Origin of the sequence: Pseudomonas sp. FeN3W (assembly GCA_030263805.2) — a bacterium.
GTDB classification, from domain to species: Bacteria; Pseudomonadota; Gammaproteobacteria; order Pseudomonadales; family Pseudomonadaceae; genus Stutzerimonas; species Stutzerimonas stutzeri_G.
This window is the reverse complement of record CP136010.1, coordinates 2,181,723-2,239,393: the sequence shown is the minus strand read 5'-3', so window position 1 is coordinate 2,239,393 and position 57,671 is coordinate 2,181,723. Positions and strand designations below refer to the sequence as shown.

At 62.9% G+C, this 57,671-nt stretch carries 50 protein-coding genes and 5 pseudogenes (2 of these 55 cut by a window edge); 19 read left to right on the top strand and 36 right to left on the bottom strand.

The window, feature by feature from the left end; translation table 11 throughout:
* A protein-coding gene (hemE, locus tag P5704_010720; protein WOF80900.1) for a uroporphyrinogen decarboxylase crosses the window boundary here: on the top strand, positions 1-723 show its 3' portion. 342 nt of this gene lie to the left of the window's left edge; the window shows 723 of its 1,065 coding nt (coding positions 343-1,065); the start codon falls outside the window, past its left edge; its stop codon occupies positions 721-723.
* A 57-nt stretch (positions 724-780) separates the two neighbouring features.
* Here the strand turns inward: hemE and P5704_010715 are convergent, their stop codons facing one another.
* Complete coding sequence (locus tag P5704_010715; protein WOF80899.1) at positions 781-2,046, bottom strand: MFS transporter; 1,266 nt, start codon at positions 2,044-2,046, stop codon at positions 781-783.
* 189 nt (positions 2,047-2,235) lie between these two features.
* Here P5704_010715 and P5704_010710 point away from each other — a divergent pair, with 189 nt between their 5' ends.
* A complete protein-coding gene (locus tag P5704_010710) occupies positions 2,236-3,135 on the top strand; it encodes a LysR substrate-binding domain-containing protein (GenBank protein ID WOF80898.1) in 900 nt (299 codons plus the stop codon).
* Positions 3,136-3,156: 21 nt separating this feature from the next.
* Here the strand turns inward: P5704_010710 and P5704_010705 are convergent, their stop codons facing one another.
* The 25 genes and pseudogenes from P5704_010705 to P5704_010585 all read right to left on the bottom strand — a co-directional run bounded on the left by P5704_010705 (position 3,157) and on the right by P5704_010585 (position 26,758).
* Positions 3,157-3,441, bottom strand: a complete 285-nt coding sequence (locus tag P5704_010705; GenBank protein WOF80897.1) for a hypothetical protein — start codon at positions 3,439-3,441, stop codon at positions 3,157-3,159.
* A gap of 115 nt (positions 3,442-3,556) precedes the next feature.
* Complete coding sequence (locus tag P5704_010700) at positions 3,557-3,997, bottom strand: excinuclease (GenBank protein WOF80896.1); 441 nt, start codon at positions 3,995-3,997, stop codon at positions 3,557-3,559.
* A gap of 31 nt (positions 3,998-4,028) precedes the next feature.
* Positions 4,029-5,261, bottom strand: coding sequence for a beta-ketoacyl-ACP synthase (locus P5704_010695; GenBank protein WOF80895.1), 1,233 nt, complete (start codon positions 5,259-5,261; stop codon positions 4,029-4,031).
* On the bottom strand, positions 5,261-5,989 hold the full coding sequence (gene fabG, locus P5704_010690) for a 3-oxoacyl-ACP reductase FabG (protein WOF80894.1): 729 nt from the start codon (positions 5,987-5,989) through the stop codon (positions 5,261-5,263). The genes P5704_010695 and fabG overlap by 1 nt, the downstream gene beginning before the upstream one ends.
* Complete coding sequence (locus tag P5704_010685; protein ID WOF80893.1) at positions 5,986-6,438, bottom strand: hotdog family protein; 453 nt, start codon at positions 6,436-6,438, stop codon at positions 5,986-5,988. The genes fabG and P5704_010685 overlap by 4 nt, the downstream gene beginning before the upstream one ends.
* Positions 6,435-7,631: a beta-ketoacyl-[acyl-carrier-protein] synthase family protein gene (locus P5704_010680; protein ID WOF80892.1), complete on the bottom strand. Its 1,197-nt coding sequence runs from the start codon at positions 7,629-7,631 to the stop codon at positions 6,435-6,437. Before P5704_010680 ends, P5704_010685 begins: the two co-directional genes overlap by 4 nt.
* Positions 7,628-8,137, bottom strand: a complete 510-nt coding sequence (locus P5704_010675; protein WOF80891.1) for a DUF3261 domain-containing protein — start codon at positions 8,135-8,137, stop codon at positions 7,628-7,630. The genes P5704_010680 and P5704_010675 overlap by 4 nt, the downstream gene beginning before the upstream one ends.
* 10 nt (positions 8,138-8,147) lie before the next feature.
* Positions 8,148-9,398, bottom strand: coding sequence for an NAD(P)/FAD-dependent oxidoreductase (locus tag P5704_010670; GenBank protein WOF80890.1), 1,251 nt, complete (start codon positions 9,396-9,398; stop codon positions 8,148-8,150).
* Positions 9,385-11,718: an MMPL family transporter gene (locus P5704_010665; protein ID WOF80889.1), complete on the bottom strand. Its 2,334-nt coding sequence runs from the start codon at positions 11,716-11,718 to the stop codon at positions 9,385-9,387. The genes P5704_010670 and P5704_010665 overlap by 14 nt, the downstream gene beginning before the upstream one ends.
* A 4-nt stretch (positions 11,719-11,722) precedes the next feature.
* The gene (locus tag P5704_010660; protein ID WOF80888.1) at positions 11,723-12,334 is read right to left on the bottom strand and encodes an outer membrane lipoprotein carrier protein LolA; all 612 of its coding nucleotides are present in this window, start codon (positions 12,332-12,334) and stop codon (positions 11,723-11,725) included.
* On the bottom strand, positions 12,331-12,756 hold the full coding sequence (locus P5704_010655) for an acyl-CoA thioesterase (protein ID WOF80887.1): 426 nt from the start codon (positions 12,754-12,756) through the stop codon (positions 12,331-12,333). The genes P5704_010660 and P5704_010655 overlap by 4 nt, the downstream gene beginning before the upstream one ends.
* Positions 12,749-14,289, bottom strand: a pseudogene (locus P5704_010650) (aromatic amino acid ammonia-lyase). The gene P5704_010655 and the pseudogene P5704_010650 overlap by 8 nt, the downstream one beginning before the upstream one ends.
* Positions 14,282-15,226, bottom strand: a complete 945-nt coding sequence (locus P5704_010645; GenBank protein ID WOF80886.1) for a glycosyl transferase — start codon at positions 15,224-15,226, stop codon at positions 14,282-14,284. The pseudogene P5704_010650 and the gene P5704_010645 overlap by 8 nt, the downstream one beginning before the upstream one ends.
* On the bottom strand, positions 15,223-15,975 hold the full coding sequence (locus P5704_010640) for a glycosyltransferase family 2 protein (protein WOF81207.1): 753 nt from the start codon (positions 15,973-15,975) through the stop codon (positions 15,223-15,225). The genes P5704_010645 and P5704_010640 overlap by 4 nt, the downstream gene beginning before the upstream one ends.
* 56 nt (positions 15,976-16,031) lie before the next feature.
* Positions 16,032-17,708, bottom strand: coding sequence for an AMP-binding protein (locus P5704_010635; GenBank protein WOF80885.1), 1,677 nt, complete (start codon positions 17,706-17,708; stop codon positions 16,032-16,034).
* Positions 17,705-18,280 (bottom strand): hypothetical protein, encoded by a 576-nt coding sequence (locus P5704_010630; protein ID WOF80884.1) that lies wholly within the window; start codon positions 18,278-18,280, stop codon positions 17,705-17,707. The genes P5704_010635 and P5704_010630 overlap by 4 nt, the downstream gene beginning before the upstream one ends.
* A gap of 66 nt (positions 18,281-18,346) precedes the next feature.
* Positions 18,347-18,604, bottom strand: a complete 258-nt coding sequence (locus P5704_010625) for an acyl carrier protein (GenBank protein WOF80883.1) — start codon at positions 18,602-18,604, stop codon at positions 18,347-18,349.
* A gap of 12 nt (positions 18,605-18,616) precedes the next feature.
* Positions 18,617-18,883: a phosphopantetheine-binding protein gene (locus P5704_010620; GenBank protein WOF80882.1), complete on the bottom strand. Its 267-nt coding sequence runs from the start codon at positions 18,881-18,883 to the stop codon at positions 18,617-18,619.
* Positions 18,861-19,670 carry a 1-acyl-sn-glycerol-3-phosphate acyltransferase gene (locus P5704_010615; protein ID WOF80881.1) on the bottom strand — a complete coding sequence of 270 codons (810 nt, stop codon included), beginning with the start codon at positions 19,668-19,670 and terminating at the stop codon, positions 18,861-18,863. The genes P5704_010620 and P5704_010615 overlap by 23 nt, the downstream gene beginning before the upstream one ends.
* A complete protein-coding gene (locus tag P5704_010610; GenBank protein ID WOF80880.1) occupies positions 19,646-20,368 on the bottom strand; it encodes a beta-ketoacyl synthase chain length factor in 723 nt (240 codons plus the stop codon). The genes P5704_010615 and P5704_010610 overlap by 25 nt, the downstream gene beginning before the upstream one ends.
* 195 nt (positions 20,369-20,563) lie before the next feature.
* Entirely contained in the window at positions 20,564-21,001 is a 438-nt protein-coding gene (trxC, locus tag P5704_010605; GenBank protein ID WOF80879.1) for a thioredoxin TrxC, read from the bottom strand.
* A 62-nt stretch (positions 21,002-21,063) separates the two neighbouring features.
* Entirely contained in the window at positions 21,064-22,341 is a 1,278-nt protein-coding gene (locus tag P5704_010600) for a bifunctional O-acetylhomoserine aminocarboxypropyltransferase/cysteine synthase (protein WOF80878.1), read from the bottom strand.
* Positions 22,342-22,434: 93 nt separating this feature from the next.
* Positions 22,435-24,225, bottom strand: a complete 1,791-nt coding sequence (locus P5704_010595; protein WOF80877.1) for an SLC13 family permease — start codon at positions 24,223-24,225, stop codon at positions 22,435-22,437.
* A gap of 464 nt (positions 24,226-24,689) precedes the next feature.
* Positions 24,690-25,844: an acyl-CoA dehydrogenase family protein gene (locus tag P5704_010590; GenBank protein ID WOF80876.1), complete on the bottom strand. Its 1,155-nt coding sequence runs from the start codon at positions 25,842-25,844 to the stop codon at positions 24,690-24,692.
* Positions 25,845-25,909: 65 nt separating this feature from the next.
* A complete protein-coding gene (locus P5704_010585) occupies positions 25,910-26,758 on the bottom strand; it encodes an IclR family transcriptional regulator (protein ID WOF80875.1) in 849 nt (282 codons plus the stop codon).
* Positions 26,759-27,007: 249 nt separating this feature from the next.
* On the opposite strand from P5704_010585, the gene P5704_010580 reads away from it, so the two are divergent.
* From P5704_010580 to P5704_010540, 9 genes are all read left to right on the top strand, one after another.
* Positions 27,008-27,793 carry an enoyl-CoA hydratase gene (locus tag P5704_010580; GenBank protein ID WOF80874.1) on the top strand — a complete coding sequence of 262 codons (786 nt, stop codon included), beginning with the start codon at positions 27,008-27,010 and terminating at the stop codon, positions 27,791-27,793.
* Between the two features lie 2 nt (positions 27,794-27,795).
* Positions 27,796-29,325 carry a 3-hydroxyacyl-CoA dehydrogenase gene (locus P5704_010575; GenBank protein WOF80873.1) on the top strand — a complete coding sequence of 510 codons (1,530 nt, stop codon included), beginning with the start codon at positions 27,796-27,798 and terminating at the stop codon, positions 29,323-29,325.
* A 23-nt stretch (positions 29,326-29,348) separates the two neighbouring features.
* Positions 29,349-30,551, top strand: a complete 1,203-nt coding sequence (locus P5704_010570; GenBank protein ID WOF80872.1) for a 3-oxoadipyl-CoA thiolase — start codon at positions 29,349-29,351, stop codon at positions 30,549-30,551.
* Between the two features lie 71 nt (positions 30,552-30,622).
* A complete protein-coding gene (locus tag P5704_010565) occupies positions 30,623-31,855 on the top strand; it encodes a CaiB/BaiF CoA-transferase family protein (GenBank protein WOF80871.1) in 1,233 nt (410 codons plus the stop codon).
* Between the two features lie 105 nt (positions 31,856-31,960).
* A complete protein-coding gene (locus P5704_010560; GenBank protein WOF80870.1) occupies positions 31,961-32,947 on the top strand; it encodes a tripartite tricarboxylate transporter substrate binding protein in 987 nt (328 codons plus the stop codon).
* 59 nt (positions 32,948-33,006) lie between these two features.
* On the top strand, positions 33,007-33,519 hold the full coding sequence (locus P5704_010555; GenBank protein ID WOF80869.1) for a tripartite tricarboxylate transporter TctB family protein: 513 nt from the start codon (positions 33,007-33,009) through the stop codon (positions 33,517-33,519).
* A gap of 23 nt (positions 33,520-33,542) precedes the next feature.
* Complete coding sequence (locus tag P5704_010550) at positions 33,543-35,018, top strand: tripartite tricarboxylate transporter permease (protein ID WOF80868.1); 1,476 nt, start codon at positions 33,543-33,545, stop codon at positions 35,016-35,018.
* Between the two features lie 39 nt (positions 35,019-35,057).
* Positions 35,058-35,807, top strand: a complete 750-nt coding sequence (locus P5704_010545) for an electron transfer flavoprotein subunit beta/FixA family protein (GenBank protein ID WOF80867.1) — start codon at positions 35,058-35,060, stop codon at positions 35,805-35,807.
* Entirely contained in the window at positions 35,808-36,737 is a 930-nt protein-coding gene (locus P5704_010540) for an FAD-binding protein (GenBank protein ID WOF80866.1), read from the top strand.
* 441 nt (positions 36,738-37,178) lie between these two features.
* Here the strand turns inward: P5704_010540 and P5704_010535 are convergent, their stop codons facing one another.
* The 3 genes and pseudogenes from P5704_010535 to P5704_010525 all read right to left on the bottom strand — a co-directional run bounded on the left by P5704_010535 (position 37,179) and on the right by P5704_010525 (position 40,148).
* Positions 37,179-38,096: an IS5 family transposase gene (locus P5704_010535; protein WOF80865.1), complete on the bottom strand. Its 918-nt coding sequence runs from the start codon at positions 38,094-38,096 to the stop codon at positions 37,179-37,181.
* Between the two features lie 39 nt (positions 38,097-38,135).
* Positions 38,136-38,903: pseudogene (locus P5704_010530) on the bottom strand (nuclease-related domain-containing protein).
* A 106-nt stretch (positions 38,904-39,009) separates the two neighbouring features.
* A pseudogene (locus P5704_010525) lies at positions 39,010-40,148 on the bottom strand (Fic family protein).
* A 528-nt stretch (positions 40,149-40,676) separates the two neighbouring features.
* Between P5704_010525 and P5704_010520 the strand changes: the two are divergent.
* A complete protein-coding gene (locus P5704_010520) occupies positions 40,677-42,143 on the top strand; it encodes a tyrosine-type recombinase/integrase (GenBank protein WOF80864.1) in 1,467 nt (488 codons plus the stop codon).
* A 229-nt stretch (positions 42,144-42,372) separates the two neighbouring features.
* A complete protein-coding gene (locus P5704_010515; GenBank protein WOF80863.1) occupies positions 42,373-42,555 on the top strand; it encodes an AlpA family phage regulatory protein in 183 nt (60 codons plus the stop codon).
* 49 nt (positions 42,556-42,604) lie between these two features.
* Here P5704_010515 and P5704_010510 read toward each other — a convergent pair whose 3' ends face one another.
* On the bottom strand, positions 42,605-45,646 hold the full coding sequence (locus P5704_010510; protein WOF80862.1) for an FAD-binding and (Fe-S)-binding domain-containing protein: 3,042 nt from the start codon (positions 45,644-45,646) through the stop codon (positions 42,605-42,607).
* A gap of 141 nt (positions 45,647-45,787) precedes the next feature.
* Here P5704_010510 and P5704_010505 point away from each other — a divergent pair.
* Positions 45,788-46,663, top strand: a pseudogene (locus P5704_010505) (LysR substrate-binding domain-containing protein).
* A gap of 86 nt (positions 46,664-46,749) precedes the next feature.
* Here P5704_010505 and P5704_010500 read toward each other — a convergent pair.
* Positions 46,750-48,363: an amidohydrolase family protein gene (locus P5704_010500; GenBank protein WOF80861.1), complete on the bottom strand. Its 1,614-nt coding sequence runs from the start codon at positions 48,361-48,363 to the stop codon at positions 46,750-46,752.
* Between the two features lie 365 nt (positions 48,364-48,728).
* Here P5704_010500 and P5704_010495 point away from each other — a divergent pair, with 365 nt between their 5' ends.
* The 5 genes from P5704_010495 (at position 48,729) to P5704_010475 (ending at position 53,652) form a co-directional block, all read left to right on the top strand.
* Positions 48,729-49,733, top strand: a complete 1,005-nt coding sequence (locus P5704_010495; protein ID WOF80860.1) for a TRAP transporter substrate-binding protein — start codon at positions 48,729-48,731, stop codon at positions 49,731-49,733.
* A 51-nt stretch (positions 49,734-49,784) separates the two neighbouring features.
* Positions 49,785-50,279 (top strand): TRAP transporter small permease, encoded by a 495-nt coding sequence (locus tag P5704_010490; GenBank protein WOF80859.1) that lies wholly within the window; start codon positions 49,785-49,787, stop codon positions 50,277-50,279.
* Positions 50,276-51,556 carry a TRAP transporter large permease gene (locus P5704_010485; GenBank protein WOF80858.1) on the top strand — a complete coding sequence of 427 codons (1,281 nt, stop codon included), beginning with the start codon at positions 50,276-50,278 and terminating at the stop codon, positions 51,554-51,556. Before P5704_010490 ends, P5704_010485 begins: the two co-directional genes overlap by 4 nt.
* A 10-nt stretch (positions 51,557-51,566) precedes the next feature.
* Positions 51,567-52,487, top strand: coding sequence for an amidohydrolase family protein (locus P5704_010480; protein WOF80857.1), 921 nt, complete (start codon positions 51,567-51,569; stop codon positions 52,485-52,487).
* Between the two features lie 271 nt (positions 52,488-52,758).
* Positions 52,759-53,652 (top strand): site-specific integrase, encoded by an 894-nt coding sequence (locus tag P5704_010475; GenBank protein WOF80856.1) that lies wholly within the window; start codon positions 52,759-52,761, stop codon positions 53,650-53,652.
* 60 nt (positions 53,653-53,712) lie between these two features.
* Here the strand turns inward: P5704_010475 and P5704_010470 are convergent, their stop codons facing one another.
* From P5704_010470 to istA, 5 genes and pseudogenes are all read right to left on the bottom strand, one after another.
* Positions 53,713-54,729: a WYL domain-containing protein gene (locus P5704_010470; GenBank protein WOF81206.1), complete on the bottom strand. Its 1,017-nt coding sequence runs from the start codon at positions 54,727-54,729 to the stop codon at positions 53,713-53,715.
* A gap of 49 nt (positions 54,730-54,778) precedes the next feature.
* Complete coding sequence (locus P5704_010465; GenBank protein ID WOF80855.1) at positions 54,779-55,150, bottom strand: hypothetical protein; 372 nt, start codon at positions 55,148-55,150, stop codon at positions 54,779-54,781.
* Positions 55,151-55,220: 70 nt separating this feature from the next.
* Positions 55,221-55,622: pseudogene (locus tag P5704_010460) on the bottom strand (AAA family ATPase).
* Between the two features lie 125 nt (positions 55,623-55,747).
* The gene (gene istB, locus P5704_010455; protein ID WOF80854.1) at positions 55,748-56,503 is read right to left on the bottom strand and encodes an IS21-like element helper ATPase IstB; all 756 of its coding nucleotides are present in this window, start codon (positions 56,501-56,503) and stop codon (positions 55,748-55,750) included.
* Positions 56,504-56,520: 17 nt separating this feature from the next.
* On the bottom strand, positions 56,521-57,671 hold the 3' portion of the coding sequence (gene istA / locus P5704_010450; GenBank protein WOF80853.1) for an IS21 family transposase. Its footprint extends 364 nt past the window's final position; the window shows 1,151 of its 1,515 coding nt (coding positions 365-1,515); the start codon falls outside the window, past its right edge — the gene reads right to left on this strand; it ends in the stop codon at positions 56,521-56,523.

The window sequence follows — 57,671 nt, the reverse complement described above, 5'->3', positions numbered from 1 at the left end:
CCCGATCCGGAGAAGGATCTGGGCTATGTGATGGACGCAGTGCGCACCATCCGCCGCGAGCTCAATGGCCGCGTGCCGCTGATCGGTTTCTCCGGCAGTCCGTGGACCCTGGCGACCTACATGGTCGAGGGCGGCTCGTCGAAGGACTTCCGCAAGTCCAAGGCCATGCTCTACGAGAACCCGCAGGCGATGCACGCCCTGCTGGACAAGCTGGCGCAGTCGGTCACCAGCTACCTCAATGGGCAGATCCTCGCCGGTGCCCAGGCGGTGCAGATCTTCGATTCCTGGGGTGGCAGCCTGTCGGCGGCGGCCTATCAGGAGTTCTCCCTGGCCTACATGCGCAAGATCGTCGATGGCCTGATTCGCGAGCATGACGGCCGCCGTGTGCCGGTCATCCTGTTCACCAAGGGCGGCGGCCTCTGGCTGGAATCGATGGCCGACTCGGGCGTCGAGGCGCTGGGGCTGGACTGGACCTGTGATATCGGCGAGGCACGCCGCCGCGTCGGCGACAAGGTCGCGCTGCAGGGCAACATGGACCCGAGCGTGCTCTATGCCAAGCCCGACGCCATCCGCGCCGAGGTCGCGCGTATTCTGGCGAGCTTCGGTCATGGCAATGGCCACGTGTTCAACCTGGGCCACGGCATCACGCCGGAAGTCGATCCAGCCCATGCCGGCGCCTTCATCGAATCGGTGCACGAACTGTCCGCGCAGTACCACGGCTGACTTTCACCGGCTCGAAACGAAACGCCCCGCATCAGCGGGGCGTTTTGCATTGCGGGCTCAGTGTGCCGCCTGCGGCTCCGGTAGTGGGCGCAGGCGCGCCAGGTGCAGGGCCACGGCGAGGGCGATCAGCAACAGCGAAGCGATGAACAGGCCTACGCCGTCCCAGCCGGCAGCGTGCCAGAAGACGCCACCCAGCGTGCCGGCGATGCTCGAGCCCAGGTAGTAGCTGAACAGATAGAGCGACGACGCCTGGCCGCGCGCCTGTTGCGCGCGGCGGCCGATCCAGCTGCTGGCCACCGAATGGGCGCCGAAGAAGCCGAAGGTGAACAGCAGCATGCCCGGCAGCACCAGCGGCAGCCGGTCGAACAGGGTCAGGGCCACGCCGGCCAGCATCAGGGCGATCACCAGCCAGAACACCCGGCGCCGGCCGAAGCGATCGGCCAGCGCCCCCACCTGTGCCGAACTGTAGATGCCCGACAGATAGAGCACCGCCAGCAGGCCGATCATGGTCTGGCTGAGGTGGAACGGCTCGGCAATCAGCCGATAGCCGATGTAGTTGTACAGCGTGACGAAGCTGCCCATCAGCAGGAAGCCCTGCAGGAACAGCCAGGGCAGGCCAGCATCGCGAAAGTGCAGGGTGTAGCCCTGCGCCAGGCCGCGCAGGCGCAATGGGCGCGGCTGGAAATGTCGCGATTCCGGCAGCAGGCGCCAGAGCAGCAGTGCCGCCAGCAGGGCCAGCCCGCCCATCAGTCCGAGTACGCTGTGCCACGACAGGTAGTCCACCAGCACGCCGCTCAGCAAGCGCCCGCTCATGCCGCCGATGGCGTTGCCGCCGATGTATAGCCCCATCGCCAGGCCCAGGTGATGCGGGTGGATCTCTTCGCTCAGGTAGGTCATGGCCACCGCAGCCACGCCGCTGAGCGCCAGGCCGACCAGTGCGCGCATCAGCAGTACGCCTTCCCAGCTGGGCGCGAGCGCGCTGCCGACGGTGAACACGGCGGCAGCGAGCAGGGAGACGACCAGCACCTGCTTGCGGCCGATGGCATCGGAGATCGGCCCGGTGATCAGCAGTCCGACGGCCAGCGTCAGGGTCGAGAGCGAAAGGATCAGGCTGCTCTGTGCTGCGTTGATACCGAACGCCTGCGACAGCATGGGCATCATCGGCTGCACGCAGTAGAGCAGGGCGAAGGTGGCGAAGCCGCCGGCGAACAGGGCCAGGGCAGTGCGCGTGAAGCGCGGCGTACCTTTTTCGGTATGGCTGATGGGTGCGTCAGGCGCGGGTATCTTTGCTGACGCGCCACTGGCGTCGTGCGTACTGCTCACGATGAAGACCTCTGTCCGATTCGCTTTTTCCGGCCAAAAGCGGGCCGTTACGCCTGTGATCGCTTTTTCGATCGGCAGGCGCGGTTTCTGTTGTTCGGGTTTATGGACGAAATGATAGGAAGCTTTGTTTAAGCTATCCAATATATTATTCGACCTTATTGATATGTTTTGCGAATCGTTAGGGCGCACATGGAACTGAGACATCTACGCTATTTCGTGGCGGTGGCCGAGGAACTGCACTTCGGACGGGCAGCCGAACTGCTGCGCATCTCTCAGCCGCCGCTGAGCCAGCAGATCCAGGGCCTGGAACAGGAACTGGGCGTGCGCCTGTTCGATCGCACCAACCGCCGGGTGTCGTTGACCGATGCCGGCCGGCTGTTTCTCGACGAGACACGGCGCACCCTGGCTCAGGTGGACAAGTCGGTCGACGTGGTGCGGCGTGCCGAGCAGGGTGAGATCGGCGAATTGCAGGTCGGTTTCACCTCGTCAGCGCCCTTCACCTCGATTCTGCCGCGGGCGATTCTGGCTTTCCGCCAGGCCTTCCCGGCGGTGCACCTTGCGCTGCAGGAAATGACCAGCAAGCAGGTGATCGACGCGGTGCAAGACGAGAAGCTGCAGGTCGGCATGATCCGCCCTTTTGCCTTGCCGCCGGGCCTGCAGACCGTCGAGCTGTTCAGCGAGCCACTGGTCGCGCTGATGCATACCGGGCATCCGCTTGCCGAGGCAGGGGAGGAGGGCCTGGCGCTGGCGGAGCTGGCCGATGAGCCCTTCGTCTTCTTTCCGCGCAGCTACGGCACCGGACTTTACGACCAGCTGCTGAACCTGGCGCGGCAGGCGGGATTCAGCCCACGCATCGCACAGGAAGCGAACGAAGCGCTGACCATCATCGGACTGGTGGCGGCGGGACTGGGGGTGTCGGTGCTGCCAGCATCGTTTCGCCGTATCCGTATCGACGGGGTGCGCTTTCGCACCCTGTCGGATCAGGACGCCACCACAGCCGTGTGGCTGGTCAAGCGTCGCCAGGAGCAGTCGCCCCTGGCGCAGGCGTTCATGGATCTGGTTACACGCGAGGCGTTGAGCCAGCGTTAACGCTGCAACCGCAATGGTGGTTCAGGGCTGCTTGTAATGAGCGGGCGTTTCGCCCTTGTCCTGTTTCGGAACACGGGTCACGCGGATATCGGTGATGCCCATGACTTCGGCCTGCTCCAGCAGCCGCGCCTCGTCGGCATCGGCTTTCGGCATCACCAGGCTGTTCTCGGCATCGGCATTGTGCAATTGGATGAGATGGCGCGCGGCTTCACCCTGGGACAGGCTGTCCGCGTCGCAGGTCTCGGCGCGCGGGTCGTTCTGGTAGATGTAGTTGATTTCGAAGGTATGCGAGGACTTGCCGAACATGAGGCGCTTCAATTGAGTTCACTGATGTTCAGTGGACTCGATGGCGCGGCCAATCGTTCCGGCGGGCGGTCGCCGCGGTGGGCCGATGCCTTTCCCAGCGCATCGGCTGGGAGGCTTACTTGACGTTGGCCAGATCGCCCTTGAGGGCAACGCCGGCCATGATGGCGCCGGCATGGCACTCGTACTTCTCGCTGTCCTTGTATTCGACGTGCTTGTAGTTGCTGGCGATGTTCACCACGGCATTGGCGCCGGCAGCCTTGGCGGACTGCTGCATGGCGATCAGCGCCGATTGCAGGGCCCAGCTGCAGGCGCCTTCGTCGGTCTTGTTGAATGCATTGGTCTTCTTGCTGGTGGTGACGCCGCTGCGCACGACCTTGGCATTGCCCGGCGTCTTGCCGGCCAGGTAGAACTTGACGCTGCCATCCAGGCGGCCGGCCTGGGTGGCTTCGGCGACAACGGCGTCGAACGGCAGGTAGTGGGTGGTATCACGAGCCTGGCTGATGCCTGGCAGCACCAGAAGCGCCAGCGCTGTGCCTATCCATGCGGTTGTTTTCATCGGCTTTTTCCTTGCGGTTTGTGGGTGGAAATCAGGTCCAGCGACGGAAGATCAGCGAGGTGTTGATCCCGCCAAAGGCGAAATTGTTGTTCATTACATACTCATGCTGCATGACGCGCGGCGCACCCTGCAGATAGTCGAGCTCGCCGCAGCGCGGGTCGACCGAATCCAGATTGAGCGTATGGATGTAGCGATTGCGGTTCATCATCTCGATGCTGAACCAGGATTCCAGCGCACCGCACGCACCCAGGGTGTGGCCGAGATAGGACTTCTGCGAGCTGATCGGCATGCCGCTGCCGAACAGCGCTTGGGTCGCCTGGGTTTCGGCGATGTCGCCCTGCTCGGTAGCGGTGCCATGGCCGTTCACGTAGCCGATAGCCGCCGGTGCGAGTCCGGCATCTTCCAAGGCCAGCTCCATGGCTCGGCGCATGGTCAGCTGTTCCGGCTTGGTGGCGTGCTGGCCGTCGGCGTTGCTGCCGAAGCCGACCAGCTCGGCGTGGATCGTCGCACCGCGGGCCAGGGCATGTTCCAGCTCCTCGAGCACCAGCATGCCAGCGCCTTCGCCGATCACCAAGCCATCACGTCCGCTGTCGTAGGGGCGCGGCGAGGTATGCGGTGCGTCGTTCTTCAGGCTGGTGGCGTATAGGGCGTCGAAGACCATGGCCTCGGTGGCGCACAGCTCCTCGGCACCGCCGGCCAGCATCAGTGGCAGGCGGCCGAACTTGATTGCCTCGTAGGCATAGCCGATGCCCTGGCTGCCACTGGTACAGGCGCTGGAAGTGGGGATCACCCGGCCGGTGAGGCCGAAGAAGATGCTGACGTTGGCCGCGGTGGTGTGCGGCATCATGCGAATGTAGGAATTGGCATTGAGCCCCTCGGCCACCGAGTTGAGCAGCATGTTGCCGAAGGCCTTGATCTCCTCGGTGCTGCCGGTGGAGGAACCGCAGGCGACCCCCATGCGGCCGTCACGGATCGAAGCATCGTCCAGCAGGCCGGCATCGGCCAGCGCACGCTCGGCGGCCAGTACCGACAGCCGCGACACCCGGCCCATACTGCGCAGCTGCTTGCGCGTCCAGTGCGCGGGAACCGCGAAGTCGTCCACCGGGCCCGCCAGGCGGGTGTTCAGTTCGCTGAAGCGATCCCACACATGCATGCGGCGAATGCCGCTGCGGTTGGCGCTGAAATTGGCTTCGATGCTTGCCCAGTCACTGCCCAGCGAGGTGATGCCGGACATGCCGGTGACGACTACACGCCTGTCGCTCATCAGCACAGCCCTCCGTTGACGGCGATGACCTGCCGGGTGATATACGCCGCCTCGGCGGACATGAGGAAATTCACCGCACCGGCGACCTCTTCCGGGGTGCCCATGCGCTGTGCCGGAACCATCTTCAGCATTTCTTCGATGGGCAGTTCGGCATCGAGCATCTCGGTATCGATCAGCCCGGGTGCAACGCAGTTGACGGTGATCCTGCGCTTGCCCAACTCCACCGCCAAAGCCTTTGCCGCCCCGATGACGCCAGCCTTCGAAGCACTGTAGTTGACCTGGCCGCGGTTGCCGATCAGGCCGGACACCGAGGTGATGCAGACGATGCGCCCCGGCTGGCGGCGGCGAATCATCGGCATGGTCAGCGGCTGCAGCACGTTGTAGAAGCCGTCCAGATTGGTACGCAGTACCTGGTCCCAGTCGTCGTCGGTCAGGGCCGGGAAGGCACCATCGCGGGTCAGGCCAGCATTGCAGACGACGCCGTAGTAGGCTCCGTGCGCTTCGACATCGGCTTCCAGCTCACGCCGACAGGCGGCGCGGTCGGCGATGTCGAACTGCAGGATGCGCACGCTGCGACCCATCGCCTGGATCTCGGCCTGGACCGCTTCGGCCTGGTCGCGACGCGAGCGGCAATGCAGCACGATGTCGTGGCCAGCCTGGGCCAGACGCAGCGCGATGGCGCGGCCGATGCCACGGCTGGAACCGGTGATGAGGACGGTTTCACTCATGGGGCAGACTCTTGTAGGTAACTCGCCACTTCGGGCGGGCGGAACACGTTCAGACGTGCCTCGGCATGGATGCCGGGCCCGTCGAGATGACATTCGAAGACACCCATGCCGTTATCGTCCTGCAGAGAACGATGGGCACGGACGCGCAGGCCGGCATCGATCGGAAACGCTTCGACATTGCACTGGTAGCTACGTGTGCCGAGCAGAAAGCCCAGTTCCACCGGTTGGCCGGCCTGGCGTGCATGGCAGCCGGCGAATGCGGCGACGCTCTGCGCCATGATCTCCAGGCCGACCCAGGCCGGCAGGCTGCCGTCGTCGGCGTTGAGCAGGCCATCGGCACGCACCTGCAGTACGGTTTCCACACTGTCGTCGTCGAAACGCTCGACGCCGTCGAGCAGGATCATGTCGCCGGCGTGAGGCAGCAGCTCGGCGATGGGCCAGTCGATCACGGTGCATCCCCCAGAATCAGGCTGATGTTGTTGCCACCGAAGGCGAAGGAATTGCTCATCATTCGTCGCGGCCTTGTTGGATTCATTCGTGTACCCGCTGCTACCAGCTGCAATGCCGGCAATTCCGGATCGGGCTCGCCATCCCAGCGGTGCGGCGGTAGCTGCTGATCGGGGTTGAAGGGCGATAGCGACAACCAGCAGAACGCCGCCTCCAGCGCCCCGGCCGCACCGAGGGTGTGGCCGGTCAGCGGCTTGCTCGAGGAGCAGGCCACGCCACGGGGAAACAGCATGGCAACGGCGGCGCTTTCCATGGCGTCGTTGTGGGGCGTGGCGGTGCCGTGCAGGTTGAGGTAGGCGATCTGCTCGGGTGTGCAGCTGGCGCGGGCCAGCGCCTGGCGCATCGCGCTCAGGGCGCCGCGACCCTCGGGATCGGGCGCGGAGATGTGATGAGCGTCGGAACTGGCACCGCCGCCGAGCAGGGCGATATCGGCTTCGCCGTCGGTATCGCGGGCCATCAGGAACAGCACTGCGGCCTCACCGATGTTGATGCCGTTGCGGTTGCGCGAGAACGGGTTGCACAACGTCTCGCTGGTGGCTTCCAGCGCAGAAAAGCCCTGCAGCGTGAGATCGCTCAGGCAATCCACACCACCACACAGCACTGCATCGCAGAGGCCGGCGTCGAGCAGGCGCTTGGCGCTGAGCAGCGCGCGGGCGCTCGAGGTACAGGCCGTGGAGATCGAGTAGCAGGGGCCGGCCAGTTGCAGCCATTCACCCAGAAAGCTCGCCGGTGCCGCCAGTTCCTGATGCGCGTAATGGTAGCCGGGCGGAAACGACCCCTCGCGTAGCAACCCGGCGATGCCCTGCGAGGCTTCCTGAATGCCCGTAGTGCTGGTGCCCAGCACCACGCCGATACGACTCTGGCCGTAACGGGCGATGGCCTTGCGGATATCGCTTTCGATCTCCTGCGCGGCAGCCAGCAACAGCTGATTGTTGCGCGTGGCATGCCGCGGATCGTCGTCGGGCAACGCCGGCAGTGCGCAGCGGACCGCGCCCACCGGCAGTCGCCGGCCGGCCACGGGCTGCGGATGGACCTGCATGCCCGAGGCATCGCCGGCGAACAGGCGCGCGGCGACCTCGGCCTTGCCGTTGCCGAGCGCACAGATCACGCCGAGGGCGTTGAGGTAGGCGGTCATCGGTGCTGGTTTCCGGTGGTGTCGGGCAAGGGGGCGACACCATAGGTCAGACCCGGCGCCACGTCGAGTTCGAAGCTCTGTGCGGATCGATAGCGCACCTGCCAGCGTACGCTGCCAGCCTGGCGCAGCTGTCGTTCAGTGGGGTCATGCTGCTCCGCTTCGCCGCCATACAACGCGGCCAGCTGGTCGCGCCTGGTCAAGGCGAACAGCAGCGCGGCGAACAGTTCGCGCGCCTCCGGATTGGGTCGTAGCAGTCCATCGGCGTGCCAGTCGCCATCGCGCAGTTGCTGCCGCGCGAGCGGGATGCCCAGCGGATCGAGCAGCGACCAGCGCAGTGCGGCTGCTTCGCGCTGGATCACCAGTAACCAATCCGCCGGCTCGCTACCCAGGCGCCGGACATGCAGCTGCAGTGGCACCTCCAGTGCCGGCGTGGTTGCCGGCAGCGGTGCGCGTGCCGCGCAGCCCGCCAGCAGCACTAGGCACAGGCCGAGCAGCAGTCGCCTCATTTCAATCCGCTCAGGCACCGGTACCCGCCGAGCAGAGTTCGGCCAGTACGCGCAGGCGGCGTTTGGGGTCGGCGACATAGGGGTTCTTTTCGTCCCAGGCATAGCCGGCGAGGATCGAGCTGATCATCCGGCGGATCTCCGGCTGGGCGTGTTCGTAGTAGATCACGTCCTGGAAGCTGCAATCGTACCAACCCTCCACGTAGGTCCGGAAGGTATCGACCCCACGCTTGAGCGGGGTGGCGAACTCGGTCTCCCAGTCCACCGTTTCGCCGCTCAGCTGGCGGTGCAATACGGCTGCGGCCATGTGTGCCGAGCGCATGGCGATGGTCACGCCGGAGGAGAATACCGGGTCGAGGAACTCGGCGGCATTGCCAAGCAGGGCGAAGCCCGGACCATGCAGGCTTTTGACGTTGGCCGAGTAACCGCCGATCAGTCGTGCCGGCGTGTCCCATACGGCGTTCTTGAGGATGCGCTTGAGATTCGGCGCTTCCAGAGCGAACTCACGCAGGCAGGCATCCAGGTTCACTGGCCGGCCTTCGTAGCGCTCGGCGCTGGCGACCACGCCCAGCGAGCAGCGGCCGTTGCTGAACGGGATGGTCCAGTACCAGACATCGCGCAGTTCGGGATGGGTGGTGATGAGGATCTTCTCGCGGTCGAAGCGCGGATCGTCGATACGATCCTCGATGTGGGTGAAGATCGCCCGGCGTACCGGGAAGCCCGATGGCGCTTCCAGATCCAGCAACTGCGGCAGCACACGACCGTAGCCGCTGGCATCGAGCACGAAGGCGGCGTCGACGCGGTACTGGCTGCCGTTGCCCCGGCGAATCTGCAGCCAGGGCCGTTCGTTGCTGAAATCCACCGCGCTGACTTCCTCCTCGTAGCGAATCTCCACGCCCTGCAGCTCGGCCTGGTCGGCCAGCAGCTTGTCGAAGTCGGCGCGTTGGACCTGGTAGGTACTGCCGTGGCCGGTGGTGAACTTGTCGCGGAAGTCGAAATCGGTGTAGCGCTCGCCCCAGCCGAAGGCCGCGCCGTGCTTGGTCTGGAAGCCCGCCGCGCGCACCGCATCGAGCATGCCGGCTTCCTCGATGAAGTCCAGGCAGTGTGATAGCAGGCTCTCGCCGATGGAGAAGCGCGGAAAGCGCTGGCGCTCGATGATCAATACATCGTGGCCCTTGCGCTTGAGCAGCGCGCCGGCGATGGCGCCGGACGGCCCGGCGCCGATGATCACGACTTCACGGTGTTGCGACTCAAGCGGCGCCATAGGGCCTCCCTGCATGCGGTGGTGGGGCTTGCTCGATGGTGGCCCAGGGGGCCAGGAAGAAACTGAACGCCAGTCCGAGGCTGACGGTGAGGCCGAAGTTGCTCACGGCCGGCGTGCTGGACACGGCCAGCAGGCCGAACGACAGCCAGGTGGTGGTGACTGCCAGCAGCGTGCCGACCAGACTGGCTGCAACACCGCCGACCCGCTCGCGCATGAGGATCGCGTAATCGACGCCGATCGCCGTGATCAGCAGCAGGCCGAACAGGCCGAATAGGGTCAGCGGCTGACCCAGCCAGCCGAGGCTGGCCAGACTTGCCAGCGCCGCCAGCAACGGCACCGCAATGCAGCGCAAGGCGCCGGCGGCGCCGAACGGCAGGCAGAGCAGGACGAAGATCAGCAGACTGGCCAGCACCTTGAGTTCGGCGGCCTGCAGTTTGGTCGCGGCGAACAGCTGGTTGAGCCTGGCGGGTTGATCGACCAGTGTCGTGCCGGGCACATCGTTGGCGATGGCTGCCAGCGCTATGCTGTCGCGCAGCCCCTGCAGACTGATCAGTCCCGCCACGCCATCACGCGTTTTGCCGAGCCAGAGCGCCCGCCAGGCTTCGCCGAGCGGACCGGCCAGCGCCGCCTCGATGGTCACTGGCGGTTGCGTCTGCAGACGCTCGATCTCGGCCCGCAGGGTGTCGACGTCGACGCCAAGCGCCGTCAGCGGCTGGCTGGCGGTGAGCAGTTGCGGCAGAGCGGCGCGCAGCTGCGCCTGCTCGGATGCCGGTGCAAGCAACTGGCTCAAGGCGAGGTAACCACCCAGCCGCTGCTCGGTCTGCAGAGCGTCCAGGCGACGGCTGAGCTCCGCCTGACGCTCGAGCAGGGTGTCGGCATTGTCCCCTCGCACCAGGAAGTACTGGCTGGTGGGCTGGAAGCCGGTGATCGCAGCGATGCGCTCGGCCTGTCGCTGCAATTCGGGTGCGTTGCTGACCCACTGGCGCAGATCGTCCTTGAACGACAGTTGCAGCACGCCGCCAAGGCAAAACAGCCCGAGGCCAGCCAGCAGCCAGGGCGTGGCGATGCGCGCCAACAACGCCTGGCGCAGCTGCAGCCAGCGCTGCGCCCAGCCCAGCGGGCGCGGCCACGGGGTCAGGTCGCCGCCGAACAGCACAGGCAACAGGCAGGTGGTGCAGAGAAAGGCGCCGAGCAAGCCGACCGCAGAGAACACCGCCACCTGGGTCAATGCCGGGAAGGGCGTGAAGGCCAGCGCCAGATAGCCGATGAGGTTGGTGAACAGGGCCAGTGCCAGTCCCGGCAGGATCAGATGCAGCGCGCGCCGGCTGTGCCAGGGTTGCAGCGTCCAGCTCTTGGACAGGAAGTGCAGCGGGAAATCCAGGCTGACGCCGATCAGGCTGGCGCCGAGCACCAAGGTCAGCACGTGCATCTGGCCGAACAATGCGACGCAGGCGGCGGTCCCCGCCAGCGCGCCGACCAGCACCGGCACGGCGGCGAGCAGGATGCGTGGCGTGCGGAACAGCCAGAGCAACAGCAGCAGGGTGGTACCCAGCGACAGGCTGCCGATCAGGCTTGCTTCGGCGCGGGCCGTGCGTTGGCCATGGGCGGCATGCAGCACACCGCCGGCACTCAGCAGCTCGCCCCCCGCTGCTTCGATATCGCCTCGGGCCCGTTCGACGAGGGCTGCCACCTGTGGTGGCATACCCTCGTCGAAGGCATCGCCCTGCGCACGCGCGTGTATCACCAGCCAGCGCTGACCGGCATGTTCGGCGACCAGGCTACCGTCGCTCTCGGCGCGAACGTTGCCCAGCTGCGGCAACCGTTGCAGGGTCAGGCCGGCGAGGCCGAACCAGTCCTGCTCGAGCGGCAGCGGGCTGGCGGCGAAGGGGTCGTAGAGGCGCTCGATGCGCTGCTGGATGAACGACTCGGGATGCTCGACAAGCTGCTGGCGATCGGCATTCGCGAGCAGGCCGAGGGACTGCTCGCGCAGCTGGCGCGCGACGGCCGGCAGATCGGCCTGCAGCGTGTCGCGCACCTGGGCGAACAGGCCGCTGCCGCGCAGTTCGGTGGTAAGGCGTGCGGCCAAGCGCCGGGCCTGTCGCTCGTCGGCGTGGCGGACGAGCAGCATCAGATCGCGCCTGAGGGGTTCCTGCATGCGTTCGGTTGCCAGCTGCTCGAGCGCGTCATGGCTGTCGCTGGGCAGCAATTGCAGCAGGTTGGCGCTCAGCGGCGGGCCGTCGCGCCATTGCCAGGCGCTCAGCGCCAGCAGGCCGAACAGCGCCACGCAGAACAGCGCGGCCGGCCAGCGGCGAGGCTGCATGCGCTCAGTCGGCAAGATCGCGTTGCTCGCGGGCCGTGAGGGTGTCGTCGAGCCGGCTATCGAGCAGGCGCAGCACGGTGCGGTCGCCCTGCACCTCGCGCAGTTCGATCCGCGTAACCGTGTCGCTGCCTTCGATCTCGATGGTCTCGAAGACCTGACGGAGCAGTGCGCCGCGAGGGGTCAGCTGCAGACGCCACGCGTCGGGGTCGCCGTTCAGCTGCAGGTCGAAGTCGCGCTGCAGGGCTTGGGTGTCGCCGCTCAGCACGGCGAGGAACAGCTGGTTCTGCCGGGCCGAACTGCCTTGCGGGTCGAGCGCTTGCCAGCCCTGCTCGCTGCGTCGTGCGATGCCTAGCGCGCTGATGCGATAGTCCTGGCGGATCGGCTGCTGCAACAGCCAGAGCAGGCCGTGGTCGCGGGCGAGAACGAATTGGCCCTGGCTGGTCAGCGGCTGCGGCAGGGCACGCAGGTGCTTTTCCTGAATGAAGTCGCCACGCACCACGGCCGGCCCGCTCAGCTGTTCGGCAAGTTGTGGCAGGTCGAAAGTCTGCGCCGTGGCCAGGTTGGCCGCCATCAGCAGGGCGATGGTGGTCAGCCATTTCTTGACGGTCGGCGTCATGCCAGCGCGCGCTCCACCGCCTCGACGAAGATCCGTGGCGAGGCCAGCAGCATCTCGCGGCTGGCGATCTCCACGGCGACCTGCACGCTGCTGCCGCGGGTCATGCGCTCGCCGGTTTCGGCATCGCGGATCAGGTAGTTGATCTTCAGGCGGTTCTCCCACTCCACCAGGTCGGCACGTACGACGATGCGCTGGTTGAAGCGGGCGCCGCGCATGTAGCGCAGCTGCATGTCGATGATCGGCCAGGCATAGCCGGCTTCGCGCATCTGCACGTAGCCGTGGCCGATGCGTTCGAGCAGGGCGCAACGGGCGACTTCGAAGTATTTGACGTAGTGGCCGTGCCAGACCACGTCCATCGAGTCGACATCGAAGAACGGCACGAGGATCTCGGCCTCGGCCTGTAGTACGCCATCCTTACGCATAAAGACTCCAGTGTCGGTTGCGGATCTGCGTGAGACATAGGCGCAGTTCGTCTTCCAGCGCCCGGTCTTCGATCAGCGGCGGGAAGGTCTCCGCCAGTTCGCTGTGCATGGCCGCCAGTGGTGCGGGCAGTGGGCGTGCGTCTTCCTGGCGCTGGCGCAGCCAGACGCCCTGCTGGGCGGCGAGCAGCGTGGCCGCGGCGACCTGCTCGCTCAGTTCCAGGCTGCGCAGCGCATCGCGCGCGGCGATGGTGCCCATGCTCACCTTGTCCTGGTTGTGGCATTCGGTGGAGCGCGAGAAGACGCTGGCCGGCATGCTGTTCTTCAGCGCTTCAGCGCTTCGGCGGTCCAGGCGCTGGCGCCGATCTGCACTGCCTTGAAACCGTGGTTGATCATCGCGGTGGCGGCCGGCGCACCGGAGAGGTTGCTCGGCAGGCCGTGGTTGTAGCGCGTGTCCACCAGCAGCGCGAGCTGGCGGTCGAGGAGGTCGGCGACGTTGGCCACCAGGTTCTTCAGGCTGTCCATGGCGAAGGCGATATGCCCGCCATAGAAATGCCCGCCGTGCAGCACGCGCTCGTTGTCGGCATCGATGATCGGGTTGTCGTTGGCGCTGTTCAGTTCGGTCTCGATGAACTGGCGCAGCAGGCCCAGGCTGTCGGCCAGCACGCCGAGCACATGTGGCGCGCAGCGGATGGAGTAGCGGTCCTGCAATCGATGCAGCGGCGCAGCGGGCGCATCGATGGCCAGGTCCTGGCGAATCCAGGCGGCGGCCTGGGCCTGGCCGGGATGCGGTTTGGCGGCGAACAGGCGCTCGTCGAAGTGCTCCGGATTGCCCTGCAGGGCGATCACGTTCAGCGCGGTGATACGGGTCGCCAGCTGCAGCAGGTAATCGGCACGGGCGTAGGCCAGGCAGGCGAGGCCGGTCATCACCGCGGTGCCGTTCATCAGCGCCAGCGCCTCCTTGGGGCGCAGGGTCAGCGGCGTCCAGCCGAGCTGGCGATGCACTTCGGCGGCGCTGCGGCGTTCACCGCGATACAGCACCTCACGCTCGCCGGCGAGCGCTGCAGCGACATAGGACAGCGGGGTCAGGTCGCCGCTGGCACCGACCGAACCTTCCTCAGGAATCAGCGGCAGCACGTCGTGTTCGAGAAATGCCTGCATGCGCTCCAGCAGCTTGATGCGCACGCCGGACATGCCGTGGGTCAGCGAACGCAGGCGAGCGGCGAGCACGGCGCGGGTGGCTTCGGCGTCCAGCAGCTTGCCCAGGCCGCAACCATGAAAGGTGAACAGGTGCTGCGGCAGCGCTTCGACCTGATGCAGTGGCACCGCTACCACGCAGGAATCGCCATAGCCGGTGGTGACGCCATAGATCACGCCTTCGCGGTCCAGCAGGGTGTCGAGAAACTGCGCGCCGCGGGCGATGCGGCTGCGAAAGACTTCGTCCGCCTGCAGTCGTGCCGGCGCACGGCGCTGCGCCACGGCCAGCACGTCCTCGATGCGCAGAAGGTTTTCGCCAAAGATCACGGGCTCAGTCACGACGCGGGTCCTGTGTGTTCCAGAAGGGATAGAAGTTGAACCATTGCAGCGGCGCCTCCAGGCAGCGTGCGGCGACGCGATCGGCGTAGTGCTGCACTGCCTGCGCGATCACCGCGTCGCGGTCGGCGCGGCGCCAGCGGATGCGTTCGGCGAAGGGCTCCAGATGCACATGGAAGCGTTCGTCCTGTTTGAGACAGAACAGCAGATTCACCGGGCATTCCAGCAGGCCGGCGAGCAGCCAGGGTCCCTGGGGAAAGGCTGCCGGCTGGCCGAGGAAGTCGGCCATGGCGGTGCGCCCGCCGTGCAGCGGCACGCGGTCGCCGGCGATGGCCAGCCACTCGCCGCGCTCCAGACGCTGGGACAGCTGCAGCATGGTCGCCGGGTCCAGTTCGCTGACCTGGATCAGCCGCAGGTTGTCGGCACCGGACTGATCCAGCAGGCGATTGAACTGTTCGGCGTGACGGGTGTGCACCAGCACGTTCATCCGTACCTCGCCGCTGATTTCCGCCAGTGCCCGGCAGATCTCCAGGTTGCCCAGGTGCGAGCCGACCAGCAGCTGACCGCGCGGTCCGGCGAGGCTGGCGTGCAGGTTGGCCGGATCGTGGATCACCAGGCGTTCCCGACCGACGCGCCCGCTCCAGACATCGAGCTTGTCCAGCAGCGCTTCGGCGAAACTCATGAACTGGCAATAGACCGAGCGAGTGCTTGGCTGCAATTCGGCGCGGCCGCTCCAACGTGCCAGATTGCCTTGGTACTGGCGCGCACTGTTCCGGGCGCTGCGGCCGAACAGGTAGAAATACAGCACGATCAGATACAGCAGCGGCGCCATGGTGCGTCGACCAAGTACCCGTACCGCCCAGGCGGTCATGCGCATCAGCGCGAAACTGCCGCGCTCGCGCTGCGCGGCCCAGTGCGAGGGCATCGGTGTTTCGCTCATCGCTGCAGGCGCCGGGCGAGCAGTTTCGGCGCGCGCAGCAGCATGCCGAAGAACAGTCGGGCATGCATGGCGGAGATCAGCGCATTGTCCAGCCACAGGCGGAAATGCGAGATGCCGTCGGCTGGATAATGCACTCGCGTCGGCAGCCAGACCATCGGCTGCTGCTGCCAGTGCAGGCGAACCAGGATTTCGGTGTCGAAGTCCATGCGCCGACCCAGGCGCACGCTGTCGATCAACGCCAACGTCGGCTCCAGCGGGTAGACGCGAAAGCCGCACATGGAGTCGCGAATCGACAGCGACAGCGTGTTGATCCAGACCCATACGTGTGTGAGGTAACGGGCGTACAGGCGGCCTTTGGGCACGCTGGAGTCATAGTGCGGATAGCCACAGATCAGCGCGTCCGGGGCCTGGCTGGCGCGATCGAGGAACAGCTCGACGCCGGACAGGTCGTGCTGGCCGTCGGCGTCGACTTGCAGCGCATGACTGAAGCCCAGGCGCCGTGCTTCGCGCAGACCGCTGATCACCGCGCCGCCCTTGCCTTGGTTGCGCTCATGGCGGAGCAGGAAGACGCCGGCCGGCTCCGCCAGCTTGGCGATGACTGCTGCTGCGGCAGAGCTGGAACCGTCGTCCACCAGTACGCAGGGCAGATCCGCGGCATGCAGAGCGGCGACCACCGCGGGCAGGCTGCGCTCGTGGTTGTAGACCGGGACCACCGCGCAGGGCTTGAACCAGTCGTCTTCCGACTGCATGGGAGGGCGAGCCGCCGCGGTTGCAGCCGCTAGGGGTGGCAGCTCGTTCAAGGTGGTCATGGCTGCGCTCCCAGCAGAATGCGCCCGGACGAGCAGGGCTTGTCATCGTTGTGATAGGTGAAGTACAGCTTGCCGCGCTCCCGATCGAATCGCAGGTTCAGCAGCAACCGGTCGCCGGGCCTGGCGAGCTGCTGGAATTTCAACACTTCCATGCCGCCGAAACGTGGCGGCAAGTCGTCGATCAATTCGCGCGCGAGGTCCATCGCCCACTCGACCTGGACGACGCCAGGCAGTACCGGTGTACGCGGGAAATGGCCGCTGAAGTGCACCAGATCGAGCGGCACGCGCAGCTCGATCCGCCAGTGGTCGTCTTGCCATTGCTGCTGCAGGCGTTCCGGTTTGCGCGGGCGCGGCGTCAGGAGCTGGGCGTCGAGTTCGGCCTGGGGCAGTTTGCCCTGAGGATTGACCGGTAGCTCGCGCACCAGCCGCCAGCGGCGCGGCAGGGCCAGCGCCTCGCAATGGGCGCTCAGCTGTTTACGCAAGGCCTGGGTGACACTGCGGCGCCCCTGATTGCGTAGTGCGAACACCCCTGCATCGCTCAGCGCCACAAGCGCGCCTAGATAGGCCCGGTTGTCGTGAATCACCCCCAGGCGCGCTTCGCTGACGAACGGATGTTCGGCCAGCGCACGTTCCAGCATCGGCAGCGAGATGCGCTTTTCTTCCAGCTTGACGATGCGGTCCAGCCGGCCGCGCAGGGCGAAACGACCATCGGCGTGCAGCTCGGCGCCGTCGGCGGTCTGTTCAACGTGCCCGCTGGCGAGCCAGGGGGAGGCCACGCGCAGCGCACCCTGTTCGTTCTGATCGAGCTCGACGCCCGGCAGCGGCTGCCAGAGTTCGCCTCCCTGACGCCAGGCGATGCCGCCGGTTTCCGAGCTGCCATATATTTCCGTAGGCCACTGGCCAAGGCGCTGTTGCAGCAACTTGCCGGCTTCGGTTGGCAGCGGGCCGCCGGAGGAGAACACCCGGCACACCTGACGCAATGCCGGCCAGTCGAGGTTGTCGCCCATGCGCTTGAGCAGTGCAGGGCTGGCGACCCAGCAGAACGAGCGCTGCTCACGGCTGGCCCGTTGCATGTCTTCGGCGAACGGCAGGGCACGGCGCAGAAAAGGGCGGCCAGCACAGAGTGGCCAGAGCACCCGAAACAGCAGCCCGTAGATGTGCTGCGTGGCGACGCTACCGATCACCGCGGAATCGCCAAGGTCTGCCCCCCACAGGGCCTCCAGTGCTTCGACTTCGTTGGCGAGCTGATGCAGGCGCTTGTCGATCAGCTTGGGCTCGCCGCTGGAGCCCGACGTGCAGAGCGTCAGGCCGAGCAGCTCGCAGTCGAGCTCGGCCGCGGCAAGAGGGGCCGTCTGCAGATCGGTGAGGGCTGTGTCGCCAGCCTGATCAGTCAGCCAGAGCTCCGCCAGCGGGCTTAGCCGTGCCCGGCTGGCCGGCTGCAAGTCGGCAGGCAACATCACGCGCACCCCGGCGCGCCAGGCACCAAACAGGGCGACAGCCAGCTGCCCGGCGTCTTCCAGGTGCACGGCGATGGTCCGCACGCCGCGCTCCTGCAAGCCGCCGGCAAGGCGCAGCGCCTCCTGCTGCAGCTGGTCGAGCGCAAGCGTGGGGGCGTCGGTTGCCGGACGCGGCGCGCTTCGAACCAGCAGTTCGCACAGCCCAATCCAGTTCACGGACGACTCCTGACACGCTGACGCACCAGCCACTCGCCGGCGAACAGCAGGCCCATCAACAGATAGGCGATCAGTCCGTTGTACAGCGTCCACCAGACCAGCGGCGCCCACAGCGTCAGGGCGGCGGCGATGGTGCCGTTGAAGATGAAAAAAACCACCCAGACCCTGGTCACCTGCCGCGTATAGCGCACGCCGGCTTCCGCCAGGTCCGGCTCCTGCAGTCGCGCCAGGCGCTCGATCACCGGCATTCCGCTGAACAGGCTGCTGGCGAACAGTATCAGCATGGCCGCGTTGATCAGCAGCGGATACCAGCGCAGCAGGGCGGCGTTGTCGAGCAGCCCGAGCAGCAGGCAGAACAGCAGCGCGGTGCCGGCCGTCCAGCGGCTCGCGGCACCGCCGTCACTCAGCAAGCGGGTCAGCCAGAGCGCTCCTAGTAGCGCCGCGAAGATCCGCGGCGAGAGGTGCTCGATACCGAAATAGACGGCAAAGGGATACGCCAGCCCGATCAAGAGCAGCACGAAACCTGCCATCCGCGTCACGCCGGGCGGAATCTTGGAAAGAGATGTCAGCATCAGAAAAGTCCGGAAATGCCTTGGATACGCTGCGCGTCACACCTGTGGTGACGTCGCTCGCGCCGGTCAGGCTGTCTCCGCATTGGTCAGGCGGTAGACCGCCTCGACTACATCGCCCACGGTGCGCACGGCTTTGAATTCTTCCGCGGCGATCTTCTTGCCGGTCTGGCGCTTGATGTGGTCGATCAGGTCGACGGCGTCGATGCTGTCGATCTCCAGGTCCTGATACAGGTTGGCTTCGAGGGTGATGCGCTCGGGTTCGAGCTCGAACAGTTCGACCAGGGCGTCACGCAGGGTCTGGAAAATCTCGTTGCGGCTGTTCACGGGAGATGCTCCTCAGGCGATGGCGCGGTTGGCGCTGACGAAGGCCGCCAGGCTGTCGACGCTAGCGAAATGCTTGCGGGTGTCCTTGGCGTCCGCATCGATCTTGATGCCGAAGCGCTTCTGGATCGCCAGACCCAGTTCCAGGGCGTCGACCGAGTCTAGCCCGAGGCCTTCGCCGAACAGTGGCTGATCGGCGGCGATATCGTCCAGGCCGAGGTCTTCCAGGCCCAGTGCGTCGATGATCAGTTGCTTGATTTCACGTTGTAGTTGTTGGCTCATCGAGTGCGAGCTCCTTTATGAAGTGTCGGTGCAGATGGTCATTCAGTCGCCGCGAAGCGATCGGTGCAGCGCCTTGGGCGGCGAACGCCTGCGGGTCGATGTCGCTACCCACGCGCAGATGGAAGTGAAAACGCCGTGACGGAATGCGATACCAGGGTTCGGCCTTGGTCAGCGTGGTTGGCGTCACGCTGATGACAACCGGCGTCACCAGCCTTGCGCCGCGCAGGGCGATGGCCGCTGCGCCGCGGTGAAATTGCGGCGGCTGTCCGGGCACGGTGCGGGTGCCTTCGGGAAAGATGATCAGGGTCTGACCTTGCTGCAGGGCCTCGGCGGCTTCGTCGAGCATTTCGGCGCTGCCGTTGTTGCTGATGTACTGCGAGGCGCGGATCGGGCCTCGGGTGAAGGGGTTGTCCCACAGGCTTTGTTTGACCACGCAGTTGGCGTCGCGGATCAGCGCGATCAGCACGACCACATCGATCAACGACGGGTGATTGGCGATGATCAGCTGGCCAGGACGTCCCAGCCGCTCGGCGCCTTCGACTTCATAGGTCAGTACGCCGCTGCGGTACATGAATTGCACGAACAGCCAGAACAGCCTGCTCACCGTCTGCCGCGCACGGCGACGTTGGATGGCGGCATCACCCGGAAGCAGCGAAAGCAGCGGGAATATGATCAGCCGTAGGCACAGACCACCGATGCCAAACAGGACGAACAACAGGCCGGTGGCGATGAGCCGCCACAGCCACGGCGTGTTGGGCCGCTTCAGCGAGTCCGCTGCCAGTTCCATTTGCGCGTCTTCCAGTGATGCGTGAATTGGGCATGGTCGTGGAGCAGAGCACGGATCAGTTGCAGAGCATGGACTTGCGGTTGCAACGGGCTTTCATCGGTGGGCTGCAGTTGCAGTTGCCAGCTGTCGCCGGCGGTCAGTCGTAGCGCCAGTGCATAGGGGATGCTGCGGTCGTCTATCCAGGGGCGGTAGGCCTCGGGAGGTGATTCTTCGGCTATCACCAGCAGTACGGCGGGCGCGCCTTCGTTCAGCAGCAGGGCAGCTTCGAGCACTGCGTGTTCCAGGCCATCGCCCTCTGCTGCGATCGCGGTCATTTCGCTGGAGTCGCCCTGGAAGATCGACCAGAGCCCGACGATCGCATTGTGTACGGACAGGCTGAACTGGGTTGGCGAGAGCGGCTGTGCGTTAGCCAGATCGCTGAGCAGGGCGAAATTGCGGGTGGTTTCCCCATGGCGCGAGGCGTACACCAGCGGCATCGGGGGGCGGCCTTCGGTAAGTGGCTGGGTGACGGCGAACACCATCCGCGCCAGGCGACTCAGGCGGCGACGCTGCATCGCCGGCAGAAAGGACACATCCGGCTGCGCCTCGGGATCGTCCGGCCACTGGCTGGCGTTCGCCCAGCGCGCCCAGTCGGCCTGGCAGGCGCGGCCCGGAGCCCAGGCCTGCCATTGGTCGATGTCGAAGCATATAGCGCTCATGCTCGCGCAGCTCTCGTAGCGAGGCCAGCGTGCAGACGTCCGTGTATTGCTTGCATTGGAAGTGCCGCTCGAAAAGTGCGGGCATTATCCAAGTGCCATGAACGCTACGCAAACATTGCGATACATATCCTGATAGGAGGTCGCGATTGATGCGGAGTTCGTCACCTGGGCGACTATCCGCGCAACCCACCGTGATCAGCTGATGCCGTGCTGCGCCAGCCATGCCATCAGCTGCGGCAACGGCATGGCGCCGCTCTGCCGGGCGACTTCACGGCCGTTGCGGAACAGGATCAGGCTGGGAATCGAGCGGATGCCAAGTTGCGCCGACAGCTGAGTGTTGGCCTCACTGTCGAGCTTGGCCAGACGACAGCGGCCCTGGAGCTGATTGGCGGCCTGCGCAAAGGTCGGGGCGAAGCTGCGGCAGGGCCCGCACCAACTGGCCCAGACATCCACCAATAGCGGCAGGTCGCCCTTGATCTGGTTGGCGAACTGGTTCTGTTGCAGATCGAAAGGCGTGTTCGGCAGCGCCTCTGCCTTGCAGCGACCGCAGCGCGCTGCGTCGTGCAGTCGGTCCGCGGGGATGCGATTGAGGCTGGCGCAGTGCGCGCAGGGGACGATCAGGGATTCGGTCATGACGAGGCTCCACGGCGGTATGCCGTTAATGTGGAGCCTCGGCGGCGGATATCAAGCGCGGGTCAGCCCTTGGACGCGCTCAGCGCCTGGGCCAGATCGGCGAGGATGTCGTCGATATGCTCGATGCCGATGGACAGCCGGATGAGATCCTGCGACACACCGGCGCGGGCCAGTTCCTCGGCATTCAGCTGACGGTGCGTGGTGCTGGCCGGATGGCAGGCCAGGGACTTGGCGTCGCCGATGTTCACCAGGCGTACCACCAGCTTGAGCGCGTCGATAAAGCGCGCGCCGGCTTCCATACCGCCCTCGATGCCGAAGCAGAGGATCGACGCCGGCATGCCGCCCAGGTAGCGGCGGGCCAGTTCGTGCTCGGGATGATCGGGCAGTCCGGCGTATTTGACCCAGGCCACTTGCGGATGAGCCTGCAGGAACTCGGCGACCTTCAGCGCGTTCTCGCAGTGCCGTTCCATGCGCAGGGCCAGGGTTTCCAGCCCCTGCAGGATCAGGAACGAGTTGAAGGGTGAAATCGCTGCGCCCATGTTGCGCAGCGGTACCACGCGGCAGCGGCCGATGAACGCGGCGGGGCCGAACGCTTCGGTGTAGGTGACGCCGTGATAGGAGACATCGGGCGTGTTCAGCAGGGCGAAGCGCTCCCTGTGCTGCGCCCAGGGAAACTTGCCGGAGTCGACGACGATGCCGCCGATGCTGGTGCCGTGGCCGCCCATGTACTTGGTCAGCGAATGTACGACGATGTCTGCGCCGTGCTCGAACGGCCGGCAGAGTATTGGCGTGGCGACGGTATTATCGACGATCAGCGGCACGCCATGGCGGTGCGCGGCTTCGGCCAGGGCGGCGAGGTCGATGATGTTGCCGGCCGGGTTACCGATGGATTCGCAGAACACCGCCTTGGTGCGCTCGTCGATCAGCGCTTCCAGGGCGGCGATGTCGTCGTGGGCGGCGAAGCGCACCTCGATGCCCTGACGCGGCAGGGTATGGGCGAACAGGTTGTAAGTGCCGCCATAGAGCTTGGCCACCGAGACGATGTTGTCGCCGACTTCGGCGATGGTCTGAATGGCGTAGGTGATCGCCGCCATGCCCGAGGCAACGGCCAGCGCGGCCACCCCGCCTTCCAGTGCCGCGACGCGCTGCTCGAGCACGTCGGTGGTGGGATTCATGATGCGTGTATAGATGTTGCCCGGCACCTTCAAGTCGAACAGGTCGGCGCCATGCTGGGTGTCGTCGAAGGCGTAGGAGGTGGTCTGGTAGATCGGTACCGCCACGGCCTTGGTAGTCGGGTCCGGGCTGTAGCCTGCGTGGATGGCGAGGGTTTCCAGTTTCATGGCGCGCTCCTTGTTCTTGTTCGTCGGGGGCAAAGGTCCGAGAGCATGAAACTGAACGCCTGGACGGTCAATGATCCAGGGCAAGCCTTGTCGTCAGAGCGGCGCGAGCGGCCAGAACAGCGGAATCACCAGCGTCGCCACGCCCCATAGCAGCAGGTTCAACGGTATGCCGACCTTGAGGAAGTCGGTGAAGCGATAGCCACCGGCGTTGTAGACGAATGTGTTGGTCTGATAGCCGATCGGTGTGGCAAAGCTGGCGCTGGCGGCGAACATCACCGCGACGACGAACGCTCGCGGATCCACGCCCAGGTGCTGCGCGAGACCGATGGCGATCGGGGTGATCAGCACCGCCACTGCATTGTTCGACAGCATCTCAGTCAGCAGTGAGGTCAGCAGGTAGATGAACGACAGCATGAACAGCGGGCCGGCCCAGGGCGTGAATGTGGTGACGTTCTGGACGATAAGCTGTACCAGGCCCACCTTGTCCATGGCGATGCTGATCGCCAACATGCCGAAGATCAGGCTGAGAATCTTCCAGTCGACGGCCTTGTAGGCGTCCTCGACGTCCAGGCAGCGCGTCGCCAGCACCGTAGCCGCGCCAATGATCGCCAGGCCTTCGATAGGCATCGCGCCAAAGGCTGCCAACAGCATGACTGCCAGGGTGGCGATGATTGCGATCGGCGCCTTGTCGCGGCGGAACGCTCGCTCCTGCACGGCGTTGAGGCTGATCAGCTCACCGTTGTCGGCGAACCGCTTGATCTGCGCAGGCGTGCCCTCGACCAGCATCACGTCGCCGAACTGCAGCTGGAAATCGTCGAAATTGCCCTGAATGTTCTCGTCCTGCCGGTGCACAGCCAGCACGCTGATGCCGTAGCGGGCAGACAGGTCGAGATCGCGCATCGGGCGATGGCTGTAGCGCGAGCCGCGACCGACGATGGCCTCGGCGAGGATCACGTCTTCGCTGCTGATGGTCTCGAAGGCGTCACCGCGGTTGAAGGTGAGGTGACCGCTCTCACGCAGCTCCACCACGTCCTTGACCTGGCCATGGATCATCAGTAGGTCGCCGGCGGTCAGGGTGAAGTCATGTTCCGGACGGCTGAACAGCTGCGCGTTGCGATTCACCTGCAGAACCTGCAGCCCGCTGCCGCCGTTTAGGTTGGCCTCGGCGATGGTCTTGCCGATCACCGGCGAGTTCAGCGGCACACGCAGCTCGGTCATGAAGTTGCGATCAAGGCGTGGGCCGAGCAGCTTGGACAGGGTGTCGCGTTCCGGCAGCAGATGCTTGCCGATGGTCAGCAAATAGAGCATGCCGGCTGCGGCCAAGATCAGTCCCGCCGCGGTGATCTCGAACATGCCGAAGGGCGCAAGGCCGGCCTTGCGCGCCACACCGTCGACGAGGATGTTGGTCGAGGTGCCGATCATGGTCAGCGTGCCGCCGAGAATCGTCGCGTACGACAGTGGAATCAGCAGTTTCGAGGGGGTTGTGCCGGCACGCTTGGCCAGGGAAATCGCCACCGGCGTGAGGATTGCCACCACCGGCGTATTGTTCAGGCAGGCGGAAATCACCAGCGCGGTGATCGTCAGGCCGAACAAGACTCGTGCAGGGCTGGTGCCCACCAGATTACCCAGCCAGTTGCCCAGCGCATCGATGCATCCGGTTCGCTCCAGCGCCGCCGAGATGATGAACATGCAGGCAATGGTGACAGGCGCCGAGTTGGACAGTACGCCCAGCACCTCACCAGGTGTCAGCAACTGCGTTGCCAGCAGCACCGCCACGGCGATCGCCACGACGATATCGGGACTCCAGCTCTCCCTCACGAACGCCACCAATACCCAGAGCAGCAAAGCGCAGACGAACAACAGCGACAGCGATTCTGGAAGCATGGACGTCCTTAAGGGTGGCGACTGAGGCACGTCGGAACAACGGGCCCGCGGCGCAAGATAGAGACGTCAGCTTAGAGAGTCCAGAAACCTTTTCTGATGTTTATATTCATTATGGTTATTAAAGGCGAGGGCTCTGGCCGGCTTCTACAGCGCAGCGGTTTGAGGCTGTTGGCCGTTGTTTGGCGGTGACAAACAGGTGAACCTGGACTGGCCGCAGATTGCCGTCAGAAGGGCGCTCGATCCGCTACCTAAGGGGCGAGGTGCGGCAGGACGTTGCGTGCCTGGCGGACTTCAAGTGGCGGAACCAGCGAACGGCGACGTCTTGTCCCGTTGTGGGATGGCTATTCAGGGCCTGCTGAGGTTCGGCGTTCCGTGGTCCGCCAGCCGCTGCCGAAAATCGAAGCCGTCGTTGGCTTCATTGCGGCGCGGCTGGCCACCAGCCCAGGCTGAGACAGGCTCGTCTGTCAGCGCTGTGCTTCGCGGATCATGTTGCGGGCGATGATCACCTGCTGGATCTGGGTCGTGCCCTCGTACAGGCGGAACAGCCGCACGTCGCGATAGAAGCGCTCGATGGCATATTCGCTGACATAGCCGGCGCCGCCGTGGATCTGCACGCCTCGGTCGGCCACGCGACCGCACATCTCGGTGGCGAACATCTTGGCGCAGGAGGCTTCGGTGCTCACGTTCAGGCCTTCGTCGCGCTTGCGCGCGGCGTCCAGCACCATGCAGCGGGCGGCGTAGATCTCGGCCTTGCTGTCGGCCAGCATGCCCTGGATCAGCTGGAACTCGGCGATGGGCTGGCCGAACTGCTTGCGTTCGATGGCGTACTGCAGCGAGTCGGCGAGCATGCGTTCGGCGGCGCCGACGGAGAGCGCGGCGATATGCAGACGGCCTTTGTCGAGCACCTTCATGGCGGTCTTGAAGCCGACGCCTTCCTTGCCGCCGATCAGGTTCCCGGCCGGCACGCGGACGTTCTCGAAAATCACGTCGGCGGTGTGGGCGCCTTTCTGGCCCATCTTGTGGTCGCGCTTGCCGACGGTGACACCAGGCGTGTCGGCCTCGACGATGAACGAGCTGATGCCACCGGCGCCCTTGATTTCACGGTTGGTTCGAGCCATCACGGTGAAGATTCCGGCTTGCGGTGCGTTGGTGATGAAACGCTTGGTGCCGTTGATGACGTAGAACTCACCGTCGCGCACGGCAGTGGTCTTCAGGGAGGCGGCATCGGAGCCGGAGTCCGGCTCGGTCAGGCAGAAAGAGCTGAGGAACTCGCCGGCAGCCAGTTTGGGCAGGTACCTGGCCTTCTGCTCCTCGGTGCCGTCGAGCAGGATGCCGATGGAGCCAATGCCGTTGTTGGTGCCGATATAGGAGCGGAACGCCGGGGACGTGCGGCCCAGTTCGAAAGCGATGTTCACTTCCTCTTCCATGGTCACGCCCAGACCGCCGAATTCCTCCGGTATGGTCAGGCCGAACAGGCCCATTTCCTTCATTTGCTCGACGATGTCCGTCGGCATCGAGTCGGTTTCGGCGACCTCGTTTTCGCGCGGGATCAGCGCTTCGTTGACGAACTGGCGGATGGAATCCAGCAGGATTTGCAGCGTTTCCGGATCGCGGATCATGTGTGCTCCTCGGGGGGGCCGATGGTCGGACGCGTCATGTCGTCGAGGCACGACCCGCATCTCCATCAGCGGGTGCTGGCCTCGATGTTGCTAACCATGTGGACCAGTCGCGGTCCGATGTCCTCTTCCAGCTTTTCGCGCGAGAGCTGGAAACTCGGGCCGCCGCAGTTAAAAACCAGCAGCCCGTGCTGCGCATGCACCATGGGCACGGCAACCGCATTCACATCCCGGTGCCATTCGCCGATCGACAGGCAATAGCCATAGTCGGCGTAGTCACGGAAGGCCTTTTCCAGGCTCTTGCGGATCTTTGGCCAGTCCTCCGCATGCCGGGTCCGGACGTGGTCCAGCAGAAAATCGCATTCGCTTTCCGGCAGGCCGGCCAGGCATGCACGTCCCGCCGAGCTCAGATGCAGGGGCAGATGGGTACCCACCTGGCGCCGCATCGTGAGGTTGCCCTGACCGTGCACGACGTCCAGGTAAACCATCTGTAGCCGGTCCCGAGCCGCCATCGCCACCGCCGCATTGGCGTGGTTGGCCAACTGTTCCATCAGCGGATGCGCCACAGCCCGAATCGACAGGTTGGAGAGCATCCCGTAGCCGAACGACATCACACCGACATCCAGCTGGTATTTGCCCTGGGGCAACTGCTTCAGATAGCCCAGGCGCGTCAGCGTGTAAGTCAACCGGCTGACGGTCGGCCGCGGCAGGTTGGCCTTGCGGGCCAGCTCCTGATTGCTCAGCACGCTTTCACGCGGGTTGAAGCAGCGCAGCAACTCCAGGCCCCGGGCTAGAGCGGTGACGAACTGGCGGTCCTTTTCCTCCTCATCGAGGGTCGACATCGGATCGATCAGTACCCGTTCGATCTCCGAAGCTGCGTCCTTGTCAGGGGACCGATCCTTGATCTTGCGTTGCATGGTAGAGCCTCCATTTTCATAAAATCAAGTTTTCGAAATTCTATTCCGCATAGCGGACATTCGGCAACTGCGACATACGGAAAGTTTTTTGTTTCTCAAAGGCCCGTGCAGTGGGCCTTTGCTGAGAATAACGACGTATCGACAAGAAGTGACATTTACAAAAAACGAAATTGGAACTTATTATTCGGTCAAAGTGTGGAATGGGATTTCGCATAGCGGACATTGCTGCATGATCAAACCGGAGCCGAAATGAGTCAACCAATCGATCCAGTCGTGCTGCTGGAGTACCCGGCCGACGGTGTCGCTCTCGTGCGTATCAACCGCCCCGACGCCAAGAACGCGCTCAATGCGGCCGTTCGCCATCAGCTGGCCGAGCACTTCCGCGCGCTCGCCCGGCGCGACGACATTCGCGCCGTCGTGCTTACCGGGGGTGAGCAGTTCTTCGTGGCGGGGGCGGACATCAGGGAATTCGCCAGCGCCTCGCCGATCGAGATGTATGGCCGTCACTCCGAGCTGCTATGGGAGCCGATTGCCCGCTGCCCGAAGCCGGTCATCGCCGCCGTCAACGGCTTCGCCCTAGGCGGCGGCTGCGAACTGGCGATGCACTGCGACATCATCGTGGCCGGCGAGTCAGCCTGCTTCGCCCAGCCGGAAGTCAAGCTCGGCCTGATGCCGGGCGCCGGTGGTACCCAGCGCCTGATTCGCGCGGTCGGCAAGTTCCAGGCCATGCGCATCGCCTTGACCGGCTGCATGGTCAAGGCGCCAGAGGCATTGGCCATTGGCATGGTCAGCGAAGTGGTGCCGGACGACCAGACCCACGGGCGCGTCCTGGCCCTGGCCGGCGAAATCGCCGCGCTGCCGCCGCTGGCGGTGCAACAGATCAAGGAAGTGATGCTGGCCGGCGCCGACCTGCCGCTGGACAGCGCACTGACCCTGGAGCGCAAGGCGTTCCAGCTGCTGTTCGATTCCGCCGATCAGAAGGAAGGCGCCGCCGCCTTCTTCGAGAAGCGCAAACCCACCTACCGCGGAGAATAGGCATGGCTCGCTCGATCAACATCATGGGGCTGGTCGGCACTGGAGTAATGGGCGCCGGTATCGCCCAGATCGCGGCACAGGCTGGCGTGCAAGTGCGTCTGTACGATGCCCGCGAAGGCGCGGCCAGGGACGCTCGCGACAACCTCGGCGCAACCCTCGGCAAGCTGGTTGCCAAAGGCAAGATCGCCCAGGACGCCGTCGACGCCGCCCTGGCGCTGCTCAAGCCGGTCGCCACCATCGAAGAACTCTCGGGATGCGACATGGTGGTGGAAGCCATCGTCGAGAATCTGGATGCGAAGCGCGGCCTGCTGACCCAGCTGGAAGGCATCGTCGACGCCGAGTGCATCCTGGCGACCAACACCTCGTCGCTGTCGGTGAGCGCCATCGCCACCGCCTGCCGGCATCCGCAGCGGGTCGCCGGCTTTCACTTCTTCAACCCCGTTCCGTTGATGAGGGTGGTGGAAGTCATCGACGGCATCGCCACTGTTCCGGCCGTCAGTAATGCCCTACTGGAGCTGGCCCGGCGCATGGGGCACACCGGTGTGCGCGCCAAGGACACTCCCGGTTTCATCGTCAACCACGCCGGCCGTGCCTACGGCACCGAAGCCCTGAAGATCCTCGGCGAGGGTGTCGCCCAGCAAGGCGAGGTGGACCGCATCTTGCGCGAGGGCGCCGGTTTCCGCATGGGCCCGCTGGAGCTGTTCGACCTCACCGCGCTGGACGTTTCCCATCCGGTGATGGAATCCATCTACAACCAGTTCTACCACGACCCGCGCTACACGCCGTCGCCGCTGACCCGCCAGATGCTGGTGGCCGGTCGCGTGGGTCGCAAGGTGGGGCAGGGCTTCTACCGCTATCAGAACGGCCAGATGGTCGATGCGCCGCAACCGCAACCGGTGCCGAGCGTCGAGCAGTTGCCGCCGGTGTGGGTCGCCACCGAAAACGCGAACGACCGGCAGAAGCTGGTCGAGCTGCTCGACCAGCTGGGTGCGCAGGTGGAGACGGGTGAGCATCCCTCCGAGCAGGCGCTGTGCCTGATCGCCCCCTACGGCTATGACGCCACCACCGCCGCCGGGCGCTTCGGCGTGGATGCAGCGCGCACCCTGTGCATCGACTTGCTGACCGACCTGTCTCGCCATCGCACGCTGATGATGACCCCAGCCACCCGTCCGGAAATGCGCGCTGCCGCCCATGCCCTGTTCGCCCGCGATGGTGTGGGCGTCAGCGTGATCCGCGACAGCGTAGGCTTCGTGGCCCAGCGCGTGCTGGCCATGGTGGTCAACCTGGCCTGCGACATCGCTCAGCAGCGGATCGCCAGCCCCGAGGACATTGACCAGGCCGTGCGCCTGGGCCTGGGTTACCCGCAGGGTCCCCTGGCCTGGGGCGACAGCCTCGATCCACGTCGCCTGCTGACCATACTCGAGCGGATGGTGAGCGTGACCAACGACCCGCGTTACCGCCCGAGCCCCTGGCTGCGTCGTCGTGCCCAGCTGGAGCTGTCGTTGCGCCTGGATGAGCCGTCCGCCGTTTAACCGCTTTCTATACAGGTATCGTCATGTTGAACGCCTACATCTACGCAGGTCTGCGTACACCCTTCGGACGCCACGGCGGTGGTCTGGCGCCGGTGCGCCCGGATGACCTGATTGCCGACGTGATTCGCGAGCTGATCGCCCGCAGCGGAATCGACGGCGCCGCCGTCGACGACGTGATTCTCGGCAATACCAACCAGGCCGGCGAGGACAGCCGCAACATCGCCCGTCACGCCGTGCTGCTCTCCGGCCTGCCGGTCAGCGTGCCCGGCCAGACCGTCAATCGCCTGTGCGCCAGCGGCCTGGCCGCGGTGATCGATGCCGCCCGCGCCGTCACCTGCGACGAGGGCGAGCTGTTCGTGGCCGGCGGCGTGGAAAGCATGTCCCGTGCCCCGTTCGTCATGGCCAAGGCGGAAAAGGCCTACAGCCGCGACTTCACGATGTATGACAGCACCATCGGCGCGCGCTTCCCGAACCCGAAGCTCATCGAGCGGTTCGGCAACGACAGCATGCCGCAGACCGGCGACAACGTGGCCCGCGAGTTCGGCATCAGCCGTGAAGCGGCCGACACCTTCGCCGCCGCGTCGCAAGCCAGGTTCGAGGCCGCCCGCCAGGCGGGGTTCTTCGCCGAGGAAATCCTGCCGGTGAGCGTGCCGACCGGGCGCAAGACCCCGCCGAACGTGATCGCCGAGGACGAGCATCCGCGTCCGCAATCCGACATGGCCGCACTGGCCAAACTGCGCCCGCTGTTCGAGAACGGCGTGGTCACTGCCGGTAATGCCTCGGGCGTGAACGACGGTGCCGCCGCGCTGCTGATCGGCAGCCAGGCCGCGGGTGAGAAGCATGGCCTCAAGCCCATGGCGCGCATCCTGTCGGCGGCGGTCGCCGGCGTGGAGCCACGCATCATGGGTGTCGGCCCGGTGGACGCCATCAACAAGGCGCTGGCCCGCGCCGGCCTGAGCCTGGCCGACATGGACATCATCGAAATCAACGAAGCCTTCGCCTCCCAGGTGCTGGGTTGCCTGAAGGGCCTGGACGTGGCGTTCGACGATCCGCGCGTCAATCCCAACGGCGGCGCCATCGCCGTGGGCCACCCGCTGGGGGCTTCTGGCGCGCGGCTGGCGCTGTCCACCGCGCGTGAGCTGCAGCGCAGCGGCAAGCGCTATGCGGTCATCAGCCTGTGCATCGGTGTCGGCCAGGGCCTGGCCATCGTCATCGAGCGCGTCTGAGCAAAAGGCCTTTGGCCATGTGAACCAGGCCGGCGGAGTTCTGCGCCGGCCGCGTTAGAAAGGTAAGAGACATGGGTGCATTGAATGGGATTCGGGTGCTGGACCTGAGTCGTGTATTGGCGGGTCCCTGGTGCGGTCAGGTTCTGGCCGACCTGGGCGCCGAAGTGATCAAGGTCGAGCGCCCGCGCGTGGGCGACGATACCCGTGGCTGGGGCCCGCCCTACATGAAAACCCCGGACGGCGAGAACAGCATCGAGGCGTCCTATTACCAGTCCGCCAACCGCAACAAGCTGTCGGTGGCCGTCAACATCGCCACACCGGAAGGCCAGGAACTGGTGCGCGCACTGGCTGCTACCTCCGACGTGCTGATCGAGAACTACAAGGCAGGCTCGCTGGCCAAGTACGGTCTGGATTACGCCAGCCTGTCCCAGGTCAATCCGCGCCTGGTGTACTGCTCGATTACTGGCTTTGGCCAGACCGGCCCGCGCGCCGAGGAGCCCGGCTACGACTTCATCATCCAGGGCATGGGTGGCCTGATGAGCGTCACCGGCGAGAAGGACGGTATGCCGGGGGCCGGCCCGCAGAAGGTAGGCGTGGCCGTGGCCGACGTGATGACCGGCCTGTATTCGACCGTCGCCATCCAGGCCGCGCTGCTGGCCCGTGAGAAGACGGGCCGCGGCCAGCACTGCGACATGGCGCTGCTGGACGTACAGGTGGCGGCCCTGGGCAACCAGAGCCAGAACTACCTGAGCACCGGCCGCTCGCCGGGGCGCCAGGGCAATGCCCACGTGAACATCGTGCCGTATCAGGTGTTCACTGCCAGCGACATGGATTTCATCATCGCCTGCGGCAACGACACCCAGTTCGTCGCCCTGTGCGATGCCATCGGCCTGCCGGAACTGCCGCTGGACCCGCGCTTCACCAGGAACGCCGATCGCGTGCGTAACCGCGAGGCCATCGTCGGGTTGCTCGCCGAACGCTTCCTGAAGGATACCGCCGACAATTGGGTGAGCCGGATCCACGCGGCAAAGGTGCCGGTCGGCGTGATCAACGACATCGGCCGTGCCCTGGCCGAGCCGCAGGTGCTGGCCCGCGACATGCTGGTCAACATCCCGCACGCCATGAACCCGGACTTCAGGATGGTCGGCAGCCCGGTGAAGCTTTCCGATACTCCGGTCGAGTACAAGCGGCCGGCACCGATGCTCGGTGAACACACGGAGCAGGTGCTGAAGTCCCGGCTTGGGCTTTCGGCCGATGCGCTGGAGGTTCTGAAAAGCAAGGGGGTCATCGAGCAACTCGAATAGCCCATTTCGTCAACCGGTGCGGGCTCACTGCTCGAGCCGGACGTCCAACCGGTCATGTCGCGGCATGCACCGGATCAGCAAATACCCAATCATAAGAGAGACAATATGAACAAGCTGATGAAAATGCTGGTGGCGGCAAGCACCGCCGTATTCCTTCCGCTGATGGCCTCGACTGCCCAGGCTGCCGACTGGCCGGCCAAAAACATCACGCTGGTCGTTCCGTATGCCGCTGGCGGCTCCACGGATATCCTGTCCCGTCGGGTGGCCGACCTGCTGGGCACGGAACTGGGTGTGACGGTAATCGTCGAGAACCGTCCGGGTGCCGGTACCACGGTTGCCACCGCGCAGCTGGCCCGGGTTTCCAAGCGCGATGCCGATTACCGCGTGCTGATGGCCTCGCCGGGGCACACCGTTGGCGCGAGCCTGTACCCGCTGTCCTACGATCCGGTAAAGGACTTCCGCTTCATTCAGAATGTCATCGACATCCCCAACGTCCTGGTCGTACCGGCCAAGAGCAAGTTCCAGACCTTCCAGGAGTTTGTGCAGGCGGCGAAAACCGAGCAGCTCTCCTTCAGCTCGCCCGGCATCGGCAGCTCCATCCATATGTCGGGTGAACTGTTCAAGGCCAAGATCGGCGCGCAGAACATGACCCACGTTCCGTTCCGTGGGAGCGGCGAGGCACTTCCGGCGCTGCTGGCCGGCGACGTGGACTTCTCGTTCGAGAACCTGCCGACCGTGTACCTGATGATCAAGTCCGGGCAACTGCGAGTACTGGCTGTGACCACCAGTGAGCCGTCTCCCTTCCTGCCGGACGCGCCGACCGTGCAGTCCGTTGGCGCCGAGCAGGGGCTGTCTGACTTCGCGACCTCAGCCTGGTTCGGTCTCATCAGTAGCGAATCGATGTCCGACGAGGCCTACGGCAAGCTCCAGGCCGCGGTGGGCAGCGTCATGCAAAGCCAGGCGTTCAAGGACTTCCTGCCTCAGCTGGGCGCTGTCGCCGGCAAGGAGTCGGGTGACGCGTTCAAGGCCATGGTCGAGCGGGATATCAAGCAGTGGGCTGATCTGGTTGAAGCCGCCGGCCTCGGCGAATAAACCACTGCAGCTTCGCAGGGCGTCGCCGCAGGCGACGCCCCTGTCTGACTGGGTAGATTATGAAAAACACGACTATTCACCAGAGAGCGTCCAGGCTTGCCAGCGCCGATGCGGCTGTCAGCCTGATTCTGATCGCGACATCCCTTGCGTTTCTGTTTTATCTGGTTCCGGAGTACATCGTGGAGCCTCGCCGGCTGCAGTCTCCTCTGCTGTCGCCGCTGATCCTTCCTCAGATCATGGGTTGGCTGATCCTGTTGCTCAGCATCGGCCTGGTGCTGGGCATGCTGTTCGGCCCGGAGCGCGCCCGGGTTGAAAGCAACACTCGCCTGCGTGATCTGCCGGTCCGCCAGTGGCTGCTGCCGATACTGGCCTTCGCCGTTTACTACTTCGGTTTCGAGCCGATCGGCGCGGCGGTATGCGGTGTGCTGGCCACCATGTTGCTGTTCATCGCCATGGACGTCAGGCGCATCGGCATCTATCTGCTGGGTGTCGCGATGCCGGTCGGCATCTGCCTGGCCTTCGACTATGGCCTGAATGTTCCCCTGCCTTACGGCTCTCTCTGGGGATATTGAGTCCCGCCTGATGAGACTATGAAATGGACCAGATCCTCGAGGTGCTCAGCCTTTTCCTGAGCGTGGAAAACATCCTGATGATCGCGCTCGGCGTGGTCATCGGCGTCGTGATCGGCGCCATTCCCGGGCTGACCGCAACCATGGCGGTAGCCCTGGCCCTGCCGTTCACCTTCGGCATGGAGCCGGTCACCGCGATTCTGCTGCTGGTCGGGATCTACAAGGGCGGCATGTATGGCGGTTCGATCACCGCCATCCTGATCCGCACCCCCGGTTCCCCGGCATCGGCCAGCACCCTGCTGGACGGTTACCCGATGGCGCAGAAGGGGGAGGCCAAGAAGGCACTGTCCATGGCGCTGTACGCGTCCTGCATCGCCGACTTCATCTCCAACCTGTCGCTGATCTTCCTAGCCGGCTACCTGGCCAAGCTGGCGCTGAGCTTCGGACCGCCGGAATACTTCTGGCTGATCTGCTTCTCGCTGACCATCATCATCTCCGTTTCCGGCGACTCGGTGATGAAAGGGCTGATCGCCGCGGCGTTGGGCGTGATCCTCGCGCTGGTGGGCATGGACCCGGTCTACGGCACCGAGCGCCTGACCTTCGACAATTACAACCTGATGGATCGCATCAACTTCATCCCGCTGTTGATTGGTCTGTTCGCCATTCCCGAAATCCTCGAGTTCTATCTGTCGCGCGCTCGTGAGCACATCCAGACCGCCGTGTCCGGTGCCGACGTGACCTGGCAGGAACTCAAGGGCAGCATGCGCAGCATCATTCGCGGCAGCTTCATCGGTGTGATCATCGGTGCGATTCCGGGTACCGGCGCGACTGCCGCCTCGTTCATCTCCTATTCGGAAGCACGCCGCAACTCGCCCAACCGGGACAATTTCGGCAAGGGCGAAATCGAAGGTGTGGCCGCGGCCGAGGCGGGCAACAACGCGGTCGCCGGTGCGACCATGATTCCGCTGCTGTCGCTGGGCATCCCCGGCGACGTGATCACCGCGATCATCCTCGGCGCCTTCATGATCCATGGACTGACTCCAGGACCGATCCTGTTCCAGGAAAACATGAACCTGATCTACGCCCTGTTCTGCGGCATCATGCTCAGCTCCGTGGTGCTGTTCGGTACCGGCAAGCTGGCGATCCGGTATTTCTCCCTCATTGCCGATGTGCCCAAGCAGATCCTGTTCCCCATCGTATTGATGTTCTGCATCTACGGCGCCTACGCCGTGAACAACAGCACCTTCGATATCGCGGTCATGCTGGTGTTCGGCCTGGTCGGCTTCATCTTCAATCGCACCGGATTCGCCTCGGCGCCATTCCTGATCGGCTTCATCCTGGGGCCGATGCTGGAAGACAACTTCCGCCGCTCGTTGCTGATCAGCAATAACAATTTCGATGTGTTCGTTCGTGGCCCCATCGACTGGTTCTTCATCGCCCTGACGGTGCTTTCCCTGGGCTTTGCCTTGCACCGCTACATTCAATCGCTACGCACCCATTGATCGCCACCACCCCCTGTGTGCCTGCAATCGGAGACATTCATGAAAATACTGGTAACCGTCAAACGAGTGGTCGATTACAACGTCAAGGTTCGCGTAAAGGCGGACAATTCCGGCGTTGACCTCGCCAACGTCAAGATGTCGATGAACCCCTTCTGCGAAATTGCCGTGGAAGAAGCCGTACGCCTGAAAGAGAAGGGCGTGGCGAGCGAAATCGTTGTCGTCTCTATCGGTCCGACTGCTGCTCAGGAGCAGCTTCGCACTGCGCTGGCGCTGGGCGCCGATCGCGCCGTGCTGGTCGAGTCCAACGACGAACTGAACTCCCTGGCGGTCGCCAAGCTGCTCAAAGCCGTGGTCGACAAGGAGCAGCCGCAGCTGGTCATCCTCGGCAAGCAGGCGATCGACAGCGACAACAACCAGACCGGGCAGATGCTCGGCGCGTTGACCGGCTACGCTCAGGGCACCTTCGCCTCCAAGGTCGAAGTGGCTGGTGACAAGGTCAACGTAACCCGCGAAATCGACGGCGGCCTGCAGACCGTCGCGTTGAACCTGCCGGCGATCGTCACCACCGACCTGCGTCTGAACGAGCCGCGCTATGCGTCGCTGCCGAACATCATGAAGGCCAAGAAGAAGCCACTGGAAACGCTGACTCCGGATGCGCTGGGCGTCACCACCACGTCGACCGTCAAGACCCTCAAAGTCGAAGCGCCGGCTGCCCGCAGCGCCGGTATCAAGGTCAAGTCCGTGGCTGAACTGGTCGAGAAAATGAAGAACGAGGCGAAGGTAATCTAAATGACTATCCTGGTTATCGCTGAACACAATAATGCCGTCCTCGCGGCCGCTACTCTGAACACCGTTGCCGCCGCCAAGGCCATCGGTGGCGACATCCACGTACTGGTAGCCGGCAGCGGCTGCGGTGCCATCGGCGAAGCAGCCGCGCAGATCGAAGGCGTGGCCAAGGTGCTGGTCGCCGATGACGCGGCCTACGCCAATCAGTTGCCGGAAAACGTCGCGCCGCTGATCGCCGACCTGGCGAAGAGTTACAGCCACGTGCTGGCGGCAGCGACCACCAACGGCAAGAACTTCCTGCCGCGCGTTGCTGCCCAGCTGGATGTCGACCAGATCTCCGAGATCATCGCGGTTGAAAGCGCCGATACCTTCAAGCGCCCGATCTATGCCGGTAACGCCATCGCTACCGTGCAGTCCAGCGCTGCCATCAAGGTCATCACCGTTCGTGCGACCGGCTTCGATGCCGTGAATGCCACCGGCGGTTCTGCTGCGGTCGAGCAGATCTCCGGGGCTGGCGATGCCGGCAAATCCGCTTTCGTTGGCGAAGAGCTGGCCAAGTCGGATCGTCCCGAGCTGACCGCTGCCAAGATCGTCGTTTCCGGCGGGCGCGGCATGCAGAACGGCGAGAACTTCAAGCACCTGTACTCGCTGGCCGACAAGCTCGGCGCGGCAGTTGGTGCCTCCCGTGCCGCGGTCGACGCCGGCTTCGTGCCGAACGACATGCAGGTCGGTCAGACCGGCAAGATCGTTGCGCCGCAGCTGTACATCGCGGTCGGTATCTCCGGTGCCATCCAGCACCTGGCAGGTATGAAGGACTCCAAGGTGATCGTCGCGATCAACAAGGACGAGGAAGCCCCGATCTTCCAGGTTGCCGACTACGGCCTGGTGGGCGATCTGTTCGAGATCGTGCCGGAGCTGGAAAACGCCATCTAAAGTTGGAAGCCAATCCGCCCTGCGCTAGCGGAGCCTCGTTCCTCGTGCTGAGTCGCAGACGAGACTGATGCAATCCGCGCAGTGCGCTTGCCGTTCGCGACAGTCCCTGCTTGAAAATCCACCGATGAACTCGTCGGGCGCGTGTGGGCGAGCGCTCCAGGCCTGGCGGTTCACCAGCACGCTCCGTTTCCTCTTCATTAATCTGCGCCGTCCACTTGGCTGCTGTAGAACGAGCCGTGGACCAAGGGATGGTCTGAAGTAGCCCTGCATTTCTGGTCGACTTCAGCCTCCGCCGATTCTGAAGCATGGCAAACTGATCAAAAACGATCAGATCACCCGCTCATTCCTGTGCTTTTAGCCGCCGCGCACATCTCTCGGCGGCCATTTCCCGCCTTACAGGCGCAGCTCTCCTGCATTCGTCAGCAAATGTCGGCGCGCCATCTACAGGTTCGACAGGGCAAACAATGTCACCAGCTGCGCCGTGTTCTTCGCTAGGCCACGGAAGCGTGTCTTCACATAACCGAACCGGCGCTTGATCACCCGGAAGGGGGACTCGACCTTGGCGCGCACCTTGGCCTTCTCGATCTTGCGCTTGGCTTTGTACAGCGCGCTGCGCTTACTCAGCTTTTTGTACGTACTGCGGCGGGGCGCGATCTGCCAGATCACCTCCCGGCCTTCATGTTCCGGGCGCTTCTCGACGCCGGTGTAACCCGCGTCGGCACCCACCATGTTTTCCTCTCTGTGCAGCAGTTTGTCGACTTGGGTAACGTCTGCAACGTTGGCTGCCGTCCCCTCCACGCTGTGCACCAGGCCGGACTCGGCATCGGCGCCGATGTGCGCCTTCATGCCGAAGTAATACTGGTTTCCCTTCTTCGTCTGGTGCATTTCCGGGTCGCGCTTGCCGTCCTGATTCTTGGTCGAACTCGGCGCATGGATCAGCGTGGCATCGACGATGGTGCCCTGGCGCAGCGACAGCCCTTGGTCGCCCAGGTAACCATTGATCACCGCCAGAGTCCCAGCCGCCAACTCTTGCTTCTCCAGCAGGCGACGGAAATTGAGGATGGTTGTTTCATCGGGAATGCGCTCCAGGCTCAGCTCGGCAAACTGGCGCAGGATGGTGGTCTCGTAGAGCGCTTCTTCCATCGCCCGATCGCTGTAGCCGAACCAGTTCTGCATCAGATGTACGCGCAGCATCGCCATCAGCGGATACGCCGGACGGCCACCTTCACCCTTGGGGTAGTGCGGCTCGATCAGGGCAATCAAACCCTTCCACGGCACCACCTGATCCATCTCGATCAGGAACAACTCCTTGCGGGTCTGCTTGCGCTTGCCGGCGTACTCGGCGTCGGCGAAGGTCATTGCTTCATCGGGAAACTCGGGCAACGGGTTCGGCGTATTTCAACAGATTCGGGAAGTCTTTTTCAGAACATCCTTAGGGAAAATCGAGCATCCCCAAAACTGTTGCCCCGCCTTCGTACCTGATTTCACGGTACGTATCATTAGGGCGTTGCTACATTTCGGGCATTGCCGCTCGGCTGTCGGATCACTCCGGCGCTTGAGGTTTTGCACATGCTCGCGGTGGGTGGCGAGCGTCGGCCGGCTTGCAGAGCGTGCAACATGGCGTCGACTTCGGCCTCGCTGAATACCGGCTGCTGAAATGACTGGATATAGCGGATAAAGCCAATGCCCTGGGTCACGTTGGCTGGCATTTCGGTCTTGAAGGTGCTGCCGCCGACGAAGGTAATGACCGAGTGCAGGTGCTCGGGGCTGACGCCAAGGGTGGCTTCCAGGGCTTTGGTGCTTGTAGTTTTGCCGCAGCGGATTTTGGAATTTGAAGGTGCGTTTGTGGAGCTTCTGCGTCCACTGCGCCTGCTTCTCGCTGCCGAAGATCCAGCCACTCATGTTCTTCGTTTCCAGCACGAAGATGCCGTAGGGCGAGAGGAATACGTGGTCGATCTGCGTGGTGCCGTCTGGCGTATCCAGCGTGACGTTGTGCAGGCGGCGATAGGTTTGCTTGTCCAGCTGCCAGTGGGCGAACAGCCGCACCAGGAGTTCGCCAATATGCCCCTTGGCCCACGGCGACTTGAGCAGGCCGATCAGCAGTTCAGCCGGGATGAACCAGGCCAGCATGCCCCAGACCTGGGCGATGATGGGGATGAAGTCCATTTCCTGTCCCTGGGTGATACCTGAGTTAACCGGATAGTACCGACACTTGGCGTAATGGCACTATGGTATCGCAATGCTTCTGGTGTGCTGCTTTGTCGCTGCGGGGTCAGCCTTGAGCGTTTGCCAAGTGTTGTATTCGGTAACGCGTGCTGCGCCCGCCGCCGGGCAGCCGGGCGAGACAGCCCCTCTCGATAAGATCGCTCAGATGACGCGTGGCGGTGGCTTTCGAGACTTTGGCTACGGCCTGGTATTGCGCGGCACTGATGCCGTTCTCGAAGCCTCTCTCGCCGCCATCGAGCAGGCGGTTAAGCACTTTGACTTGCTCCGCCGATAGGGTTTGGCTGCGGTGTGCCTGCCAGAAGCGCGCCTTGACCAGCACGCGATCGATACGAGCAAGGGCCTGCTCCAGGCTGTTGAGTAAGGTTGCGAGAAACCACTGCAGCCAACTGGTGATATCCAGCCCACCTTTCTGACTGGCTTCGAGGATGCGGTAGTAACCGGCGCGGTTGTCGAGGATGCTCGCGGACATGGCGTAAAAGCGGATGGCCTGTTGTTCGCCCTGAGCCAATGCCAGGTCGGTGATGGCGCGGGTAAGTCGACCGTTACCGTCGTCGAAGGGGGCAGGGCGACGAACCAGAAATGAGCGATACCGGCACGCAGAAAGGGATCGAGGCTGGCATCGCTGCGGCTGCTTTCGAACCAGGCGAGAAAGTCCGCCAGTTGCGCTTCCAGCCCTGCGCAGGGAGGGGCTTCGAAATGTATGGTCGGTTGGTCGATGCGACCGGAAACCACCTGGATGGGCTCGTCGCCGCGCAGTGTGCCGATGTGTAGCGGTCGAGCCAGCAGTGGGTCATCGCTGGGGAATAGCCAACGGTGCCAGGTGAAAAGTCGCTGCATCTCCAGCTGCTGCTGATGCGCGTGGGTGGCATCGAGCAGCAGTTCCGCCAGGCCTTCGGAGCGTGAGGTGGTCCGGCCTTCTTCGTTCAACCTCAGGCGCCGCGCCAATGATGAGCGCACCGAACCGGCGTTCAGCTGCTCACCCTCGATGGCTGAAGAAGTGACGATGTTCTGCAGCATGGCATCCAGACTGCTCTGTACTTCGGTGTCACTCCCCACCGCACAGAGCATTCCCAACAAACGCCCCTGAGCCTGGCTGCAGGCTCGCAGCAGCGGGGCGAGCGCTTCGGCTTGCCAGCTGAAGTGTGGCCAATTGGGCTGCTGCCAGAACCAGAGCGGGTCATTCATTAGGGTGTTCATCTATGAGCCGATTAGCGAGCCTATTCGGCTCACTGTCGAATCCTCACCCTGCTCGCCTGGCGTGAGTGGCGTACTTGACCAGCGCTGTTGGTCCAGTTCTCGAAGGCGCTTCAGTACTTCGCTCCGAAACGCTGGCTGGCATGACCAGGCTCCTGCCCCTGTTATTCGGCTGCCATCGGGCTCGACTCTCCGGCCACCGTCCATGGACTGTGGCTGATGATGGCGACCATATTTCCCTGCTCCCAAAATGCACCGCTGCACCGCTGCACCGCGCTGTACTGAATTGCTCCCTTTAGGCTACAGGATTGGTGCGGCTGCTTTTCTTGCATGCATGAAAAAGCCGCGCAATGCGCGGCTTTGAAGGTGGTGGGCCCACACGGACTCGAACCGTGGACCAAAGGATTATGAGGCATCTGAAGTCGGGTTTCTGGCTGTTTCTGTTTGTGTACCGTTAAAACGCTATCGCAGCGCGTTACCCTGTTTTCAAGGGGTTATTGTTTCTCCTTGGATCCGGTCGTGGCCTGGCATGACCTTCAGAGCGGTACGCAAAACGGTACTCATATGACAACGGTTTCGGGAAAGGTGAGTGGGCGAAAATTCCTAACTGATGTAGAACTCAGGGCTCTCCGGTCAGGCCAAACGGCTACAGATTCGTTACCAGGACGCGGTAGTGGCGCAATCCTCTTTACCTGCCGTGAGTCTGGTGCGATTGAAGCGTATTACCGCCGCCGGGATCGTGGGCAACAGCAAAAGATCAAACTTGGAACCTTCAAGAAAACACCGAAGAGTCCCGGCCTAAGTCTGTCAGTGTTGCGTGAGCAGGCCATGGGTTACGCAAGGATTGCCGCCGAACACGGTGATATCAAGGTCTATCTGGCGAGGTGTGCAGCCGAGAAAGAGGCCGACGAAGCCGAGCTCAAGCGGCAGCAATATGAGCAGCAGCGCCTCGCAGCCCTTGAGGCATCCAAGGGCTCGTTCTCCGAGCTGTTTCGCGACTACATAGAAGACCGCAAGCGTAACGAGGTCTCCGAGCAGCAGGTCAAGGAGTTTGAGCGAGTTTTAGCCAATGAGTTAGAGGGGGTGAAAGTTGGCGTGGATGGAGAGCCCGTCGATGTCATGGCAATAAAAGCCAAGGACGTTAAACCCGAGCACGTAAAGCTTCTCCTAAAGCCTATCTGGGATCGCGGAGCGACCCGCCAGGCTGGGAAAGTGCGCTCATTTCTGGTGGCTGCGTTCAACTACGGCCTGCGCGCTGAGCATCATATCGACCGAAGCAGCCAGAAAAGCTACGGTCTGGAAATGAACCCTGCCGATGCCGTCGTTGTGCCCAACACATCGAAGCCCGGAGAGCGTGCGCTAACTGACGAAGAGCTCAAGCAGTTCTGGCGAACAATCACCCAAATCGAGTCGGTCGGGCCGATCATGGCCCGGGCTTTTCTCTTTGCGTTCGCCACTGCCGGGCAGCGCCCTTTCCAGTTTATTCGGGAGCCCTGGCACAGCTACGACCTAAAAAAGAAATACGTGAAGATCATCGACAGCAAGGGGCGCGGTGGGAAAAAGAGGCTTCATATCGTCCCTCTGAGCGAGCGGGCTTTGCAAATCTTGGAGGAAGTACGAGCCCAGCAGCCAGAGGGGGCAGTTTACCCTTGGAGCATCGATGGGCAACGACCGATTCATCCTTCCAGCTTGCCTCATGCGGTATCGGAATGGCGTGAGACTTCGCACGCTAAGCTGGATGGTGAGCCCATTCCCAAGTTCACACCGCGAGATATCCGTCGTACATGCACGCAGTTTATGCAGCGCCACGGAATAAAGAACTTTGACAGCGACGCCCTGCAATCACATGGGCAGACAGGTGTTGTCGGTAAGCACTACCGCAACAATCCCGAAGCGAAGCTGCCTGAAATGCGTCTAACAATGGCGGCCTACGACGCGGCGCTTGGGCGCCTGCTCGACACGCCTGACACCGGTTCAGACGCGTAGCTCTTGACACTTTTAAATATATGTATAAATTTCCAGTGTATGCGGTGTTCCGGAACCGCAGACGTAGCACCTCCGCGCTGTTGTCTACTCACAGTATCGCGGGTTGGATATGGACAGAGTAGAAGCCACGCCAAGAAGGCCTCATCCGGGTGAGGCATCATCATGACTTTCACGCTAGTACAAGCGCTCGCATCAGCACTCCCGCATTTCCAGGGCCCGGGGGTGTGCCATGCCTGAAATGGTTCTTCTCGATTTTTCCAGCGTCAGCCGCAAGGTTGGTCTGAGCAGGAAGAGTATCTACTGCCGTATCAGGGACGGCGATTTTCCCAAGCAGGTGAAGATCGGGCGGGCCAGTCGATGGCTCAAACATGAGGTCGACGAATGGATCGCAGCAGCCGCTGCCGCGAGGTAAGTCAAAAAGCCGGTCGCCTGGGGTCGGGCTACCCGAGTGACGGCTTTGTTCAGGTGGTTGTCGCGCCTGCCTGGAAGTGATCCAGCAGAGCCTGGATCGGGTGGCGTAGCTTGCTGTCGTGGAAGCGCGAGGTCTGGCTGCGGCAGGAGTAGCCGGTCGCTAGCGGTTCGGCTTCGTTTTCCCCCGCCAACGCTCGGGCCCAGGACTGCTCGAAGATCACTTTCGAGGTCGGCAGGTTGCGCGCTTCATGGCCGTAGGTGCCGGACATGCCGCAGCAACCGGTGGCCTGGGCCGCCAGTGTCAGTCCCGCGCGTTTGAAGACGTCATTCCACAGGGCGGCGCTCGGTGTGGCATTGGTTTTCTCGGTGCAATGGCCCAGCAGGCGATAGGATTGCGGCGCTGCTTCGGCAGGGATTGGCTGGGCTTGCAGAGCCTTGACCAGCCACTCCTGCGGCAGCAGCACCTCGGGGCAAACCAGTCCAGGGATCTTCGTGTATTCCTGCCGATAGACCAGCGTCATCGCCGGATCCAGCCCCACCAGCGGAATGTCGAAGCCCGCCAGCGCCTGCAAACGACCGGCCGTGCGCCGTGCCGTGCGGGTGAAGGCGCCGAGGAAACCCTGCACCTGCAGCGGCTTGCCATTGGGCGAGTAGGGCGCCAGGTATACTTGGAAGCCTGCCCGGCAGGCCAGTTCGATGAAGGCGGCGAACACCGGCGTTTCGAAATAGCGGGTGAAGGCATCCTGCACCAGGATTACGCTTTTCTCTCGCTGCTCGCTGTCCAGTTTGCTTAGTACTTCGGGCGTCGCTGTGATCACGTTCCAGCGGCGGCACGTTTCCTTGAAATCGAAATCGCTGATCAGCGGGCTGTCCACCATGCCGATACGTTCGGCCAGCAGCCTGTTGAGCCAGGACGAGCCCATGGGCGCGTTGTACAGCCAAGGCACATGGGCGAACAGCGGCAGGGTGAATTCCAGCGAGCCGATCAGGTAGTCGCGCAGCGGGCGCAGGTAGCGGCGATGGTACAGCTCGAGGAAGCGCGAGCGGAATTCCGGCACGTTGACTTTCACCGGGCATTGCCCCGCGCAGGATTTGCACGCCAGGCAACCGGCCATGGCGTCGTAAACCTCGTGGGAGAAATCGTCCTGATCGCCACGCGTGTTGCGCCAGCGGGTGGGCAGTGAGCGCAGGAAGTTCACGGGACCGTCAGCCCCCGGGGCGAGCACGTCGACGCCGGCCTGGCCTTGCAGCCGCAGCCATTCACGCAGCAGCGATGCACGACCTTTGGGGGAGTGGATGCGCGCACGGGTCGCCTTCCAGGACGGGCACATGGCGTCGTCCGGGTCATAGTTGTAGCAGGCGCCGTTGCCGTTGCAGTGCACGGCAGTGCCGTAGCTCTGCCAGACGCGCTCGTCGATCTGCCGATCCAGCTCGCCGCGGAAGGTGACTTCGTCGATCTTGAGTAGCGGCTCGGTGCTATCCAGCGGCGTGGCGATCTTGCCGGGGTTGAGCTGGTTGTGCGGGTCGAATGCGCGCTTGAGCGCCTGCAGCGAGGGGTACAGCTCGCCGAAGAAGGCCGGCGCATATTCCGAGCGTACGCCCTTGCCATGCTCGCCCCACAGCAGACCGCCGTAACGCTGGGTGAGCTCGGCCACCGCATCGGAGATCGGTCGGACCATGGCGGCTTGTGCCGGGTCCTTCATGTCCAGCGCGGGACGTACGTGCAGCACGCCGGCGTCGACGTGGCCGAACATGCCGTAGGCCAGGCCGTGGCCGTCGAGCAGGGCGCGGAATTCGGCGATGAAGTCCGCCAGGTTTTCCGGCGGTACGGCGGTGTCTTCGACGAAGGGCTGCGGGCGCACCTCACCGTTGACGTTGCCCAGCAGGCCCACCGCCCTCTTGCGCATGGCGTAGATGCGCGTGACCGCGGCATTGCCGACGGCCAGGGTGTGGCCCAGACGCTCGACCGAGGTGTCGCGTTGCAGGTAGTCGATGAAGGCTGAGACGCGCGCATCGACCTCTTCGGCCTCATCCCCACTGAACTCCACCAGGTTGATGCCCAGCGTCGGGCGCTCGGATTCCTGAGGGAAGTACTCGGCGACGCCGTGCCAGACGATGTCCTTCATGGCCAGCAGCAGCACCTTGGAATCCACCGTCTCGATGGACAGCGGGGTCATGGTGATCAGCGCGCGGGCATCGCGCAGCGCATCCATGAAGCCTGAATAGCGGATGTTGACCAGCACCGAGTACCTGGGGATCGGCAGCACGTTCAGCTTGGCTCCGACGACGAAGCCAAGCGAGCCTTCGGCGCCGCACAGCACGCTGTTGAGGTTGAAACGGCCATCGGGCTCGCGCAGGTGCGCCAGGTCATAGCCGGTCAGGCAGCGGTTCAGCTTGGGGAATCGCGCTTCGATCAGGTCGGCTTTCTCGCGCTGAATGCTTTCCGCGCAGCGGTAAACGTCGCCGATGCGATCCTGCCGCCCCAGCTGCTGCGCCAGCGTCTGCTCGTCCACCGGACCGCTGTGCAGGCGCTCGCCGCCGAGCAGCACGGTGTCCAGCGCGAGCACGTGATCGCGCGTCTTGCCATAGGTGCAGCTGCCCTGGCCGCTGGCGTCGGTATTGATCATGCCGCCGATGGTCGCCCGGTTGGAGGTGGACAGCTCCGGTGCGAAGAACAGCCCGTGCGGCTTGAGTGCGGCATTGAGCTGATCCTTGACCACGCCGCTCTGCACCCGCACCCAGCGTTCCTCGACGTTGATCTCGAGGATCCGGTTCATGTGTCGGGAGAGGTCGACGATCACGCCATCGGTGAGCGACTGCCCATTGGTGCCGGTGCCGCCACCGCGGGGGGAGAGGCGCACGCTGTGGTGGGCAGGCTCGCTGACCACGCGCGCCAGGGTCTGCACGTCGTCGGCATCGAGGGGAAACACCGCCGACTGCGGAAAGCGCTGGTAGATGGAGTTGTCGGTCGCCAGCACCGTGCGGCTGGCGTGATCCTGCGCAATCTCCCCGCGAAAACCGGCCGCGCGCAGGGCGTCGAGAAAGGCGATGTAGGGCGCGGCGGGGGCAGCGGTTGGGATACGGGCAATCATGATTGGCTCCTCGTGCCGGCTTTCTATCCATTCTCTAAGTGAACGTGTTTGCGCCAGCTCTTTATTGGAAGGCATGGATTTTCCGTGCTGCATCCGCGTGCTACAACTGTATTTTTCGTCGCAAAATCATGAGGTTTATGAATGAATTACCGTCGACTGACACCTTCCATGTCCCTGTTGCTGGCGTTCGAGGCGGCGGCACGCCATGAAAGCTATACCCGTGCGGCACAGGAGCTGTCGCTGACCCAGAGCGCGGTCAGCCGTCAGGTGCAATCGTTGGAGGCTCAGTTGGGGATCAGCCTGTTCCGCCGGGAGGGGCGCAGCATCGTGCTGACCGACGTAGGCCGCCTGTACTGGCGCGAACTGGAGGCCGCGTTGACGCAGATCCGCAAGGCCACCCTGCAGGCGGTGGCTTATGGCTCCGGTGTCGGTACGCTGCGGCTGGCGCTGCTGCCCACCTTCGGCTCGAAATGGCTGCTGCCTCGACTCAACGAGTTCTATCTGGCCAACCCTGGCGTGCAGGTGCACATCCACTCGCGGATCCAGGCGGTGGATTTCGACGAGGGTGACATCGACGCAGCCATCTGCGTTGGCAGCCCCGAGCAGCCCGGCCTGGTGGTGCATCCGTTGCTGGACGAGTCGATGGTGGTGGTTGCCAGCCCGGCGGCATTATGTGGGGACGAAGCGGTTGCCCCTGAGGCCATTGCCGAGCAGGTGCTGCTTCAGGTCGCCAGCCATCCGCCGCTCTGGGCCGAGTGGTTCGTTCGGCATGGCCTGGCGCCGGAACGGATGCGTAGTGGCCCGAATTTCGAGTTGACCTCGCACTTGATCCAGGCGGTACGCGCCGGCATCGGTGTAGGCTTGGTTCCGCAATTGCTTGTGGAAGACGAACTGCGCCAGGGGCATTTGCGCAGCATGGGCGATGCCGTTCCCAGCCAGCGTACCTACTGCCTGGTGTATCCGCCCCGTAACGCCGTTCTGCCATCGCTCGAGGCATTCAGGGCTTGGTTGTTCCAGGCACACATAAATAGCTCTTCAAACAAGACAGCGCCGCTGGGAAACGCGCCCACATCGGAGCAACAGAAGCAGCTAGGCAAGCAGGCTTAAAAACCATAAAGGCGCGCAGGGTTATCCACCAGAATTTGGCGGATGATTGCCTCGTCGTCGCCTGCCCAGCTGTAAAACTCTTCCATCAGGCGCGTATCGTCGGGCATAGGAACCGTCAGGCAGACATGCGGCCAATCGCTGGCCCAAAGAATGCGCGACGGGTTCGCCTTGATCAAAGCCTGCGCGTAAGGCGCGGTATCAACGTACGGCATGTCGCTGCGGCTAGTAATGCGATACGCGCCAGAGAGCTTGACCCACACCTTGCCCTCGCGGGTGAGCCGTAGCAGGTCATCGAAGCCCGGATGGGTCAGCCCTGTACTTGCCGGCATGTGCCCCATGTGATCGATCACTGCCTCCACCGGCAGGTTTGCGAGCGTGTCGTACAGATCCGCGAACTCCGATATATCAGTCAGGAGCTGAACGTGCCAGCCCAGCGGGGCGATTTTACGAGCCAGGCTGGTGACATCCGACACTTCGACGCCGCTCTTATAAATCAGGTTGATACGTACCCCGCGCACGCCTAGTTCGTGCATTTCATGCAGCTCTTCTTCGGTGGTAAGGTCGCTGATGACCACCACGCCCCGGAAATTTGGGCCCCCTTCACGCAACGCCGCAAGGGTCACGCTGTTGTCGTAGCCGTACACGCTGGGCTGAACGATGACGCCTCGCTGAAGGCCCAGTGTTGCCTGCATGCGCCTGTAGTCGTCCAGCGTTGCTACTGGCGGAGTATATGAGCGGTGCGGAGTGAAAGGCGTCGTCGTTGGGGCCCCAATTATATGAATGTGACAATCACATGCCCCAGCAGGGACGGGCCGAGAGGGAGGGCCCGATGGTGCAATGGCCGCCGCACAGGGCGGAGCGTAGCTGCCACCGAGAGAGCTCATGCGGGTGGCTTCCCAGCCATGCAGCCCTCGCAAACCGTTGCGCTCAGCGGAATTGATAATCTGCTGCCAGGCCGCGCGACGAGCCAGATCCGGATCACCGAGGGCTATCGCGTCAAAAATTGCCTTGTACTCCTGCAGCAGTGTGTTGCCCAGCTCGCTGGAACTTGCCATGCGGCGCTCCAGCGAAGCCGCCTCGAATATGTGAGCCGTAAGAAACAGGATGAAGTTGCGGAAATACTCGTTTGCGGTCGCCTCGGCAATGGCCCGCTTGAATGCGAGGCTCTCCTCGATCAGGTTTGCTCCCTGATCCACCGATTGACGCATGGACATGAAAGCCTGCCTGATCGCAGCCAGTTGGCTCCTCGAACGCCGGCGCGCCGCCATGCCGGCGGCCGCGACCTCGAGATCGAGTCGAAGCTCGTACAACTGACGCAGTTTCGGCAGGTCCGACAGCTCTTCGTGATCGATACGAAAACTGTTTCGATGAGCCGTGTCCGATACGAATGCACCTAAACCCTGGTGGCTTTCTACCAGGCCGTCAGATTTGAGGCGGGCTACCGCCTCGCGCACTACGTTGCGGCCAACGCCGAATTGAGCGGTCAACTGCGCTTCGGTTGGAATGCGGTCTCCGGGCTTGAGACGACCTTCCAGAATCTCGTCTTGCAGATAGCGCGAGATATCCACTGAAAGCAGACGCCGTCCACCCGTCGGGTTTTGTTTGGTCATTATCTTGATCCCTATAGGCCTGGCAGCCCGGCAGGCTGAATTGTCGATGATTGCTCCAACTGTCGAACCTTCCTCCTGCGCAATGCGCGCTGACAAGCGCGTATCCATGATGCGCAAAGCTGCCGATTATGAACATCCTGCTCGCCTTCCGCTGCCCCGCGTCCCCGCGTTAATGGTCGAGCCAGCCCTCGGTCGATGACCAGAGAAGTCATTTTTGCCGTATGGGTGCCTTCACGGCGTGTTCGCCGCTCTCTTCACGGCGACTTTACAAGCAAGGAAATCCTATGATTCACTACTTGTAGGACAAGTTGGTACCCACCGCTGACAGATGGCAGCCCCTCATTCAAACAAGAAGGAAATTAGCTATGGCGCTCCACTTCAACTTTCCGCGGAAGATCATCACCTGTGTGTTGATGGCCTCGTCATTGCTTGGCGCAAGTATGTCCCAAGCAGCTACCACGATTCGCCTGGGCTGGACCACGGCGGATAGCGCCGTCGACCCCTACGCCATTACTGCCCATTATTTCCAAGAGGAGCTTGAAGCTGCGGCGCCGGGGCAGTTCAAGGTTCGTTTCTTCCCGAGCAACCAGCTTGGCAACGACACCGAAATGCTGCAAGGGATGCAGTTCGGCACGCTGGACGCCGGGGTGATTACCGGTACGCAGCTGGGCACACTCGACTCGAGTTTCCAAGTCAATGACTTGCCCTTCCTTTTCAAGGACAGCCAGCAAGCACATCGTGTCTTGGACGGTGAGCTGGGAGCGGAGCTATTTGCCCGGCTGGAGAAGCAGGGCATCGTCGGGCTAGGTTTCGCTGAAGCGGGCTTTCGTCACACCATCAACAACAAGCGAGCGGTCGAGCAGCCGGCCGACCTGACGGGCGTCAAGCTTCGTGTTCAACCCAGCGATCTGTATATCGCCAGTTTTCGTGCACTGGGTGCCAACCCCATCCCAATGGCATGGAGCGACGCCTTTACCGCTGTACAGCAGGGCACGGTTGATGGCCTGGAAATCCCGCTGGCAGTAATCTACGCGAACAAGTACGCCGGCGCGGTGAAGTACCTGTCGCTAACCAATCACACCTACAACGCTCTGCCGCTGCTCATATCCAAGCAAATCATGTCTCGCTTGCCCGCTGATCAGCAAGAGGTGGTTCGCAGCGCAGCCCGTAAGGCCATCGAGCGTCAGCGTGAGACCGTGGCGCAAAACGAAGAAGCACTGATCGAGAAGATCAAGGCCGAAGGCATGGCAATCAACGATGTCACCGATCCCCAAGCTTTTCGCGACGCCGTCAAACCTGTCTACGACCAGTACCGCGACCGAATCGGTAGCGACGTGCTGGATCGGGCGTTGAAGCTCGTTTCCGAGTAACTCCCCGCGGGGCCTGCCCATGGCCCCTTTCGTCACGCTCACGGTACCTCTATGTACAAGCTACTGGATACAGCTAGCCGCCAGGTGAATGCCGCCACCACGATACTCGGATGCATCTGCGCATTGGTAATGGCGCTTGCGTTGCTAGCCGGTGTTTTCTACCGCTACGTACTCAATGCCTCGCTTTCCTGGACGGATGAAGTGGCATTGCTGGCGTTCAGCTGGACGGTTTTTCTATTCGCCAGCGTCCTAGTGCGCGAACAACTGCATGTCCGGATCACCTTGGTTGTTGACCTGCTGCCAGCATCGTTTCGCGCCATGTTGGAGCGGCTCAGCATTGTGCTGGTGATGGTTTTCGGGGTGCTGATGCTCGGGGCCGGCTGGCAGTTCACAGCCTTCACTGCGCATCAGGTTTCGCCAGCGCTGCGCTACCCCCTGTGGCTTCAGGGCTCTGCCGTGCCGGTCAGCGGCGCGCTCATCCTCTTGCATGCACTGCCACTGCTGATACGAGCGCGAATCTCCGAAGAACAAGGAGCAGAAGCATGAGCGAGATAGGAATCGTACTTATCGTAGGGTTGTTCGTGCTGCTACTGCTCGGCGTACCCATCGCATTCACATTGGGTTTGCTGACTGCCATCGGCGTATGGATGGCCGATTACAGTCCGATGATCCTCGTCCAGCGCCTCTTGGCGGGCAGCACGGTGACCAGCTTGCTGGCCATCCCAGGCTTCATCCTCGCCGGAGACCTGATGACCGCAGGCGGGCTATCGCGACGACTGGTACGAATTGCCTCGACATGCTTCGGCCATTTCACTGGCGGCCTGTCGATGTCCACCGTCGCGGCCGGCACTTTCTTTGGGGCGATATCCGGCTCGGCCCCCGCCACGACGGCAGCGGTCGGCTCGATCATGATCAAAGAACTGGAGCAGCGCGGCTACTCGAGGGGCTACGGCGCAGCGTTGTCCACGTCCATCGGCCCTCTGGGCCAGATGATCCCGCCGTCCATCCCCATGATCATATGGGGCGTGCTAGCTGAAGAATCGATCTCCAAGCTGTTTCTTGCCGGCATCATTCCTGGGCTGCTGGCGGCAGCCGGGTTTTGCCTGGTCAGTGTGCTCTATGCCCGCCGGCTGAATATCCCCCGGGAGAAGCGCGCGACGCTGAGAGAACTCGGTGGGGCATTGCGTGACGGAATATGGGCCTTGCTCGCCCCGGTGGTAATCCTGGGCGGCATCTACGGAGGCATCTTCACGCCGACCGAGGCGGCCATTGTCGGCGCCCTCTACAGCCTGTGCATCGGCGTCTTCGTCTACAAGGATCTGACTTGGGCCTCCCTTCCTGGAGTATTGGTCAGCTCGATGCGCACCACTGCAATCATCATGTTCATCATCGTCGTGGCCTACGGCTTCGCCTGGGTAATCGCAAGCGAACAGATTCCCACCCAGATCAGCGAGGCGCTACTTGGCATTACCAGCAACCCGCTGCTGCTGCTTCTGCTCCTCAATCTGATGCTGCTGGTGCTCGGCGCCGTGATGGACACGGTTTCGGCGATGGTCATCCTCAGCGGCGTGCTCATTGCTGTTGGCGCGCAGATTGGGCTCGACCCCATCCAGCTCGGAGCTATGGTGGTCATCAACTTCGCTGTGGGCATGGTGACGCCGCCGTTGGGGTACTCGTTGTTCGTTGCCTCCACCATCAGTGGCCTAAGCGTGGAGCGGGTTACTCGGTACCTCTGGCCATTCCTGCTCGTACTTGTGGCGGTTGTCGCTCTGGTGGCCTACGTGCCCGCCGTCACGCTCTTCCTGCCCGGTCTGCTTGGTTGATGAAAAGGATATGAATACAAGTTTCATGACGACGCTCAGTCCTGCCGAACCCACCATTCCAGGCGCAGATCCATCGCCACGGAAACCCCGAGCCAGCTTGCCTGCCGGGTCATGTGACTGTCATGCCCACCTTTTCGGGCCTCAGGCAACGTACCCCTATCAGGCAAACCGCAGCTATACGCCGCCGGATGCATCAGAAGCCTCATACCGACATTTGCTTAGGACTCTGGGCTTCCAGCGCGCCGTGCTGGTCCAACCTAGCGTCTACGGCACAGATAATCGCCGCATGCTCGATACCTTGGCGGCGCAAGCCCCAGGGGATGACATCGAATGGCGCGGCGTTGCCGTTGTCGACCCATCAATAACCGATGGAGAGCTGGATCGCATGAATCGGCTCGGCATCAAGGGCATCCGCATCAACTTGGTATTCCCTGGTGGTATTAGCTTCAAGGCTGTCGAGGCCTTGGCGCAGCGCGTCCACGACTTCGGTTGGCACGTGCAGTTCCTCGTCGATGTATCTCGCTTCGAGGACCTCGAGCGGAAACTGACGGGCCTCCCTACGGCAGTGGTGGTTGATCACATTGGCCACTTGCCGGCCCACTTGGGAACTTGGGACGCAGGTTTCAAGGCGCTTAGAAATATGGTTGCCTCGGGCAAGGCTTGGGTTAAATTAACCGGGCCCAATAGAATTTCATCTTACGCCCAAGCCCCTTTCCTTGACGTCGATCCGATGCTCCGTGCCTTGGTTGACGCCAATAGTGAGCGTTGCCTGTTTGGAACGGACTGGCCCCACGTACAGTTACCGACGCCAATTCCAAATGATGGTGACCTCGTCGATGAATTCTTGCGACTCGTGGAGTCACCATCACTGCGTCGGCGCATATTAGTAGAGAATCCCGCGTTGCTATACGGATTTGACCATAACTCTTAATCAGCCGTCAGTCTGTCAAGACTAACGCAAAAGTTGCACTGGGCTTGCAGATCGCGACCAAGGCTGCGTTTAAGGTGAAGACGGACGGCCAATTATCGTTGGCCAACGAACCAATGTCCAAGATTTTATAGAAAGAATAGGGATTTGGATTTGGTGGTCTTTGGGTTATGGGGTATATAAAAAAATAATGTTCTGTTTGTTGTTTTTTGATGTTCTTATTTGCAATAATTGATTGCGTGACATGTGTCGCCCAAATAATAAGAAGAATAGCATGAATGCAGAGACTCAAAGAGCCTACATCAGTTTGGCCAGTAACTTCTATGCGACTCGAATGCAGGGCGTTGAGCTTGATGAACTCAATATTATTGGTGCTTTGCTACGAGCTGCCCCCGATTACCGTCCGGATTATTACCGGCGCTTACGTAACGCTTTGGCGTTTGATCAAAAGCATCGAGGCAATTTCTGGGCTGCCCAAGAAATCAATCGGACGCTCAATCCGGTGACTGTGTTAAATCTGCCGCGAAAGAAAAAGCAGCGACGTCCGCAGAAGCTTTCTACCGCTGATTTCGAGACGTGGCTACGGTGTCTGGCTGAACGAGATATGCCTGTCGAAGCGGGAGCTTTAATGGTGATATCTCTTACCGGAGCGCGACCATGCGAGCTTAACGGAATTTCCATCGATGGCCGGCGCATCCATATATCCGGTGCAAAGCTTAGCCACAACGGTTTACGCGGCGCTAGCCGAACGCTTGAGGCTGACGATGGCGTCTGTAAAATCTTGAGAAACGCTCTCGCTGCTTTTAAATGTCAGCCCCGCAGTATGGATTCAATACGCGTTGCACTTAATCAAGTGGCCACTGAGCTATTCGGTAGAAGAAAAGTGCCGAGCATGTACACGCTTCGTCATCAATTTGGAGCGAATCTGAAAGCCTCAGGTTTTTCTGAGATTGAGATGGCATACGTCATGGGGCACCAAGCTACCGATTCGATTAGCCGGTACGGAGATAAAAGACTTGGTCGAGCAGAAGCGGTTAAGGTTAAGCCCGCAAGTGATGCTGATCTATCCAAGGTGAGAAAAACGGTGCCTGCGCGAGTGCGTGGGGTCGCTCTAGCTCTCAGTGATAAGCGAGACTTGGGCCGTAGGTCTGAGGTCGCTGATGGCTGAGGTGATGCGATTCGTCTATTGGTTTGGTCATTTGTAAGCGGACAACCCGGCTAAAGCCCTCTAGCGCTCATGCAGCTCCAGAGCAGCCCGCGACCGCTGTGTTATCTCATCTCGCAGTCCCAGTGGCTTATGAACCTGAATAGCTCCTGCGTGAGACAGCACCCACCACTTCAGCTCCCAGCTGTCATTCACCGTAGCGGTCAGTTTTGAGCCGTCATCCTCTGCAACCAGCAGCATGTCATGCGAAATGGGGGCCTCTTGCAGAAGGCGGGCAAGGCCCTCGCTAACCCAGGCTTCAAGCTGAATCTTCTCGTGTGTACCAAACTGCATAGCGCCGCTATCGACATAGTCCTGCAGATTAAACCCATCGGGTTTGCAGCAGGCACTTGCGAGCAGGCGCGCATCTTCGAAGCGATGAACAACGAATTGGCGGATGTCATCGAATGGCTCGGCGGTCGCAATCAGGTACGTGGTGTGTGCACGCTGTACTAGGCCCAATGGGTTGAGGGTGAAGTTGTGAAACTGATTCTTGTGGGCTGAGTAGTAGCGGCAGCTGAGCTGGGTGTCGTTCATCAATGCTTGCTGAATAATTTCCAAGAGATCGGCTTTGATTTCGGGAGGAGTCTGGGAGAGTTCTGGCTGTACGCTTGCCACCTTGTCCAGCCAACGAGCTGAAGGATTTTCTTCGCTCATGGCTTCCAGCTTTTGCCGGGCCAGGTTGAAGCGCGACTCTAATGTTTTAAGCATAAAGGCCGGAATCAATGGCCTGATACTGTCTTCCACCAGTCGCAAGGTAAGAGCTTCGCTAAGTGAAATACCAGGAAGCTCGGCACTTTTGCCGGGCATCCAGTGCCAGCCGTAGGGCATGCCTTTGTTGTTGCACTGCAGTGGGAAAAGCCTGGAAAGCTCGACGAGGTCACGTTCGATGGTGCGTTTGGTCGTCGGGTGCCCTGCGTCACAGAGTAGGCTTTGCAACTCAAGCGTTGTGATCCCCGGACCCTTGGGCGGCAGCAGTTTGAGTAGCTCCCATTGGCGGGTTAGTGTGCTGCGACTGGTGGCTGATGGCACGGCGTTCATCCCTAAAATCGGCTGCATGCATGCAAGCATGATGATGTGCCCAATCGCTTCAATCAACGTTGGGGCGGCTGTGCCAAACAAAAACATCGCGATCTGGAGGGGTGTCACTGCGCAGCAAATCAGCCAGCTCCGATTTAGGTTGCGGCATCTTCTGCGGCTGTGAATCCGAGAGGAACTGCTGGCCGGCCCCTAGGAAAATTTCGGTTGAGGTCGTCAGCATCAAGCTGATGTCGTTTTGGTTTTCATCGTTTTCGCCCAGCTCCCCGCTAAAAAACGCTTCACCAAATGCGCTGCAGATTTGCGCAGGTGTCGCCTCCAGCTCTTTTAAAATTTGATATCTCTTCCCCAGCAACCGCTCTGCAGCGCCTTCGAAATCATCGGCGCTATAGGCTTGGAATGTTCCCGCAGTTGCATCAACCATTTCGCACTCCTGTTTTCCGTTTAACCGATCTGTTTTGTTGGGTGTTTGAAGATGACCTTGGGGCTACGTTCTACCACTCAGCAAAACCAATCGCTCTCATGGCCGTGGCGGTTTTTAAGCTGCTTTCGGCCAGCAACGCATCAACGACCTGGTTGGCATCGGTAAATGGTTGGAAGCGTGCCCGCCGTGCGACCAGTGCAAAGTCACCTGGAGTCAGGCAGCTTTGCCGAAGCAGTCGGGCGAGCTTAAGGCTATCTGGTTTTTTCAGCCCCATTTGTCGCAGGTACTGCCGAAGCAGGTTGGTGATCTGTTCTGCGCCGAGGTAGTCAAAATTGATTTTCAAGTCGAAGCGTCTCAGTGAAGCTTCGTCGAGGTTTTCCATAAGGTTCGTGGATGCAATGAACAGTCCGCGGTAGCTCTCCATTTGCGTAAGCATTTCGTTCACTGCACTTACTTCCCAGCTATAGCGTGCGGATTCCACACCATCCGGCCACCCAGTCCACGCTCATCTGGCCAGGCATTCCACGGCCATCTGGCCACCTGTTCCACGGCCATCCGGCCGGGCAGTCGGAGCGCAGCGACGCAGGGGTTGCATTGTTAGTCTGAGGTGCCCGGTGTCGTCAATTTCTTCGTCTGTTTGCGCATCGATTCGCCCTTGAGGTTGATCCGATAAGCGTTGTGCACCAGGCGGTCGAGGATGGCATCGGCCAGGGTCGGATCGCCGATCAGTTCGTGCCAGTTGTCCACGGGCATTTGGCTGGTCACGAGGGTCGAGCGCTGGCCGTAGCGGTCGTCCAGTAGCTCCAGCATGTCACGGCGCTGTTCAACGGTGAACGGGGCCAGACCCCAGTCATCAAGGATCAGCAGGTCGGTCTTGGCATAGCCGCTCATCAGCTTGGCGAAGCGCCCGTCGCCGTGGGCTAGGCCCAACTCTTCCAGCAGGCGTGGCAAGCGCAGGTAACGCACGCTGTAACCCTCTCGGCAGGCCTGGTGGGCCAGGGCGCAGGCCAGCCAGGTTTTACCCACGCCGGTGGGGCCGCCGATGATCAGGTTGAGGCCGTCGCGTAGCCACTGGCCGCCGCTCAGTTGCAGGATCAGCGCCTTATCCAGCCCGCGCGGGCTGCGGTAGTCGATGTCTTCGAGGCAGGCGTTGTGCTTGAGCCGGGCCTGGCGCAGGCGGCTGCTGAGGCGCTTGTCGTCGCGTTCGGTCAGTTCGCGGTCGACCAACAGGCCGAGGCGTTCCTCGAAGCTCAGGCTGTTGATGTCGGGGGTTTTCAGTTGCTCGGCGAGTGCCTTGAGCATGCCGGTCAGGCGCAGGGTCTGGAGCTTGTCCAGGGTCGGATGGGGCAGCATGGTGGGATTCCTTGGGGTCAGTGGTAGTAGGCGGGGCCGCGCAGGTTGGCGTGGTCGTCCGGCAGCAGGGGCAGGTTGGCTTGAGCCAACGGCAGGTTTTCCAGCCCCTGGCGCAGGATCGATTCGAGGCTCTTGTAGCTGCACGCGCCGAGGCTGAGGGCGCGACGGCAGGCCAACTCCAAGCGCACTTCGCCATGGGTCTTGCCCAGGCGCAGGATGCCCAGGCAGGCCCGGTAGCCCTGCTGCGGATGGATGCGCCGTTCGAGGATGTGCCGGATCACGCCGGCCGTGTTCGGCCCGGTCTGCTCGGCCCAGCGGATCAGCCGCTGCGGCGTCCACTCGGCATGCTCGCGATGGCTCTTGGGCATGTGCTCGGCCTGCGTGCTGTGCCTGCCCTTGTGCATTGAGCGAAGGTGACTGGCCACCCGCTGATTGGCGTGGAAGCACTCCACCGTGCGCGCTGTCAGGCGTACTTCCAGTTGTTTCTTCACCAGTTGGTACGGCACCGAGTAGTAGTGCCCATCGACCTCGACGTGGTAGTCGATGTGCACCCGCGCCTTCTTCCACTCGGCGTAGACGTAGGGTTGCTCCGGCAGGGGGCGCAGCGCCGGACGATCCAGAGCTTCGAAGGCCGACTGCCGGGAGCCCGGCAGCTTGCGAAACGGTCGTCGGTTGAGCCGCTCCAGCAATAAGGCGATGGCGCTGTTGAGTTCATCCAGGGAGAAGAACTGCCGATTCCTCAGCGCGGCGAGGATCCAGCGCTCGACCACCTGCACGCCGACCTCGGCCTTGGCCTTGTCGCGCGGTTTACGCGCCCGCGCCGGCACCACCGCCACGCCATAGTGCTCGGCCAGATCGCGGTAGCTCGGGTTGATGTCCGGCTCGTAGCGATGGCTCTTACTCACCGCGCTGCGCAGGTTGTCCGGCACCACGATCTCCGGCACGCCGCCGAGGAAGGCAAAGCAGCGGGTATGCGAGCCCAGCCAGTCCGGCAGCTGCTGCGACCAGGTGGCTTCGGCGAAGGTGTAGCTGGACGCACCGAGCACCGCGACGAACACCTGCGCCTGGCGGATCTCGCCGCTGTGGCGGTCGATCACCGGCACCGTCTGCCCGGCGTAGTCGACGAACAACTTCTCGCCGACGCGGTGCTCCTGGCGCATCACCACGT

Bases quoted from the DNA above. Each gene is read 5' to 3' on its own strand.
- P5704_010710 (WOF80898.1), top strand. From the start codon at position 2,236: ATGGAACTGAGACATCTACGCTATTTCGTGGCGGTGGCCGAGGAACTG.
- P5704_010705 (WOF80897.1), bottom strand. From the start codon at position 3,441: ATGTTCGGCAAGTCCTCGCATACCTTCGAAATCAACTACATCTACCAG.
- P5704_010700 (WOF80896.1), bottom strand. From the start codon at position 3,997: ATGAAAACAACCGCATGGATAGGCACAGCGCTGGCGCTTCTGGTGCTG.
- P5704_010695 (WOF80895.1), bottom strand. From the start codon at position 5,261: ATGAGCGACAGGCGTGTAGTCGTCACCGGCATGTCCGGCATCACCTCG.
- fabG (WOF80894.1), bottom strand. From the start codon at position 5,989: ATGAGTGAAACCGTCCTCATCACCGGTTCCAGCCGTGGCATCGGCCGC.
- P5704_010680 (WOF80892.1), bottom strand. From the start codon at position 7,631: ATGACCGCCTACCTCAACGCCCTCGGCGTGATCTGTGCGCTCGGCAAC.
- P5704_010675 (WOF80891.1), bottom strand. From the start codon at position 8,137: ATGAGGCGACTGCTGCTCGGCCTGTGCCTAGTGCTGCTGGCGGGCTGC.
- P5704_010670 (WOF80890.1), bottom strand. From the start codon at position 9,398: ATGGCGCCGCTTGAGTCGCAACACCGTGAAGTCGTGATCATCGGCGCC.
- P5704_010665 (WOF80889.1), bottom strand. From the start codon at position 11,718: ATGCAGCCTCGCCGCTGGCCGGCCGCGCTGTTCTGCGTGGCGCTGTTC.
- P5704_010660 (WOF80888.1), bottom strand. From the start codon at position 12,334: ATGACGCCGACCGTCAAGAAATGGCTGACCACCATCGCCCTGCTGATG.
- P5704_010655 (WOF80887.1), bottom strand. From the start codon at position 12,756: ATGCGTAAGGATGGCGTACTACAGGCCGAGGCCGAGATCCTCGTGCCG.
- P5704_010645 (WOF80886.1), bottom strand. From the start codon at position 15,226: ATGAGCGAAACACCGATGCCCTCGCACTGGGCCGCGCAGCGCGAGCGC.
- P5704_010640 (WOF81207.1), bottom strand. From the start codon at position 15,975: ATGCAGTCGGAAGACGACTGGTTCAAGCCCTGCGCGGTGGTCCCGGTC.
- P5704_010630 (WOF80884.1), bottom strand. From the start codon at position 18,280: ATGCTGACATCTCTTTCCAAGATTCCGCCCGGCGTGACGCGGATGGCA.
- P5704_010620 (WOF80882.1), bottom strand. From the start codon at position 18,883: ATGAGCCAACAACTACAACGTGAAATCAAGCAACTGATCATCGACGCA.
- P5704_010615 (WOF80881.1), bottom strand. From the start codon at position 19,670: ATGGAACTGGCAGCGGACTCGCTGAAGCGGCCCAACACGCCGTGGCTG.
- P5704_010610 (WOF80880.1), bottom strand. From the start codon at position 20,368: ATGAGCGCTATATGCTTCGACATCGACCAATGGCAGGCCTGGGCTCCG.
- trxC (WOF80879.1), bottom strand. From the start codon at position 21,001: ATGACCGAATCCCTGATCGTCCCCTGCGCGCACTGCGCCAGCCTCAAT.
- P5704_010600 (WOF80878.1), bottom strand. From the start codon at position 22,341: ATGAAACTGGAAACCCTCGCCATCCACGCAGGCTACAGCCCGGACCCG.
- P5704_010595 (WOF80877.1), bottom strand. From the start codon at position 24,225: ATGCTTCCAGAATCGCTGTCGCTGTTGTTCGTCTGCGCTTTGCTGCTC.
- P5704_010590 (WOF80876.1), bottom strand. From the start codon at position 25,844: ATGATCCGCGATCCGGAAACGCTGCAAATCCTGCTGGATTCCATCCGC.
- P5704_010585 (WOF80875.1), bottom strand. From the start codon at position 26,758: ATGCAACGCAAGATCAAGGATCGGTCCCCTGACAAGGACGCAGCTTCG.
- P5704_010580 (WOF80874.1), top strand. From the start codon at position 27,008: ATGAGTCAACCAATCGATCCAGTCGTGCTGCTGGAGTACCCGGCCGAC.
- P5704_010575 (WOF80873.1), top strand. From the start codon at position 27,796: ATGGCTCGCTCGATCAACATCATGGGGCTGGTCGGCACTGGAGTAATG.
- P5704_010570 (WOF80872.1), top strand. From the start codon at position 29,349: ATGTTGAACGCCTACATCTACGCAGGTCTGCGTACACCCTTCGGACGC.
- P5704_010565 (WOF80871.1), top strand. From the start codon at position 30,623: ATGGGTGCATTGAATGGGATTCGGGTGCTGGACCTGAGTCGTGTATTG.
- P5704_010560 (WOF80870.1), top strand. From the start codon at position 31,961: ATGAACAAGCTGATGAAAATGCTGGTGGCGGCAAGCACCGCCGTATTC.
- P5704_010555 (WOF80869.1), top strand. From the start codon at position 33,007: ATGAAAAACACGACTATTCACCAGAGAGCGTCCAGGCTTGCCAGCGCC.
- P5704_010550 (WOF80868.1), top strand. From the start codon at position 33,543: ATGGACCAGATCCTCGAGGTGCTCAGCCTTTTCCTGAGCGTGGAAAAC.
- P5704_010545 (WOF80867.1), top strand. From the start codon at position 35,058: ATGAAAATACTGGTAACCGTCAAACGAGTGGTCGATTACAACGTCAAG.
- P5704_010540 (WOF80866.1), top strand. From the start codon at position 35,808: ATGACTATCCTGGTTATCGCTGAACACAATAATGCCGTCCTCGCGGCC.
- P5704_010535 (WOF80865.1), bottom strand. From the start codon at position 38,096: ATGACCTTCGCCGACGCCGAGTACGCCGGCAAGCGCAAGCAGACCCGC.
- P5704_010515 (WOF80863.1), top strand. From the start codon at position 42,373: ATGCCTGAAATGGTTCTTCTCGATTTTTCCAGCGTCAGCCGCAAGGTT.
- P5704_010510 (WOF80862.1), bottom strand. From the start codon at position 45,646: ATGATTGCCCGTATCCCAACCGCTGCCCCCGCCGCGCCCTACATCGCC.
- P5704_010500 (WOF80861.1), bottom strand. From the start codon at position 48,363: ATGACCAAACAAAACCCGACGGGTGGACGGCGTCTGCTTTCAGTGGAT.
- P5704_010495 (WOF80860.1), top strand. From the start codon at position 48,729: ATGGCGCTCCACTTCAACTTTCCGCGGAAGATCATCACCTGTGTGTTG.
- P5704_010490 (WOF80859.1), top strand. From the start codon at position 49,785: ATGTACAAGCTACTGGATACAGCTAGCCGCCAGGTGAATGCCGCCACC.
- P5704_010485 (WOF80858.1), top strand. From the start codon at position 50,276: ATGAGCGAGATAGGAATCGTACTTATCGTAGGGTTGTTCGTGCTGCTA.
- P5704_010480 (WOF80857.1), top strand. From the start codon at position 51,567: ATGAATACAAGTTTCATGACGACGCTCAGTCCTGCCGAACCCACCATT.
- P5704_010475 (WOF80856.1), top strand. From the start codon at position 52,759: ATGAATGCAGAGACTCAAAGAGCCTACATCAGTTTGGCCAGTAACTTC.
- P5704_010470 (WOF81206.1), bottom strand. From the start codon at position 54,729: ATGAACGCCGTGCCATCAGCCACCAGTCGCAGCACACTAACCCGCCAA.
- P5704_010465 (WOF80855.1), bottom strand. From the start codon at position 55,150: ATGGTTGATGCAACTGCGGGAACATTCCAAGCCTATAGCGCCGATGAT.
- istB (WOF80854.1), bottom strand. From the start codon at position 56,503: ATGCTGCCCCATCCGACCCTGGACAAGCTCCAGACCCTGCGCCTGACC.